The 48319-nt window shown below is 62.1% G+C and carries 52 protein-coding genes and 1 tRNA gene (1 of these 53 only partly in view); 26 read left to right on the forward strand and 27 right to left on the reverse strand.

Annotated features, from left to right (window positions below):
• The 3 genes from NKJ11_RS24670 to terL all read left to right on the forward strand — a co-directional run.
• Window positions 1-18, forward strand: partial view of a hypothetical protein gene (locus NKJ11_RS24670; RefSeq protein WP_352794507.1) — the end only. It extends 243 nt beyond the left edge of the window; the window shows 18 of its 261 coding nt (coding positions 244-261); its start codon lies beyond the left edge, outside the window; its stop codon occupies window positions 16-18.
• Window positions 19-74: 56 nt separating this feature from the next.
• The gene (locus NKJ11_RS24675) at window positions 75-1220 is read left to right on the forward strand and encodes a hypothetical protein (RefSeq protein WP_352794508.1); all 1146 of its coding nucleotides are present in this window, start codon (window positions 75-77) and stop codon (window positions 1218-1220) included.
• A gap of 114 nt (window positions 1221-1334) precedes the next feature.
• Window positions 1335-3044: a phage terminase large subunit gene (terL, locus tag NKJ11_RS24680; RefSeq protein ID WP_352794510.1), complete on the forward strand. Its 1710-nt coding sequence runs from the start codon at window positions 1335-1337 to the stop codon at window positions 3042-3044.
• A 683-nt stretch (window positions 3045-3727) separates the two neighbouring features.
• On the opposite strand, the gene NKJ11_RS24685 is transcribed toward terL, so the two are convergent.
• Window positions 3728-4195, reverse strand: a complete 468-nt coding sequence (locus NKJ11_RS24685; protein ID WP_352794512.1) for a hypothetical protein — start codon at window positions 4193-4195, stop codon at window positions 3728-3730.
• 1024 nt (window positions 4196-5219) lie between these two features.
• Between NKJ11_RS24685 and NKJ11_RS24690 the strand changes: the two genes are divergently transcribed.
• The 12 genes from NKJ11_RS24690 (at window position 5220) to NKJ11_RS24745 (ending at window position 10549) form a co-directional block, all read left to right on the forward strand.
• Entirely contained in the window at window positions 5220-6035 is an 816-nt protein-coding gene (locus tag NKJ11_RS24690; RefSeq protein ID WP_352794514.1) for a GP88 family protein, read from the forward strand.
• A 190-nt stretch (window positions 6036-6225) separates the two neighbouring features.
• Window positions 6226-6597, forward strand: coding sequence for a hypothetical protein (locus tag NKJ11_RS24695; RefSeq protein WP_352794515.1), 372 nt, complete (start codon window positions 6226-6228; stop codon window positions 6595-6597).
• Window positions 6594-6896, forward strand: a complete 303-nt coding sequence (locus NKJ11_RS24700; RefSeq protein ID WP_352794517.1) for a hypothetical protein — start codon at window positions 6594-6596, stop codon at window positions 6894-6896. Before NKJ11_RS24695 ends, NKJ11_RS24700 begins: the two co-directional genes overlap by 4 nt.
• Complete coding sequence (locus NKJ11_RS24705) at window positions 6893-7111, forward strand: hypothetical protein (protein WP_352794519.1); 219 nt, start codon at window positions 6893-6895, stop codon at window positions 7109-7111. The genes NKJ11_RS24700 and NKJ11_RS24705 overlap by 4 nt, the downstream gene beginning before the upstream one ends.
• Window positions 7108-7392: a hypothetical protein gene (locus tag NKJ11_RS24710; protein ID WP_352794520.1), complete on the forward strand. Its 285-nt coding sequence runs from the start codon at window positions 7108-7110 to the stop codon at window positions 7390-7392. The genes NKJ11_RS24705 and NKJ11_RS24710 overlap by 4 nt, the downstream gene beginning before the upstream one ends.
• 154 nt (window positions 7393-7546) lie before the next feature.
• The gene (locus NKJ11_RS24715; RefSeq protein ID WP_352794521.1) at window positions 7547-7711 is read left to right on the forward strand and encodes a hypothetical protein; all 165 of its coding nucleotides are present in this window, start codon (window positions 7547-7549) and stop codon (window positions 7709-7711) included.
• A gap of 22 nt (window positions 7712-7733) precedes the next feature.
• Entirely contained in the window at window positions 7734-7979 is a 246-nt protein-coding gene (locus NKJ11_RS24720; RefSeq protein WP_352794522.1) for a helix-turn-helix domain-containing protein, read from the forward strand.
• A 74-nt stretch (window positions 7980-8053) separates the two neighbouring features.
• Entirely contained in the window at window positions 8054-8443 is a 390-nt protein-coding gene (locus tag NKJ11_RS24725) for a hypothetical protein (protein ID WP_352794523.1), read from the forward strand.
• Between the two features lie 73 nt (window positions 8444-8516).
• Window positions 8517-8879, forward strand: a complete 363-nt coding sequence (locus tag NKJ11_RS24730) for a hypothetical protein (RefSeq protein ID WP_352794525.1) — start codon at window positions 8517-8519, stop codon at window positions 8877-8879.
• A gap of 129 nt (window positions 8880-9008) precedes the next feature.
• Window positions 9009-9365 carry a MarR family transcriptional regulator gene (locus NKJ11_RS24735; RefSeq protein WP_352794527.1) on the forward strand — a complete coding sequence of 119 codons (357 nt, stop codon included), beginning with the start codon at window positions 9009-9011 and terminating at the stop codon, window positions 9363-9365.
• Window positions 9366-9369: 4 nt separating this feature from the next.
• On the forward strand, window positions 9370-10404 hold the full coding sequence (locus NKJ11_RS24740) for a tyrosine-type recombinase/integrase (RefSeq protein WP_352794529.1): 1035 nt from the start codon (window positions 9370-9372) through the stop codon (window positions 10402-10404).
• A gap of 56 nt (window positions 10405-10460) precedes the next feature.
• Window positions 10461-10549: transfer RNA gene (locus tag NKJ11_RS24745), tRNA-Leu, on the forward strand.
• A 308-nt stretch (window positions 10550-10857) separates the two neighbouring features.
• Here NKJ11_RS24745 and NKJ11_RS24750 read toward each other — a convergent pair.
• From NKJ11_RS24750 to NKJ11_RS24760, 3 genes are read right to left on the reverse strand one after another with little or no spacing between them, the layout of a single operon-like run.
• The gene (locus NKJ11_RS24750; RefSeq protein ID WP_023812169.1) at window positions 10858-12306 is read right to left on the reverse strand and encodes an aromatic amino acid lyase; all 1449 of its coding nucleotides are present in this window, start codon (window positions 12304-12306) and stop codon (window positions 10858-10860) included.
• 26 nt (window positions 12307-12332) lie between these two features.
• Window positions 12333-12917 carry a GDYXXLXY domain-containing protein gene (locus NKJ11_RS24755; RefSeq protein WP_352439912.1) on the reverse strand — a complete coding sequence of 195 codons (585 nt, stop codon included), beginning with the start codon at window positions 12915-12917 and terminating at the stop codon, window positions 12333-12335.
• On the reverse strand, window positions 12914-14032 hold the full coding sequence (locus NKJ11_RS24760; RefSeq protein ID WP_352609627.1) for a DUF2157 domain-containing protein: 1119 nt from the start codon (window positions 14030-14032) through the stop codon (window positions 12914-12916). The genes NKJ11_RS24755 and NKJ11_RS24760 overlap by 4 nt, the downstream gene beginning before the upstream one ends.
• Window positions 14033-14268: 236 nt before the next feature.
• Here NKJ11_RS24760 and NKJ11_RS24765 point away from each other — a divergent pair, with 236 nt between their 5' ends.
• From NKJ11_RS24765 to NKJ11_RS24785, 5 genes are all read left to right on the forward strand, one after another.
• The gene (locus tag NKJ11_RS24765) at window positions 14269-14409 is read left to right on the forward strand and encodes a DUF1127 domain-containing protein (RefSeq protein ID WP_013531315.1); all 141 of its coding nucleotides are present in this window, start codon (window positions 14269-14271) and stop codon (window positions 14407-14409) included.
• A 49-nt stretch (window positions 14410-14458) separates the two neighbouring features.
• Window positions 14459-14599 carry a DUF1127 domain-containing protein gene (locus tag NKJ11_RS24770; RefSeq protein ID WP_013531314.1) on the forward strand — a complete coding sequence of 47 codons (141 nt, stop codon included), beginning with the start codon at window positions 14459-14461 and terminating at the stop codon, window positions 14597-14599.
• Between the two features lie 555 nt (window positions 14600-15154).
• Entirely contained in the window at window positions 15155-16573 is a 1419-nt protein-coding gene (gene trmFO / locus NKJ11_RS24775) for a methylenetetrahydrofolate--tRNA-(uracil(54)-C(5))-methyltransferase (FADH(2)-oxidizing) TrmFO (RefSeq protein WP_352439910.1), read from the forward strand.
• Between the two features lie 73 nt (window positions 16574-16646).
• Window positions 16647-16937, forward strand: a complete 291-nt coding sequence (locus NKJ11_RS24780) for a type II toxin-antitoxin system ParD family antitoxin (RefSeq protein ID WP_128304019.1) — start codon at window positions 16647-16649, stop codon at window positions 16935-16937.
• The gene (locus tag NKJ11_RS24785; protein WP_128304048.1) at window positions 16921-17253 is read left to right on the forward strand and encodes a type II toxin-antitoxin system RelE/ParE family toxin; all 333 of its coding nucleotides are present in this window, start codon (window positions 16921-16923) and stop codon (window positions 17251-17253) included. The genes NKJ11_RS24780 and NKJ11_RS24785 overlap by 17 nt, the downstream gene beginning before the upstream one ends.
• 8 nt (window positions 17254-17261) lie before the next feature.
• Here the strand turns inward: NKJ11_RS24785 and NKJ11_RS24790 are convergent, their stop codons facing one another.
• The 7 genes from NKJ11_RS24790 to yajC all read right to left on the reverse strand — a co-directional run bounded on the left by NKJ11_RS24790 (window position 17262) and on the right by yajC (window position 24152).
• Window positions 17262-18209: a sterol desaturase family protein gene (locus tag NKJ11_RS24790; protein ID WP_352794530.1), complete on the reverse strand. Its 948-nt coding sequence runs from the start codon at window positions 18207-18209 to the stop codon at window positions 17262-17264.
• Window positions 18209-18583, reverse strand: a complete 375-nt coding sequence (locus tag NKJ11_RS24795; RefSeq protein WP_348629836.1) for a hypothetical protein — start codon at window positions 18581-18583, stop codon at window positions 18209-18211. Before NKJ11_RS24795 ends, NKJ11_RS24790 begins: the two co-directional genes overlap by 1 nt.
• 136 nt (window positions 18584-18719) lie before the next feature.
• Complete coding sequence (locus tag NKJ11_RS24800) at window positions 18720-19562, reverse strand: phytoene/squalene synthase family protein (RefSeq protein WP_352794531.1); 843 nt, start codon at window positions 19560-19562, stop codon at window positions 18720-18722.
• Between the two features lies 1 nt (window position 19563).
• On the reverse strand, window positions 19564-19956 hold the full coding sequence (locus NKJ11_RS24805; RefSeq protein ID WP_352439908.1) for an Mth938-like domain-containing protein: 393 nt from the start codon (window positions 19954-19956) through the stop codon (window positions 19564-19566).
• Between the two features lie 28 nt (window positions 19957-19984).
• Complete coding sequence (secDF, locus tag NKJ11_RS24810; RefSeq protein WP_128304016.1) at window positions 19985-22534, reverse strand: protein translocase subunit SecDF; 2550 nt, start codon at window positions 22532-22534, stop codon at window positions 19985-19987.
• Between the two features lie 125 nt (window positions 22535-22659).
• On the reverse strand, window positions 22660-23784 hold the full coding sequence (locus NKJ11_RS24815; RefSeq protein ID WP_352773758.1) for a SecDF P1 head subdomain-containing protein: 1125 nt from the start codon (window positions 23782-23784) through the stop codon (window positions 22660-22662).
• A 29-nt stretch (window positions 23785-23813) separates the two neighbouring features.
• Window positions 23814-24152, reverse strand: coding sequence for a preprotein translocase subunit YajC (yajC, locus tag NKJ11_RS24820; protein WP_023812178.1), 339 nt, complete (start codon window positions 24150-24152; stop codon window positions 23814-23816).
• A 275-nt stretch (window positions 24153-24427) separates the two neighbouring features.
• Here yajC and NKJ11_RS24825 point away from each other — a divergent pair, with 275 nt between their 5' ends.
• The gene (locus NKJ11_RS24825; RefSeq protein WP_023812179.1) at window positions 24428-25303 is read left to right on the forward strand and encodes an ATP-binding protein; all 876 of its coding nucleotides are present in this window, start codon (window positions 24428-24430) and stop codon (window positions 25301-25303) included.
• A 39-nt stretch (window positions 25304-25342) separates the two neighbouring features.
• On the opposite strand, the gene NKJ11_RS24830 is transcribed toward NKJ11_RS24825, so the two are convergent.
• Entirely contained in the window at window positions 25343-26161 is an 819-nt protein-coding gene (locus NKJ11_RS24830) for an AraC family transcriptional regulator (RefSeq protein ID WP_023812180.1), read from the reverse strand.
• A 111-nt stretch (window positions 26162-26272) separates the two neighbouring features.
• Between NKJ11_RS24830 and NKJ11_RS24835 the strand changes: the two genes are divergently transcribed.
• A complete protein-coding gene (locus tag NKJ11_RS24835) occupies window positions 26273-27163 on the forward strand; it encodes an NAD-dependent epimerase/dehydratase family protein (RefSeq protein WP_023812181.1) in 891 nt (296 codons plus the stop codon).
• 133 nt (window positions 27164-27296) lie between these two features.
• Here NKJ11_RS24835 and NKJ11_RS24840 read toward each other — a convergent pair whose 3' ends face one another.
• The 13 genes from NKJ11_RS24840 to NKJ11_RS24900 all read right to left on the reverse strand — a co-directional run bounded on the left by NKJ11_RS24840 (window position 27297) and on the right by NKJ11_RS24900 (window position 43288).
• Window positions 27297-28808, reverse strand: coding sequence for a LysM peptidoglycan-binding domain-containing M23 family metallopeptidase (locus NKJ11_RS24840; RefSeq protein ID WP_128304014.1), 1512 nt, complete (start codon window positions 28806-28808; stop codon window positions 27297-27299).
• A 203-nt stretch (window positions 28809-29011) separates the two neighbouring features.
• Window positions 29012-29671, reverse strand: a complete 660-nt coding sequence (locus tag NKJ11_RS24845; RefSeq protein WP_023812183.1) for a protein-L-isoaspartate(D-aspartate) O-methyltransferase — start codon at window positions 29669-29671, stop codon at window positions 29012-29014.
• Window positions 29668-30426: a 5'/3'-nucleotidase SurE gene (surE, locus tag NKJ11_RS24850; RefSeq protein WP_023812184.1), complete on the reverse strand. Its 759-nt coding sequence runs from the start codon at window positions 30424-30426 to the stop codon at window positions 29668-29670. The genes NKJ11_RS24845 and surE overlap by 4 nt, the downstream gene beginning before the upstream one ends.
• A complete protein-coding gene (gene serS / locus NKJ11_RS24855; protein WP_352794533.1) occupies window positions 30426-31730 on the reverse strand; it encodes a serine--tRNA ligase in 1305 nt (434 codons plus the stop codon). The genes surE and serS overlap by 1 nt, the downstream gene beginning before the upstream one ends.
• A 197-nt stretch (window positions 31731-31927) precedes the next feature.
• Entirely contained in the window at window positions 31928-32803 is an 876-nt protein-coding gene (gene tatC, locus NKJ11_RS24860) for a twin-arginine translocase subunit TatC (RefSeq protein WP_023812186.1), read from the reverse strand.
• Window positions 32800-33582, reverse strand: coding sequence for a Sec-independent protein translocase protein TatB (gene tatB / locus NKJ11_RS24865; protein ID WP_128304012.1), 783 nt, complete (start codon window positions 33580-33582; stop codon window positions 32800-32802). Before tatB ends, tatC begins: the two co-directional genes overlap by 4 nt.
• Window positions 33583-33611: 29 nt before the next feature.
• Window positions 33612-33833, reverse strand: coding sequence for a twin-arginine translocase TatA/TatE family subunit (locus NKJ11_RS24870; protein ID WP_023812188.1), 222 nt, complete (start codon window positions 33831-33833; stop codon window positions 33612-33614).
• Between the two features lie 169 nt (window positions 33834-34002).
• Window positions 34003-34770 (reverse strand): SMC-Scp complex subunit ScpB, encoded by a 768-nt coding sequence (gene scpB / locus NKJ11_RS24875; protein WP_128304011.1) that lies wholly within the window; start codon window positions 34768-34770, stop codon window positions 34003-34005.
• Window positions 34767-35567 (reverse strand): segregation and condensation protein A, encoded by an 801-nt coding sequence (locus NKJ11_RS24880; RefSeq protein ID WP_050596706.1) that lies wholly within the window; start codon window positions 35565-35567, stop codon window positions 34767-34769. The genes scpB and NKJ11_RS24880 overlap by 4 nt, the downstream gene beginning before the upstream one ends.
• A gap of 62 nt (window positions 35568-35629) precedes the next feature.
• Window positions 35630-36649, reverse strand: coding sequence for a beta-N-acetylhexosaminidase (gene nagZ, locus NKJ11_RS24885; RefSeq protein WP_128304010.1), 1020 nt, complete (start codon window positions 36647-36649; stop codon window positions 35630-35632).
• Window positions 36650-36780: 131 nt separating this feature from the next.
• Window positions 36781-40137 carry an SPOR domain-containing protein gene (locus tag NKJ11_RS24890; protein ID WP_352552369.1) on the reverse strand — a complete coding sequence of 1119 codons (3357 nt, stop codon included), beginning with the start codon at window positions 40135-40137 and terminating at the stop codon, window positions 36781-36783.
• A 103-nt stretch (window positions 40138-40240) separates the two neighbouring features.
• Window positions 40241-41998 carry an arginine--tRNA ligase gene (argS, locus tag NKJ11_RS24895; RefSeq protein WP_352794535.1) on the reverse strand — a complete coding sequence of 586 codons (1758 nt, stop codon included), beginning with the start codon at window positions 41996-41998 and terminating at the stop codon, window positions 40241-40243.
• A 75-nt stretch (window positions 41999-42073) separates the two neighbouring features.
• A complete protein-coding gene (locus NKJ11_RS24900) occupies window positions 42074-43288 on the reverse strand; it encodes a deoxyguanosinetriphosphate triphosphohydrolase (protein WP_352794536.1) in 1215 nt (404 codons plus the stop codon).
• Between the two features lie 90 nt (window positions 43289-43378).
• On the opposite strand from NKJ11_RS24900, the gene erpA reads away from it, so the two are divergent.
• The 4 genes from erpA (at window position 43379) to NKJ11_RS24920 (ending at window position 45324) form a co-directional block, all read left to right on the forward strand.
• On the forward strand, window positions 43379-43726 hold the full coding sequence (gene erpA / locus NKJ11_RS24905; RefSeq protein WP_013531288.1) for an iron-sulfur cluster insertion protein ErpA: 348 nt from the start codon (window positions 43379-43381) through the stop codon (window positions 43724-43726).
• A 1-nt stretch (window position 43727) separates the two neighbouring features.
• On the forward strand, window positions 43728-44123 hold the full coding sequence (locus tag NKJ11_RS24910; RefSeq protein WP_128304007.1) for a VOC family protein: 396 nt from the start codon (window positions 43728-43730) through the stop codon (window positions 44121-44123).
• 17 nt (window positions 44124-44140) lie between these two features.
• Window positions 44141-44935: an exodeoxyribonuclease III gene (gene xth, locus NKJ11_RS24915; RefSeq protein ID WP_023812197.1), complete on the forward strand. Its 795-nt coding sequence runs from the start codon at window positions 44141-44143 to the stop codon at window positions 44933-44935.
• Between the two features lie 89 nt (window positions 44936-45024).
• Entirely contained in the window at window positions 45025-45324 is a 300-nt protein-coding gene (locus NKJ11_RS24920; RefSeq protein WP_023812198.1) for a hypothetical protein, read from the forward strand.
• Window positions 45325-45373: 49 nt separating this feature from the next.
• On the opposite strand, the gene NKJ11_RS24925 is transcribed toward NKJ11_RS24920, so the two are convergent.
• Together NKJ11_RS24925 and ilvD are read right to left on the reverse strand one after the other, a co-directional pair.
• Window positions 45374-46234, reverse strand: a complete 861-nt coding sequence (locus NKJ11_RS24925; protein ID WP_031213511.1) for a tetratricopeptide repeat protein — start codon at window positions 46232-46234, stop codon at window positions 45374-45376.
• On the reverse strand, window positions 46221-47945 hold the full coding sequence (gene ilvD, locus NKJ11_RS24930; RefSeq protein ID WP_352794538.1) for a dihydroxy-acid dehydratase: 1725 nt from the start codon (window positions 47943-47945) through the stop codon (window positions 46221-46223). The genes NKJ11_RS24925 and ilvD overlap by 14 nt, the downstream gene beginning before the upstream one ends.
• Window positions 47946-48319 lie beyond the last annotated feature (374 nt).

The following is a 48319-nucleotide window of genomic DNA, read 5'->3' on the forward strand; positions in this document are numbered from 1 at the left end:
GTCGACCTGTTCGACTGATGTCGCATATCAGAGCGGTTCCGAGGGTCGTCCTTAGGGGCGTCCTTCGGAACGTCTTGCTGACCACGTCCAGTTCCGTCCCGGTCCTGACCTTCCCTGCGGCCAACGCGGTCTACGACCTCGACTTCGCCGGCTACCAGATATTCGGAGGCACCCTCCCCGAGACCAACCAGTTCTCTGGCGCCGGCCACCTCCTGAGGCCACAGCTCACTGGCGTCAACCCGAGCTTCTACGAGGAGACCGATGGGTCTCTCCGAACCTTCACGACGACCTCAGGCATCAGGCGCACGTCGCGCGGCTTGGCGATCAACTACGACCACACCAACATCGCCCTGGCCCCTCGGGACCTGACGAACGCCGCGTGGGTCAAGAGCGCCAGCGTCACCGCAGCCAAGACCCAGACGGGCCGCACGAAGGTTGCTAACTCGGCCTCTCTTCTGACCTTTGGGGCAGACGGGACGTGCCTACAGGCGATCACGGCGACCTCCGTGGCAAGACGCATGTACGCTGACGTCAAGCAGATCACGGGCACCGACCCGCTCGAAATGACGATGGATGGCACGACGTTCACGGCGCTCACGCTGAACAAGGCGCGATATAACGGCATTGGCCGCTACTCGCTTCCTGCCCAGACCCTCGCCGCCTACTCGGTGGGCTTCCGAGGCAAGGCCGGCAACTCGTACCTCATCGACTTCGTCAACGTGGACGAGAGCGAGTACGAGCAGGACGTCATCTCCAGCAACACGCGGGCATGGCGTGATCGGGCCTCAGCCTTGATCGCTGACAACTCTCCATTGGCTTTCTTCGCCCGTGACGAGCCCTCTCAGGTCTACTTCTTCGAGTACGCCCAGCGCCGCGATGGTGGCCTTGCGGTGTCCGATGGCGACCTCCAGATCAGCTCCAACACTGTCGGCCTGAACGCCTTTGGCTGCTCCACCACGAACAAGCCAGTCTACTCTGACGAGCGCCTCTTGGTTCTCAACAGGGGCATCGTCTGGCGCACCCCCACAGGGTGTGGAGCTTGTCTCAACGGCGGTCCTGTCGCAACCGGCCCAGGCATGACGCTGACCGGCGTACTGACCCACTGGGACCTCGGGACCAATGGCATCGGCGCAATGCGTATCGACGGGCGGATCACCCGCTTCTTCGCCTCCCGAACTGTCCCCACCGCCGCTCAAGCGCAGGCGTGGACCACCATCTAGGCCATAGGCCAACAGAGACGCCTCAGGACGAGCGCTAGGTCGCTCAGCAACCCAACAGCCCCCAAGCTCGCAACGCTCGTCCTGAGCGCTCTCTGCCCCTCCCTGAAGGATTAAATGACCAAGCAGACGCTATCTGCCTCGACCTCGCTGTCGTCGCAGAATGACCCTCTACTCGACTTCAGAAACTTCCTCTACGTCGTGTGGAAACACCTCACCCTACCGGACCCCACGAAGGTCCAGTATGACATCGCATCCTTCCTGCAGCACGGCCCGAAGCGCCTCATCATCGAAGCCTTCCGTGGCGTGGGCAAGTCCTGGGTCACCTCGGCTTTCGTCTGCTGGCTGCTCTACTGCGATCCCCAAACCAAGGTCCTCGTCATCTCTGCCTCGAAGCAGCGTTCCGATGATTTCTCGACCTTCACCATGCGCCTCATCTTCGAGATGGAGCTGCTGGCCCACCTGAGACCCGGCCCCGATCAGCGCCAGTCCAAGGTTGCCTTCGACGTTGGCCCCGCTCGTGCCTCGCACAGCCCCTCGGTCAAGTCGCTGGGCATCACCTCGCAGATCGCCGGCTCACGCGCCAACGTGATCATCGCGGACGACATTGAGGTCCCGAACAATTCCGACACCCACCTGAAGCGCGAGAAGCTGTCCGAACAGATCAAGGAGTTCGACGCCGTGCTGTCGCCGGGTGGCCGCATCATCTATCTCGGCACCCCGCAGACCGAGCAGTCGATCTACAACCTCCTGCCCGACCGTGGCTACGTCTGCCGCATCTGGCCGGCTCGCTATCCCGATGAGGAGCGCCGCGCCAAGTATGGCTCAAAGCTGGCCCCGATGGTTGGCCGCGAGCTGGACGCTAGGCCCGACCTTGTGGGTGGCCCGACTGATCCCCAGCGGTTCACCGATATCGACCTGACCGAGCGTGAGATGTCCTACGGGCGCTCAGGCTTCGCCCTCCAGTTCTACCTCGACACCAGCCTCTCCGACGAGGACCGGTTCCCGCTCAAGCTGTCCGATCTGATCATCATGGGATTGAACCCTCGCAAGGCCCCGAGAGAGGTCGTGTGGGGCTCCGGCCCTGAACAGGTCATCGAGAAGCTGCCGATGATCGGCCTGCCGGGTGACCGCCTGCACCGTCCGATCTTCACCGACAAGGACTTCGTCGATTATGACGGCACGGCCATGTTCGTCGACCCCTCGGGCCGAGGCAAGGACGAGACCGCATGGGCTGTGGTCAAGGCCCTCAACGGCATCCTCTACCTGACCGCTGTTGGTGGCGCTCGCGGCCATGGCTACGACGACAAGGTGCTGGACCAGATACTGGACTGCGCCAAGGAACAGGGCGTCAACATCATCAAGGTCGAGCCAAACTACGGCGACGGCATGTTCGCCCAACTCCTCCGCGCCCGTGCCCAGCTCCGCTACCCGGTCACCATTGAGGACGCCGAGTGGTCAAAGGCCCAGAAGGAAGCCCGCATCATCGACACCCTTGAACCGATCATGAACCAGCACCGTCTGGTGGTCGATCCCAAGGTCATCGAATGGGACTACGACAGCACGGCTGCTCTGCCGACTGACGAGGTCAACAAGTACCGCCTGTTCTACCAGATGACCCGGATCACCAAGAACCGGGGAGCCCTGGCTCACGACGACCGACTGGACGCTGTGGCCGGCTGTGTCGCCTACTGGATTGAATGGATGGCCCGGAACACGACCGTGGCTGTCGAACAGAGGAAGCAGGAGCTGCTCGATCTCGAACTGGCCCGCTTCATGGAGAACGCCCTCGGGGCCTCCCTACGGTCCTCCCCTCGGTTCTTCTAGGTCCTCAGTTCCCCTTCAGTATCGAATAGGTTGCCCACTAGCACTGTCCCGATGGTTCCCCTTAGGGTTACCCTTAAGTGGGACCTGATTGGAACCGTAGGTAGCCCCCCCTCAGGGTGACCCCTAAGTGACACCTGATAGCATCCCTCAGCAGCCCCCGGAGTTCTCCCTGGAGGTGTGCCGAGGGGTGCCTAAGGTCGACTACCGTAGTCAGGAGACCCCTCAGTCATCCATGTCAGATAGGAGGACCCCCTCGTCCTTGGCAGCCAGCCGGAAGAGCCTGCGGACCTCCTGAGCTGTCGCCCTCTGTTCCCCGAAGGCTACGCAGCACTCGACCGCACGTCGCCAGGACGCGCCCCGCTTGGTGAACTTCAGGAGCTGCTCAGCGGCAGCCTCGGCCGAGGACACGTTGTAGCGGAGGCCGATGCGTTCCTTGATGGGGACCGCTGGGGAGAACCATGAGAGCGACATCAGGTGAACCTCCCGTAGGAGAGCCTGCTCTTCAGGTGGTTGGCGTTCAGCAGCATCGTTAAGTCCGTCGCATAGGTGATCTCCAGGCCAACCGCTGGGTGACCCTCAGGCTCAGCCGGAAGGCCGGTCTGTAGGTCGACCACCGTCCATCCCTTAGGGTCACGCTTCAGTTCGTACCTAGGTTCTGCCATGACGGGGATGTAGGGCAGCGGCTACTTCGATGCGAGGGTCTGAAGCAGTTCATCGCCGCGAAGCCCGCTTTTGTATCGTGCCATAAGGCTTTCGGCAGCCGTCGTAGCTTCGGGGCTTTCGCGGGTGATCCCACGCAGCGCACAGAGTTGATCGAACATTTCCTGGAGAATGGCTATGTCTTCAGGTTCGAAGGTGCCGTGTGCCAGCTGTGTTATCGGCATGTCGTCCCCTGCACTGATTTTTTCAGGATCATTCAATCGGAATGAAGGCGATGTCAATGTGGGACCGAAGGCCAGGGGGTCGGAATATTTGGTGCAAATTTCTGAGCGGGTGATCGGATAACAGGCACGCGCGCCGACCCCCCGTACCCCCTCATCTTTCCGCGCGCGGGCGGGCACATTGCGCGTGGTCTTAGTCGCGCGTGTCGCACCCTCCCACACAATTCCCCACATTGAAGGCGCAACGCCGTGCAGTCCAAGGGCTGCCAAAGGATATGATATCTCTTCGATGCATCTAGGGCACCATGAGGCGCACCATGAGGCGCACATAAGGCGGCATGGAACGGGCATTCCAAGCGCGGAATCTTTGTTCGCTTGTCTGCCAATCGGTGTATTTGCTCGGGGACAACCTAAGCCGCGCCTTCAGGTCTCACGCTAGGTCACGCTTGATCGGTCTTTAGCTCCGCGCGTATAGGTGCCCACACGGTTTCCGCTATGGCGCACGAAAGGGGCAAGGTATGGGCGATCAATTGACGGGCTTCTATTGGGGCGCTGTTGTCACGGGGTTGGTGATTGGTGCTGTCTGGTTTGGTCGGCGCGACGATAAGGTCGGCATGTGGGTTAGCCTGTTCATTGCGGCATCATGCGTCCTTACGTGGCTCATGCCGGCCACCGGTTAATCCCTTCAGTGACACGATAGGGCAATCTGCGGCGATTTCTTCAAACTTTCTTTCTGTGTGATTTCAATGGTTTACCTCAAAAGTAACCCCTATCTAGCGCTTTTTTCAATCTTCCCACTTGCGCAATCATCCCGCTCTCGTCTAGGTATTGGTCATCGAACGAAACGGCTTCGGCCAGGGCGATCGGGACCGGGGACAAGACCTCGGCGCAGAGAGAGGCCAGCGGCCTTGAACGTATCGCGGAAAGAAAGGCCAGACCGGTGCGGAACCGGGAGGCGCGCATAACCGGGATGGTTGCGAGAGAAGAGCCTAGAGCAAAGCAGAAGAGCTAGGTGGACCGCAACCAACGCAGTGGCAAGACCGAAAGGTTGAACCGGGCGGCGCGAGAAGTGTGACCTTCTCTATCCACTGACGGGACAATCCCATCTGTGCAGTGGATTGGCAAGTTCACGCTTCACCAAATCGCTTGCGGTGCCGCCCGATGGCATCGCGAACGCATGGGATCACGGATCGGCAATCGGTTCCGCCCAATGCGTGTCAGTCCCGCCCCACGGTTGCTCAATGGGGCCACGGCACAAGCCCGCAAGCGAAGTCCAACTCAAGGGATTTCGATCATGTTCAAGTCCAAGACCATTCGATCTGGCGGCAACGCTAAGACCATCAAAGGCGACAAGTTCGGTGAATATGAAACCGCCATCATGTACCTTGCGCCGGCTGCCCAATCGCTACTCGGCAACGTGTGCCCGATGGCTGCCACGGCAGGCTGTGAAATGGGCTGCCTGTCAAAGGCTGGCCGCGCTGGCATGTTCAACTCGATTGTCGAGGCTCGCATAGCCAAGACGCGACGGTATTTCCGTGACCGCAGGCAATTCATGGCTGATCTGGTCAAGGATATCGAGGCATTCGTGCGCTACTGCCAGCGCAAGGGCGTCAAGCCAGCGGTTCGGCTGAACGGCACCAGCGACATTCAATGGGAGGTGGCGCACCCTTGCTACCGCCGCATTGAAACCAGCGACCCGGCACAGCTTAACCCGGCTTGCTTCCTGTCGATCTTCCACGCTTTCCCTGAGGTGCAGTTCTACGACTACACCAAGGTCTACAAGCGGGCCTACCGCAAGCTGCCGGCCAACTACAGCCTGACGCTCAGCTACAGCGAAGCGAACCCGGCCTATCGCGATGCGGTGCTGCTGGCCGCTTTGGACACCGAGACCAACATCGCCGTGGTCTATCGCTCGAAGCACGTTCGGGACGCCGTGGCCGGTTGTGGCAAGGTCGACAGCTTCGGCCACTCCAGCGGCGAACGTCTGGCCCGCGAAGTCATCGACGGTGACGAAACCGATATGCGCTTCACGGACCCTCGCGGGGTCATCGTCGGGCTCTACGCCAAGGGTCCAGCCAAGAAGGACACTTCGGGCTTCGTCGTCGGCTAACCTATCCACTGTCGCAAAGGTTCCCTGAGCGCATCGGTCTGGTGTCCTCCAGCACTGGCCGGTGTCGCTCGGGATCACGAAAGGAAACCATCATGCCTCCTGAAGTCGAAACCATCTGGGCAACCTTCCTGTGGTGCGCGCTGATCACCGGCTGCGCCATCTTCGCAATCAAGACCGCGAGGGCACCGAAATGAGGACCAAGCTGTTCACCGAAGCCGACTGTGAAGCCGCCATGTGCCTCTGGGAGGCCATGCTCGTCGAGTATCGCGAGGAAGGCAAACCCGGTCACGAGTGGGCTGAGCCGATGCACGCTCGGTGGGACCAATGGGGCACCTCTGAGATGCGCCACGACTGCATCGCTCTGGCACCCATAGCCGAACGCGTTTGGCAGATCGTTCGGGAAACTGGCGAGGAAGACCATCTGGTCCCCTTCGACTGGGAGTTCATCCCGGCCTTCCTGCGCCGCGTCCAGTGGATCAGTCCACCATCGGGCGAAGGGTGGACGCCTATCGACGAGGCCGCGATGGCTGCCGATCTGCTCAAGATCGTGGTGCCGTCATGATCGTCTACAATGTCCAGCGCCGCTGGTTCACCATGAAGAACGACGCCGAGGTCTACCGCAAGGCCGGGGGTCTGCCCACCAGCGCAACCTACAAGCTCCACATGGAAAGCCGCGACGATCTCGCCGCGCTGCTCAATGGGCTCTGTGGCCTCGGTGCCGAGATCGATGGTGCCAACCCTGAGCCGCCACCTGTCGTCATCGAGCGAAACCAGATCACCAACACACCACCTGACTGTGTGCCGCTCTTCCTAATCCGCGATTGGGAACGCCGCAACAAGATCAACGAGGATCAGAAATGACCACCTACATCTGCCAGCGCCTCGACGAATACACCGAGCGGGGCAACAAATGGGCACTCAAGGTGTCCCACACCACGGGGGCAATGACGCCCCTCGGGTTCCACCGCACTCGCAAGGCCTGTGTCACCGTCGCCCGCCTCTTGGCTGGCCGGCAGGGCAAGGTTGAGGTGCGCAACAAGCCGGCCAGGATCACCGCGTGGAGGATCGAGGCATGATGTTCAAGTCCATGGTCTGGTATCGCAACGCCACTGGCGCGCTGCGGTCATCGGGCGATCTGCTCGACCCTGCCTATGAGGCCTGCGGGTCACTTGACGCGGCACACAAGGCGCTTCATCGGGCAACGCCTTTCGTCCGCTCGAAGGCCATTAGTGTGGTCGTCACGATCTGCACCCCGAATAAGACCTATCCGGTCAGCTCCGTCATCGACCGCGATCCTTGGATGTATCACGGCACCAAGGAGTATTTCGTCGACCAGCTCGTCGGGGCGGCAGCATGACCCTCTGGGAGTTCGTCCAGATCGCCCTCGCCGGCTACGCCTTCGTCTGCCTGTTCACCGCCTGGTGGCTGGTCAAGACCGCTTAATCCCAACTCGCATTTGCAAGCGTAACTCAAATTCACTGTTGACACCCAACAGAGAGGAAGATATTCCTATGCACATCATCAACGAGCAATTCCTGACCGAGGGCAAGGCCGCTGCATTCATGCAGGGCTACGCCAACAAGTTCCGTCCAGCGATCTTCGGCACCCGGCTGACCAAGCGGCGCTCCCGCTGCGGCCAGTACTGGGAAGTCGTCGGCGCGCGCTTCGCCAACTGATCAATTCAATCGGAGAACCTCAATGATCAAGACCAAAGCCAACACCGCCACCGCCAGGGAGCCCACCGCACCCATGACCAAGTCGGTTCTCGAACTGCTGCGCCGTAAGGGTGCGCTCACGTCGCTTGAAGCCCAGGGCGTCCTGCGCTGCCGCCAGTTGCCAGCCCGCGTCCTCGAATTAAAGCGCCTCGGACACAGAATCGTGACCGAATTGAAGGTCGATCCGACCGGCCAGAAATACGCTCGTTACCATCTGCAACATCTGTAATCGCTAAAGAAGGAGCAACTTGAGAGGGAGCCAACCGGTTCACTCAACCGTGCAATTGGAGATCATGGCCCGAGATGAAGAACACACCTAGAGAGAGGGCAAAACGATGCATCCTCATCGAGATGATGCTCAGCATTCAGGAAGCCATATCCAAGCTGGAATATCCCGGAGAGGTCAGCGTCGTCTTAATGGCGGTGCGCCTCGGCCACTACTCAGGCAAGCCGATGGACATCACCTCGCTGGCCGGCGCGACGAGCCTGCCTCGAACGACTGTCCTGCGGCACCTGAGGACGCTCGAAGTAGCAGAGCGCGTTCACATAAGTCGCGGTGGGAGACGCACGGTCGTCACACTGAATGGTCGAGCGGACACCGCGAGGACGGCACCGTTCTATCGTCGGGTGGAGGTCAGCGTCATGGAGGCCTACCGCGACCTGTCCAAATTGGACACCAAAGCTATAGACTAAACCAAGAACCTTTAATAAGTCGCCCTCAGCCGTCCCACAGGAGGGACAGAGGCCAACTCAGGGAATAAATATCATGATGCAGAAGATCGAGGCCATCCTCGTTCAACTTACCCGTATTGCAGATGCGTTGGAGAATGCAGGGGGGTCCGCGTTGGGGGTCGGCGCGGCTGTCCCCAGCAACCCCTACGCCAGCCCTGACGTGCCTGCCGGCTACGATACGGTGCTTAGCTATTTCGCCAAAACCAACCCGGAAGCCCTTGATTTGATGGGCGACCCTATTGCTGATACTCAACGCGACGGCTTCTGGCTCAAACATCAGGCCAGCCGCCGCGACATCCAGATCATCTCGGTTGAGGCCCCGGCTCCCTTGAAGGAGATCGGGATCGAGACGGTCAACGCATATCCACTTGAACTGCTGCGCGAACGTCTAGGATAAGATGACTGCAGGGGGCGTTAACAGGAAACAATTGGGGGACTTTCTCGGAAGCGGGAAGGTCCCCTTGTTGCAAAGGATGCGGCTTCGGAGTATCAATCCACACGTAACCACCATGTGAGGGACGGAACAATGAACACCTTTGCCGGGCGTCAGCCCGATAACAAGACAGCGCGCAGACTGCTCTCCTTCATTGAGGAGTTCGGCAAGCTCGACGCTGAAATGCAAATCCAACAGATCGCGGTCTTCCTACACGTCATGGGCAAGCCCGAGATCACCATGCGAGAGCTGGAGCAGGCAACTGGCCTCAGCTCATCGTCGGTCAGCCGAAACGTCTCTGCACTCTCCAAGGTGCATCGCAAGGGGCAGCCGGGACATGACCTCGTGGTCACCTTCGAGGACGCTATGGACCGGCGCATCAAGCGCGTCAGGCCGACGCCGAAGGGCACCAAGGTCTACAACACCCTCATCAACATTCTGGGGAGCTAACATCATGGCGGTCACCAAGCGTGGCAGCGGGTATCAGGCCGAGTTCGTTGTTGGAGGCAAGCGCTTCCGACAACAGTTTGACAGCGAGGCAGCAGCGGAGAAGTGGGAGTTCGAGACCCGCGCTGCCTTGAAGGCCGGCAAGGTTCTGCCCGAAGGTCCGTCCAAGTCGACCGGTGGAAAGGACGTGGGCACCCTCGGGGAGGTCCTGCGTTCGGCCACCAAGTTCCGCTGGACCAACCACGGCGGTTGCGTCGGTCAGGTTAGGAACGCCACGACATTCGTCAAGTGGGCCGGCGAGAAGGCCAGCCCTGCGGAAGCCCTCGCCACCGGGAACGTGCTGGAGTTCGTCGAGCATCTGATGGACGAGCGCAAGGTCGCCAACCAAACGATCAACCGCTACCTGTCGGCGATCTCGGTGCTCGCCAAGCAGGCTGGTGTGGCCAAGCCCGACCTGCCCTGGCAGAAGGGCAAGAAGGGTCGGCTGCGGTTCTTCACAGAGGAAGAGGTGGCGCTGATCATCCAGACCCTCACGCTGTGGGGGAAGGATCGCATCCGCGACCTGTTCATCTTCCTCGTCGACACAGGCGCTCGCCCGTACTCCGAAGCGACAGCCTTCCGGTGGCTCGATCTGCGTGGCAACGTGGTGACTTTCGAGCTGACCAAGAACGATCTGCCGAGGAGCATCCCGCTCACCAAGCGCGCTCAGGAAGCGGTCGAGCGTCAGCGGCCCTACACCGGCCACCTGTCGGGGCCATTCTCCGACATCGGCAAGTGGGAGGTCATCGAGACGTGGCGCAACATCCGCGAACACATCCCCGGCCTACACGACACCGTGGTCTACACGACGCGGCACACATGCTGCTCGTGGCAGATCATCCGGGGCATCGACATCCGGCGCGTACAAATCTGGATGGGTCACAAGTCAATCCAGACCACCCTTAACTACGCCCACCTCGCGCCCAACCATCTGCTCGACAACCTCACCGCCCTCGAAGGTGGCGCGGCTCCGAGGCTCGTGGTAATCAACGGGAAATCCTAGCCAGACCGTGTGGGAAACCATGTGGGAGACTGGTGGGATTTCCCCACGATGTGGGAGTGGGCGTGGCGGAACTGGTATACGCAGCAGACTTAAAATCTGCCGGTGTTTCAAACACTTACGGGTTCAAGTCCCGTCGCCCACACCAAGCCACTAACGAGACTTAAAATCCCTCGATCTCTGATCGTACGGGTTCGATTCCCGTCGTCCGCACCAGCCTTCGCTCTTCGAGCTTCGAGTGGCGAGCCACCTGAAGCTCGTTAGTGCATGTCGCCCAAAGTGACCTCGGTTTTGGGAGAGCGACATGCACAAAGACAAAGACCTGAAGCGGGTCGCCTGAAGGCGCGACACCGCTTAGACAAAGGAGCGTCCTCCGAAGCCTTGGCCAAGGAGGACCGGTTCGAATTTCATCCGTTCAGGCGCACCAATTTCACCAGCCAGGGCTTGTTGGCATCTCTACGCCTCGAACACTTTCTGTGTGAACCATTCCGCCAGCCTGGCAAGCTCAGGCCCCAGCACACGATCGGCACCGACAGGCGGCACGATAGCTCTGATTTGATCGACGAAGGAGCGCAGTGCCGGCGGCGGCGTCCGTTCGGTGACGTGCAGCGCCTGCGAGGCGATCATCGCCAGCATCGCCATGGCGGCATCGACGCAGCGGCCGGCGGTCGCTTCCTTGGTCCATGCGAAGAATGCCGTCGTGGCGACGTCGTCCTGCCCCGCACCGGCCGATTCCGTGCCCGGAATGAAGGTACGTTGCGCCGCCAGCTTGGCCTGCTCGAGATAGCCGGTGATCGCCATCGGCACGTAGCCGACATTGCCGTGGCCATCGCTGTCGGCCGAGTGTCGTCCGGTCATCAGAAGATCGGGCAGCAGCGACACCTTGCCGTTGAGCAGCTTGGAGGCGTGGCGATCACAAAGCAGGCAGATGTCGGCCCATATCGCCGCCAGATCATCCAGCGCCGGCGTCGCCATGGCGTTGTGATAGCCGCCGGTCGAGATGCAGCGGCCGAGCGGATGTGCATCTTCGGGCGGGATATAGACCGGATTGTCCGATATAGAGGCCAGCGACACATTGGCTGCCCGCTCGGCCGACGACAGCGCACGATGCGCCTGGCCGAGGACGCGCGGCACGATGCGGTAGCTGACCGGCGCCTGATAATTGCGTCGCCCATCGCCGGCGCCAACCAGAAATTCCCGCAAACCCTGCAGGGCCGCGGCCTCATGCTCATCACCCCAGAGCGTATCGAGGGCGGCGTCATAGTGTTCGAGCGGGGCGCGAAACGCCTCGATCGACAGCGCGAACACTTTTTGCGCCATGCGGATCCGGCGGCGCGCCGCGAGCGCCGCGTCCGCTACGAGGGCTGCAGCGCAGGGCGAGCCGTTGATCAGCGAGCCGCGTTCCTTGACCTCGAGATCGAAGCGCGTCGAAAGCTCGGCAAACAGCGGATAGAGCGCCAGGATTTCGCCGGCGCCGCCCTGGCCCGAGGCCGGCACTGTTGGCATCGGCCCACCATTGAGCATTGCGGCCACGGCAAGCGCGATGCGTGGCGAGGTGGCGGCGTTGCCCTCGATGAAGTTCGTCAGGCGGGCAAGCACGATCGCCCTGACCACGCGATCCGGCAAGGGATCGCCGAACGAGGTGGCGGCGGCAAACGCCTTGATGCGCGCATGGCGATCCCGCTCGTCGAGTTCGAGCTTGCGGCTCGCCAGCTCTCCCATGGCGGTGGTGACGCCATAGATGACCGGTGGCGGATCGGATTCAATCAGCCTGAGAAACGAGGCGCGGCATTCGGCGATGCGCTGCAAGGCCTTCTCGTCGATGTCCACCGTGTCCTTCTTCCAGGCGACGCGGAAAACAGTGTCGAGGTTGATGTCCTCACGCGTCGACAGGCTAACTGGCATGTTTCACACCACTGCAAATAAGGGACTTAGTAGAGTGGTTCCTCGAACAGCGTCTTGTCGCCGTCCACCAGCGCCTTGATCTGCGCGGTGCCGTCGCCGGCGAGCGCAAGACGGATGCCGAATGGCCGCACCCGCATGTCGTTCTGGATCGCCATCCCCTCGCCTTCCGGCAGATAGAAGCGTTCGATGCCATAGTCCGGCGCGATGGTCATCCCTTCGCCGCGAAGATCCCAGCCCTCGGCGATGTGGCCTAAAATATCGGCCTCGTCCGCAGCGGCCGGCTTCGGCGCCTTGCCGAACCAGGCTGTCGTCGGCTGCCAATAGCCGTCGGAGCCCTTCTTCAGGCGCACGACAATCGAGGTGTCGTCGCTGGAAAACTTGTCGGGCGGAATGTTGGCGATCATTTTCACCGGTATGCGCGAAATATCGTAGCCCAGGATAATATAATCGCCGCGCAGGAGGTCGCGCGGATCGACAGGTTCGATCTTCAGCAAGACTTCCTTGCCGTTGCGCAGGATGGCCGCGCGACCGGCGATGATCCAGCTCAGGAAGCCGATTTGAACGAGCGCCAGCAGCAGTGCCGAGATGACAAGCCTTTTCCCGGTGATCATGCCGTGGCTCCTTTGGCATCTGGACCTTTCATACGCTTTTCCACGCGGATGATGACGATCGCAAGGATGCCGAGCAGCACTGCGGCGGCCAGGAAGAAGCCGGCTGTATCGAGCATCGATTGCAAGGTCACCACATAGATGATGGCGAGTTCGAAGGCGAAGCCAAGATAGGCAAACCAGCGCAGCCCACGGCTTTCCCGTCCTGCCAGCACGATTGCGGCGACAATGCCGGCAAGCGCGATCACCGAAGCGAGGGCAAAACCGCTGTTGTAGGTGCTCTCGTCGGCGAGTTCGAACTGGATCATTGCGAGGCCGGTGAGGAAGCCGAGCAGTGCGTGCAAGGGCAAGCGGCCGCCGAGCTGCACGACCCGGTCGACCGGATCCGGCGCGAAGACCGAGGCCGCGAACAGCAGCGCCGAGACGACGACCAGCGGGATAGCCACCTGCAGCGTGTCGTGGTTGGTGACGAGCAGCACAAGATAGAACAGAACCGACAGGATGATCAGGTGGCGCGCCGCCTGGCTGCGGGTCCAGAACGATACGGCAAACAGCACGATCGCCATGATCACGAAGGCATGCGGAAATTCGCTGCGGCTGTAGTAGTCGAAGCCTTTGAGGAACAGCCAGGCATCGGCGATGCCGACCGAAGCGACCGTCAGCGGATTCGAACGCAGCGCAACCGCCGCCAGCGCCGTGCCGGCGCCCCAGGTGACCAGAGCAGACGCCTCGTCGCCCGAGAGATGATACATCTGGCCGATCAGCGCGATCGAGCCGCCGAAAGCCGCGGCCGCCACGATCCACAGCGCTTCGCCGAGCGCCGGATGGTCGCGGGTCTTCAGCACCGCGCCGCCGACATAGCCGCCGAGGATGACGGCAAACAGTGCCGCCACGCGTGCCAGGCGCGGGATCGCGTCCCAGTTGGCGGCGACGAAAATCAGGATGGCGGCGCCGAACAGCAAGGCGGCCATCATTGCCAGGATAGAGCCGAAGCTAAGCGACTCGCGCGCGTTGGCCTCGACATTGCACGAAAGCGAATCGGCTGTGGCGGCGTCGATCAGCCCGGCCTGCAGCCAGCGCGCGATATCCGCCCTGACCCGCGACGAATAGCTCGCCATGCTGTGTCTCCCCCACGTTTGGTCTTTTTTCAGCCGATCCGGTCAAATCGTTGACGCGGCGGCATTTTCCGATTCGGGTTTCTTTGTGTCAGGTCCGTGAACGCCCGTTAATGCTGCATTGCACAATTTGCATTGCTGCCATGCAGCCATAGCGCTTTTAAATCGATATGGGTCCGCCTATTTATAGTTCGTACACAAACGGAATGATCCGCAAGAAAGACGAAACGAGAACTACCATGAACCTGATCCGCAACTACCGCAACTGGCGCCGCTACAGGGACACCGTGTCCGAGCTGAGCCGCCTAAGCAACCGTGAACTGACCGACCTCGGCATCAGCCGCAGCGACATTCCTTACGTCGCTCGCAAGGCGGTCTAATTCTTCGGACCGCGAATGGTCCGAACCAGTTTTGAAAAAGAGAACGACAATGAACCTGATCCGCAACTATCGTAACTGGCGCGTTTATCGCGAGACGGTTACCGAGCTGGGTCGCCTTTCCAACCGCCAGCTGCATGATCTCGGTATCGTCCGCGACGAAATCAAGATCATCGCCCGCCAGGCGATCTAGACAGAATTTCGGCAGGGTCGACCTCCTCCCCGACCTTGACGAATACGGTCACCCCTTACCTCCTCCCAAGGGTTGACCACAAAAACGGCGCCCGCCGCACCTCCTCCCGCGGCGGGCGCTGTTTCCCCGGGGCAAATCAAATTTGCCCAGAAGGGTTTCGCCCCTTTCAAAATTAGCGAAAGAGATTTCGTCAAAGCCGACCTCCTCCCCGGCAATGACGAATAGGTCCGACCTTCACCTCCTCCCGAAGGTTGGCCACCAAAACGGCGCCCGCCGCACCTCCTCCCGCGGCGGGCGCTGTTTCCCGGCCCCAGAAGGGTTTCGCCCCTTTCAAAATTAGCGAAAGAGTTTTCGTCAAAGCCGACCTCCTCCCCGGCGATGACGAATATGGTCGGCCTTCACCTCCTCCCGAGGGTCGACCCCAAAAACGACACCCGCCGGACCTCCTCCCCCGGCGGGTGTTGTTGTTTTCAGGGGCGCTCCGATCAGCAGCTGTTTGCTCCGCACCGCGCACGGCAATTGCAATCGCCGCACCAAGCGATTATTCCGGCGTTCATGAGCAAAAACCCAATCCACATCATCGGCGGCGGCCTCGCCGGTTCCGAAGCCGCATGGCAGGCAGCCGAGGCCGGCGTGCCCGTCATCCTGCATGAAATGCGGCCCGTTCGCGGCACCGATGCGCACAAGACCGACAGCCTGGCCGAGCTGGTCTGTTCGAACTCCTTCCGCTCCGACGACGCCGACAACAATGCCGTCGGCCTGTTGCATGCCGAAATGCGGCTGGCCGGCTCGCTGATCATGAGCGCCGGCGACGCCAACCAGGTGCCTGCTGGCGGCGCGCTCGCCGTCGACCGCGACGGATTTGCCGACGCGGTGACGAAAAGGCTTGAAGCGCACCCGCTGATATCAATCCAGCGCGAGGAAGTGCCGGGCCTGCCGCCGGCGGATTGGGACCAGGCGATCATCGCCACGGGTCCATTGACCGCGCCCTCACTTGCCCAGTCGATCGCGGAAGCGACCGGCGCCGATGCGCTAGCCTTCTTCGACGCCATCGCGCCGATCGTCCACTTCGACACGATCGACATGGACATTTGCTGGTTCCAGTCGCGCTACGACAAGGTCGGGCCCGGCGGCACCGGTAAGGACTACATCAACTGCCCGATGGACAAGGACCAGTACCTTGCCTTCGTTCAGGCGCTGGTCGACGGCCAGAAAACCGAATTCAAGCAATGGGAAGGCACGCCCTACTTCGACGGCTGCCTGCCGATTGAGATCATGGCCGAACGCGGCGTCGAGACGCTCCGTTACGGCCCGATGAAGCCGATGGGGCTGACCAATGCACACAATCCGACGGTGAAGGCCTATGCCGTCGTCCAGCTGCGGCAGGACAATGCGCTGGGCACGCTCTATAACATGGTCGGCTTCCAGACCAAGCTGAAGCACGCCGAGCAGGTGCGCGTGTTCCGCACCATACCGGGTCTCGAAAACGCCGATTTCGCCCGCCTCGGCGGCCTGCACCGCAACACCTACATCAACTCGCCGACCTTGCTCGACGCTTCGCTGCAGCTGAAGTCGCGCCCCGGCCTGCGTTTTGCCGGCCAGATCACCGGCTGCGAGGGCTATGTCGAGAGTGCCGCGATCGGCCTGCTCGCCGGCCGTTTCGCCGCCGCGGAAAGGCTCGGCCATGCGCCGTCGCTGCCGCCGCTGACTACGGCCTTCGGCGCGCTGCTCAACCACATCACAGGCGGCCACATCGTTTCGGATGACGAGCCGGGAAAGCGCTCTTTCCAGCCGATGAATGTCAATTTCGGCCTGTTCCCGCCTGTGGAAGCGCCGAAGACCGAGGGCAAGCGCATGCGCGGCAAGGACAAGACCGTCGCCAAGCGGCATGCCATCACATCGCGCGCACGCGCCGATTGCCGGCAATGGCTGGGATTGGCGGCGCAAACGGAAACGGCCGAAGCTGCAGAGTAGCCAGCTTCCTCCCTGATTGGACCATAGGCGTCAAGTAGGATACTATCTCACTTCTTGCCTAAGAGAGACAGCCATGGAATCCGCCGAGAAACTATCGGTCACCGTCACGCCCGCAATGGCGCGCATGATCCGCGAAAAGGTCGAAGATGGCTCCTTCGGATCGGCCAGCGAAGTCATCCGTGCAGCCCTTCGCGCCTTCCAGCGCGAAGAGGAAGAGCATGCCGAGCGCATGGCGTCGATCAGAGCCCGGGTGAAGGCGTCGATCGAGGATACAAGGCCGGGCCATTCGGGAGAAGAGGTTCGCACTCACCTCCGGGGACTCTTCGCCCAGTATTCGAGCCGTGCCGATGATTCGGCGGCTTGAGGTCGAGTATCGTGAAGATGCCAGAAATGATCTGGCCAACATTTTCAGACATATAGTCGAAGCCAATGGAAGTCCTGACGTCGCGCTGAAGTTCGTTCTGCGCATCGAAGACCGGTGCCAGAGCATCGGCAACGCGCCTCGCGGCGGTCGTTCCCGCGACGACATCCTGCCAGGATTGCGAACAGTTCCGTTCGAGCACTCTGCAGTCATCGCTTACATCATCGACGATAACTTCGTCCGCATCGTCAACATCTTCCATGGCGGTCGCGACTATGAAACGCTGATGCGCGAGGGCGGGTCGAGCGAACCATCCTGAGGCGATGGTTATTCGGCTGGCTCGACACCAGCCGCCGGCAACCCCGGCTTGCCCGCCTCAGGATTTCGCCTGACATAGGCAGCTTTCAATGTCTCGGAAGTTTCGCGCGAGCCGTCATGGCTCCAGCCCGGCGGCTTGATCAGATAGTTCAGGCGGTCGCTCAACGTCAGACCGGGCGCAAAGGCATCCCTGAACATGCCGATCCATTCATGGAACGCCACTTTCAGCGGATTGAAGGTGCCGACATTCCTGACGATGCCGTAGCGCGGCCGGTCTTCTTCCAGTTCTCCGACGAAGGTGCCGAACACGCGATCCCAGATGATCAGCGTGCCGGCATAGTTGGCGTCGAGGTAGCGCGGATTGGTGGCGTGATGGACGCGGTGGTGTGACGACGTGTTGAAGACGAACTCGAACCAGCTCCACATCTTGCCGATCGTCTCGGTGTGGATCCAGAACTGCCAGACAAGGTTGAAGCCGAAGGTGAAGGCAATCACCGCCGGGTGGAAGCCGAGCAGCACCAGCGGCGCCTGCAAAACGAACATGAAGGTGAACAGACCGGTCCAGCTTTGCCTGAGCGCCGTCGACAGATTGTAGTGCTGGCTGGAATGGTGGTTTACGTGTTCGGCCCACACCCAGCGCACCCGGTGCGCGATGCGATGATAGACGTAGTAGCGCAGATCATCGAGCAGGAAGGCGGCCAGGAACACCCAGACCGACAGGCCGAGATTGAAGACGCGGAATTGCCACAGCCACAGCAGTGCCCAGTAGGACACGACGCCAAGCAGCAGCCCGGCAACGACATTGCCGGTGCCCATCATCAGGCTGGTCAAGGTGTCGCGCGTCTCGAACGAATCCCTGGCGCGGCCGGTGCGCACCAACCAAAGCTCGATCAGGATCGCGACCACGAAGAACGGGATGGCCAGTTGGGTGACTTGCGGGAAATTGTAGCTGTCCATCACGCGGCCTGCCCAGTGGAATTTGAACCTTGCGGCTCAAGCGCTTTCAGCACGCCCTGTGCATCCGTTGAGCTGGCAAAGCGGAAGCGGCCGCCCTTCCAGGTGAAATCGGCGAGCCGCAGCGAAACCGTGTTCGCATCTCCGGCGTTCAAAACCGCGACATTCTGAGGCGAGACGATGCGGGTCAAAAAGCGATCGCCGATGCTGTGAACGATGCCGATGCGCCCTCGCCCGATATCCAGAAACGCCGTCTTGGCATCCGCTGTCAGGCGGACCACCGTCGCGATCTCGTCGGGAAAATCCTCAGTGAATCGGCTCACTGCGCGATCGACACTGCTGAGCGTCGCCGTCTTGCTGCCGCCGGTGAAATGCACCGCCGCAACCGACAGCGCGATGCCGAAGGTAACGATCGCTACCAATATGGGTAAGCTCATTCATCTCCTCCGGGCCGGCCTGTTGTCTTCAGCAACAGTTTGGCGCGGGGACGTCTTAACATGATTGACGTTTACGTCAAAGCGCAGGCCAGCCCTTGCTCGCGCGACGCAGCAGCAGCCAATGCCGGCGCAAGGCCGACAGCCACGCCACGCCTTCGAGCGGCGAACCATTCTCCATCTTGCCGAGATAGGCACGTGACAGGGCGAGCGGCAGGAATGCCGGACGCAGCGATACAGGCAGAGCCGGAGCGCCTCGCTCGAAGGCGGAAAGATGTTCCCGTGCCAGCGCCATCATCGCCGCCACCGCGCGTTTGGCGCCGGGTCCGCCATCACCGGCAACGAACTCCTGCGGCGAAGAGCCGGCCGCTGCAAGGATATCGGCCGGGACAAAACACTGTCCGCGCCGGCGATGCAGCGGCAACAGCAGCAGCAGGCCGGTCATCGCCTGCGCACAGCCTGCCCTGCCCGCCAGATCGGCAAAGCGCGGCGCCTCGACGGGATCGAGCACCATCGCCGCAAGCTGGATGAGTGCTGCGGCCGTCTCGCCGCAATAGCCTTCCAGATCGGTGCGCGACGGCATCGGGTCGTCGTAGAGGTCGAAGATGCGCGCATCGAGCATGTTCTCGAAGGCCGGCTCCGGAAGGCCGAACGTCGCTATCGTGGCGTTCAAGGCTTCGGCAACGGGATGGCCGGCGCCGGCCTCGCCGCCGGCGGCAATGACATCGCGCCACCACTGCAGCCGCACTTCGCCCGGCAGCGCTTCATGGATGCGATCGCGAATGCCTGCGATCTCGGCATTGAAGGCATAGAGCGAAAACAGCGCGTCGCGCTTGTCCGCCGTTGCATAGAGCGCGGTCAGATAGCGGTCATGGTCGGTGGCGCGCACCGCGTCCATGACGATTTCAGCGCTTCGAGACATGTCAATCGACGGCAATGAGCGCTGCGGCCACCGCGCGCTCTTCCGCCAGAAGGACATTGTAGGTCCGCACCGCGGCCCCCGTCGACATCGGGTCGGATGCAATGCCGGCGGCCTTCAGCGCGGCCAGCAATGCGGCGGGCAATGGCCTGAGATCCCTGCCCATGCCGACCAGCAGGATTTCGACCTTGTCGGCCTCAGCCAGCAGCCTGTCGAAATCCGCCACCGTCAGCGCCAGGGGATCAGCCGGTTCCCAACCATGGATGCCGGATGGCAGGCACATGAGCGAACCACGGTGCGACATGTCGGCAAAGCGGAACCCGCCATTGCCGTAGGCTTCGATCGGCGCGCGGCCCGGAAAATGCGCCTCGCGGATGACGATGCCTTTGCTGGTCATCGTTCTGTCATCCCTTCGGGGCGGCGCGTCAGGTCGCGACCGCCTTGCCGCCATTGACCGGCTTCTCCTCGTCGGCAGTTGCCTGCGGCCGCAACTTGAACAGGATCAGCAGCGGTGCGGCGATAAAGATCGAGGAATAGGTGCCGAAGACGACGCCGAACAGCATGGCCATGGTGAACGAGCGGATCACCTCGCCGCCGAACAGCACCAGCGCCAGCAGCGCCAGGATCGTCGTCACCGACGTCAGTGTCGTCCTCGACAGAGTCTCGTTGATGGCGTTGTTCAACAGTTGCGGCAGCGGCATCCGCTTGTATTTTCGCAGATCCTCGCGAACACGGTCATAGACCACGATCGTGTCATTCAGCGAATAGCCGATGATGGTCAGGATCGCCGCCAGTGACGACTGGTTGAACTCCAGCCCGGTGATGACGAAGAAGCCAAGTGTCATGACCACATCGTGCACCGTCGCCACGATGGCGCCGACCGCGAACTGCCATTCGAAGCGGAACCAGACATAGACCAGGATGCCGAGCAGCGCGATCAGCATGGCGATGGTGCCTTGCTTGGCGAGTTCTCCGGAGACTGTCGGTCCCACCACTTCCACGCGGCGGAAGTCATAATTGTCCTGCAGTTCGCCGCGCACCTTGTCGATGACGGTCTGCTCGGCATTCTCGCCGCCATCCTGCGTGCCGACGCGGATCAACACGTCGTTGGGCGTACCGAACTGCTGGACCTGGACTTCGCCGATGTTGAGCTCGGTCAGGCGCGAGCGGAGGTCGGCGAGGTCGGCATTGCCGCTCTTGGCCTGTACCTCGATCAGCGAACCGCCCTTGAAATCGATGCCGTAATTGATGCCGACGGTCATGAACATCACCACCGAGAGGATCGACAGTGCGCTTGACAGCGTGAACGTCCAGCGACGGATGCCCATGAACGGAATTTTCGTGCCGGGCGGAACGAAGGTCACCGGCGCGCGCGGCAGTTCCTTCGGGCGAGCCCGGCGCAGCCAGATCGAGACCAGCAGCCGGGTGAAGGTGAAAGCGGTGAACACGGTCGTCAGGATGCCGATGGCATAAGTGATGGCAAAGCCCTTCACCGGCCCGGTACCGAGATAGAACAGCACCACGGTGGCGATCAGCGAAGTGATGTTGGAATCGACGATGGTCGCCAGCGCCTTGGTGAAACCGGTATCGATCGCCTGGATCACGGAGCGGCCGGCGCGTCGCTCCTCGCGGATTCGTTCGTAGATCAGCACGTTGGAATCGACCGCCATGCCGATGGTCAGCACGATACCGGCGATACCAGGCAAGGTCAGCGTCGCGCCAAGCAACGAGAGCACGCCGACGATCATCGCCACGTGCACCGCCAGCGCGATGTTGGCCAGGAAGCCGAGGAAGCCGTAGGCGACGAACATGAAGGCGACGACGAGGATAGAACCGATGATGCCGGCGACCTTGCCGGCATGGATCGAATCCTGGCCAAGGCCCGGACCCACCGTGCGTTCTTCGATGACCGTAAGCGTTGCGGGCAACGCACCGGCGCGCAGCAGCACCGCAAGGTCGTTGGCACTCTGGGCGGTGAAGTTGCCGGATATCTGGCCGGTGCCGCCGAGGATCGGCTCGCGGATCTGCGGCGCCGAAATCACCTGGTTGTCGAGGATGATGGCGAACAGCTTGCCGACATTCTGCGCAGTGGCCTGGCCGAAGCGCGCCGCCCCTTTCGAATCAAAGCGGAACGACACCACCGGCTCGTTGTTCTGCGAATTGTATGTCGCCTGTGCGTCAACGAGGTTTTCGCCCGAGACGATGACGCGATTTTCGATCAGATACGGAACCGGCGGATCGTCCTGCGAGTACAGCACCGACGAGCCGGCTGGCGGACGGCCGTTGAGGGCATCCTGCACCGGCATCGACTGGTCGACCATCTGGAAGGTCAGCTTGGCGGTCTGGCCGAGGATTTCCTTCAGCCTTTGCGGGTCCTGAAGACCCGGCACCTGGACAAGGATACGGTCGTCGCCCTGTCGCTGCACGATAGGTTCGGTCGTGCCGAGTTCGTTGACGCGGCGCTCGACCACCTCGATCGACTGCGTCAGCGCCGTCGATGTGCGATATTTGATGCCGGCGTCGGTGACGTTGAACTTGAGCAGGCCGGGCTCGGAATCATCGAGCGTCATTTCCTGGATGGAGCCGCCGGTGAACAGGCCGGCAGCGACCGGATCGGTCAGCGTCTTCAGCGCCGTCTTGGCGGCATCGATCTGGGCGGGATCGGTGATACGGACCTGCAAGACACGTCCGGTGCCGGCGAGGCCGGTGTAGCCGATCTTGGCGTCACGCAGCAGCGTGCGGATTTCGTCGCGCGTCGTCTCCAACCGGTCCTTGATCAGATCGTTCTGATTCATCTCCAGCAGGATGTGCGAGCCGCCCTGCAGATCGAGGCCGAGCGTCATCTGCCGCTTCGGCACCCAGTCGGGAAGCTTGGCCAAAGTGCTTGCGGGGATGAGATTGGGCGCGGCGAGGATCACCGTGATGGCCACGGCCACCCAGATCAGGATCATCTTGAAGCGCGAAAAATACAGCATATGGCGTCGTCCGTCAGAGCGTGTCCGCGGATCGCTCCGCCTAAAATTCGGTTATTTCTTGGCATTCTGGTTCGCCACCGGCTCACCATTCATCCGCGCATCTGTGGTTGTCGAGCACAAGGCGGTCACTTTGGTGCTGCCATCGGACTTTCTTCAACTATTGTCAATCGTGCGGGTAAGCGGCCATTGCGTAATAGCACGGCGAGATCGTTAGCGTCCTCGACAGTGAAATTGCCCGATATCTGGCCGATGCCGTCAAGGATGGGCTCGCGGATTACCGGTACTGAAACCACCCGACCGTCCAGCACGACTGCAAACGAACTGCCGACATTCTGCGAGGTCTCCCGGCTTAGCCGTGCGGTTCCTTTTGAATCGACCCAAAACAGGACAATCGGCTTGTTACTTTGCGGGCTGTAGGCCGGCTTCGCATTGATCAGGTTGTCATCCGAAACGATGACACGGTTCTCGATCAGGTAGGGGACCGGCGGATCGTCGTGTGAATAAAGCATGCTGGACGAATTGGGCAGCGGCCCATTAAGCGCGTCTTTCACCGGCATCGATCCATCAATCATCTGGACAGTCAGCTTGGCGGCACGAACAAGGATATTACTTAGCCTATGCGAATCCTTGAGGCCCGACACTTGGACCATAATCCGATCATCGCCTTGCTGCCGCACGATCGGCTCCGAAATGCCCGATTCAACCCTCCTGAAGTCATGGATGCGATGCTTGATGACCTCCACTGACTGCTTCAAAGCCGCGGACGTTAGGTATTTGATGCCGGCGCCCGTGATGACGAATTTGAGCAAGACTGGTCCGGACTCATCCAGCACCAGCTCCTGGACTGCGTCATCATCGGCAGACGGATCGGTCAGTGTCTTTAGCGTTACTTTGGCCAAAACAAGCTGAGCGGCATCCGAAATGTGTACCTGAACCGCGCGACCCGATACAGCCAGACCGGTATAGCCGATGTGAGCGGAACGCAGCAGTGAGCGGATTTCGTCTTGGGTCGTCTCCAGCCTGCCTTTGATCAATTCGTCCAGATCCAGGCCGAATACGAAGCGCGAAATGCCCTTTTGATCGAGGCCAATCGCCGTCTGGATTTTTGGTGCCCAATAAGGCTGCTTCGCGAGCGGACTTGCCGCGAAAAGGATGGACACATCAAGCACTGCTGTAATGACCGCAGCCACACAGATCAGAACTATCCTGAAGCGCGAAGAAGGCGGCAAATGGCGTCCTCCGTCAGGCATGCTGGCGGATCCCTCCGCCGACAATTCGGTTATTTCTTGGCGTTCTGGTTGGCGACCGGCTCGCCCTTGACGCGCACATCGGCGATCGTGGAACGCAGCGCCGTCACCTTCATGCCACCGCCGAGGTCGATCTCGAGCTCGTTGTCGTCGATCACCTTGGTCACCTTGCCGACGAAGCCGCCGCCGGTGACGACCGTGTCGCCGCGACGGACCGCGGCCAGCATCTCGCCGCGCTTCTTCAGCTGCGTGCGCTGCGGCCTGATGATCAGAAAATACATGATCACGAAAATCAGGACAAACGGCAAAATGCTGATGAACATGTCTGGAGAAGCGCCGACGCCTTGGGCGTATGCCGGTGTCACGAACATCGAGGTACTCCTGAATTTTGAAAACAGCCGCCAATCTGGCGGCCCCTTGAAATTTGGCCGGAATATAGTCGGTAAAGTTGTCAATGCAACTGCGCGGCCGCCCAAATCGGCTGCTTTTCCGGCCTGTTGAGCCGTGTTAGAGCAGGATCGCGAAAAGCGCGAGCCAGTTTTTGGAAAAGATCACGCTCGAACAAAAGGTTGCAGCCGGTTTTGTATCAGACGGAATCGGCCAGCTTCACGCCCCCACACGTCAAAACGCGAAACAAAAGACAGCCATGACCGACAGCAGCATTGAAGCCCTGAACCAGAAACTCGACCGGCTGATCGAAGCGGTGAGCCGTCTTGCCCCGCCGCCGGTACCCCAAACCGACATCGGCGCGGCCGATTGCTTCGTCTGGCAGGCCGATCCGGGCTATCTGGAACCGGTGCGCAGGGTTAACCGCGTCGACATCGGCCTGATCCGTGGCGTCGACCGCGTCCGCGACATCCTTGTCGACAACACCGAACGCTTCGCTGGCGGCTATCCGGCCAACAACGTATTGTTGTGGGGCGCGCGCGGCATGGGCAAATCGTCGCTGGTCAAGGCCGTGCATGCCCAGATCAACGCCAGGACCAAGTCCGACCTGCCGTTGAAGCTGATCGAAATCCACCGCGAGGACATCGACACGCTGCCGAAGCTGATGGGATTGCTCAAGGCGGCGCCCTTCCGCTTCATCCTGTTTTGCGACGACCTCTCCTTCGACCATGACGACACCTCCTACAAATCGCTCAAGGCAGCGCTCGAAGGCGGCGTCGAGGGCCGCCCCGCCAATGTCATCTTCTATGCCACCTCGAACCGCCGGCATCTTTTGCCCCGCGACATGATCGACAACGAGCGCTCGACCGCCATCAACCCGTCCGAGGCGGTCGAGGAAAAAGTGTCGCTGTCCGACCGGTTCGGGCTGTGGCTCGGCTTCCACAAATGTTCGCAGGACGAGTATCTCGACATGATCGACGGCTATGTCAGGCACCATGGCCTTGTCGTGGATCCCGAGCAACTGCGCGCCGAAGCACTGGAATGGGCGACCACCCGCGGCAGCCGCTCAGGTCGCGTCGCCTGGCAGTTCACCCAGGACCTGGCTGGCCGGCTCGGCAAGCCACTGAGGGACTGATACGCTGGGTGGCGTCGCCAACGCCATCCAATGACAAGATCATTTGGGCTGCGACCGCCGCAAGTCACGCGGCGTTTGGCCGATCTCACGACGCATCCAATGCGCCAGGTGTGACTGGTGCGCAAAGCCCGTCAATTCCGCAACCTCGCTTGTGCTGAGATCCCCGCGCCGGAGCAGGACGCGTGCGCGTTCGACCCGGCGTCGCAAGACGTACCGGTGCAGGGTGAAGCCTGTCGCCGCCTTGAACCAAGCCCGCAAGTGCGAGCTGCTCGCCCCGGCAACTCGGCTCAGTCGGAGGATCGAAAGGGGCTCGTGCAGGCCAGCCTCAATATGCTCCAACACACGCTTGAGCTGGGCATCTGACAACCGGTTTCTTCGGTCGACATCGAGATTGTCAAGACCGAGCAGCCTCACCGCAAGAGCTGCGCCAATGCTGTCGGCAAACAAAGGTCCACTCGGTGAGTTTGCGTTGACATCGCTCTCGAGTGCTCGGGCGAGATGTTGGATGCGCTGATCACGAAGCAGGTGACGTGTGTCGAGCGGCAATGCGCGCGCCTTGCCGCCAAGCTCAGCCGCCACCCTTTCCATCAGGGCTGGTTGTAACGCGATCTCGATCGTGTCGAACGGGGTTTCAGTCTCGAAACCGCCCTCTTGGCCAGCGGGCACCAGGTCAATATCGCCGGCGCGCCTCACGAAATATCGACCAACCTCATTGCAGTAGGAACGCGTCGCCGCGCTTGCATGCACCATGATGCGATGATGGGCCGCTTTGGAGAGACGATGGACGCCCGCTTCGATATGCCAGAAGGCCATTGTGACGTCGGGCGGAAATCGAGCCGGAACAGACTGCGAATGCATGCTTTCTCACTTCATGGCAAAACCTGTCCAAGAATTGGCAATTTCCGCGCGATTTTCAATGCCGGGGACATGTACCTACGCCTCTCCATAGAGTTTGGACGAGAGGTTGCCATGGGTTTTTATGTAGTTGTCGGAGCAGGCCCGGTCGGGCACGAGACCGCGCGCCTTCTGGGAGAAGAAGGACATGATGTCGTTCTCACGAGCCGGAGTGTCGGCTCAAACGGGTTGCGGAACGTCCGGGCGGTGCAGGCCGATGCCACCGATGGCGTTGAACTGGCGCGTATCTGCCGAAACGCCGACGCCGTTTTCATGTGTGCCATGGCCGCCTATCACCGGTGGCCGACCGACTTTTTCCCAATCATCGACGGCACCGTGCGGGCCGCGGAAGCGGTCGGCGCGAAGCTTGTGATACTCGGAAACCTCTATGGCTATGGCGAACATGCCGATAGTCCGCTTCACTCCGACCTGTCTCTGGATCCGACTTCGAAGAAAGGAACCGCCCGGACGATCATGTGGCAGCGCGCGGTCCGTGCGGACGTGCCGGCAGTCGAAGTGCGGTCCAGCGATTATCTTGGACATGGCGCGATCAGCTCTTTCTCACTGGTCGCGCTGCCCTCCATAATCGAGGGGAGGCCGACTGCTTTCATTGGAAACCTCGACGCGACTCATGCCTGGTCCTTCACGAAGGACGTGGCCAGGACACTGGTCGCCGCTTCCCGCTACACGGGCGAATGGGGACGAGCATTCCATGTTCCATCGCAACACGCCTCACCCCGGGAACTCATCCTAACGACGGCGGCAATGCTTCACCGTGAAATTCCAGAGACACGTTCCTATTCCATCCCCGAAATGGAGGCATCGGGCATGCATGAGCTCATCGAAATGAGCTACCTCTTCGACAATCCCTTGCTGGTCGATTCCTCCGACGCGGAGACGCTTCTCGGCATCAAGGCCAGCAGCCTTGGCGTCATGATCGCCGACACCCTGCGTGATCATCTTTGAAGCTTGAAGACTGGCGCGTCGCGTTGAAGCTGAAAAAGCCCGCTCCTTTCGGAACGGGCTGAGCCGGCGGGCCGGACTGGAGGTCAGACGGCCCGCAAAATTGCTTTTTTTCTTCTATTCGAGATAGCCTCGACTATTCGAGATAGCCGGACGGATCGACCGGGGCGGAGTTCTTGCGCACTTCGAAGTGCAGCTTCGGCGAGTCCGTCGTGCCGCTCATGCCCGACAGCGCGATTTCCTGGCCGCGCTTGACCTTCTGGCCGCGCTGGACCTCGATCGAGCTGGCGTGGCCGTAGACGGTGACCAGGCCATTCTCGTGGCGCACCAGCACCGTGTTACCGAATTCCTTGAGGCCGTCGCCGGCATAGATGACGACACCGTTTTCGGCTGCCTTGACCGGTGTGCCAGAGGGTACGGCGATGTCAACGCCGTCTTTGCCGGAGCCGAAACCGGAAATCACGCGGCCGCGCACCGGCCAGCGCATCTTGCCGATGCCGGTGGCGTCTGGCGCGACGGCGTCGTCGGCCTCGGCCTGCTGGATGACCTTCGAATCCTTCTTCGGCGGCGTGTAGGACGCCAGCGTTTCCGACGGCGTGGTCTTTGCCGCGGGCTGCGTCGTGGCCGTCGTCACCGGATCGACCTTGGCCGGCTTGGCGGCGGCGACGATCGCGGTTCCACCGGCAGGCACCTTCAGGGTCTGGCCGATCTTGAGCAAGCCATCCTGCATGCCGTTGGCCTGCTTGATGGCAACGACACCGACACCGGTCTTCCTGGCAATCGAGGAAAGCGTGTCGCCCGACTGAACCGTATAGGTGCCAGCTGCATTGGTCGCCTTGGCCGCAGCTACCTGCGGCTTGGGCTCCTTGGGCTGGCTCGCGGCGGCCGACGTGTCGACCGGAGCGGCGGACTTGCCCTCCCTAGGCTTCGGCTGCTGCGGCAGGACGGCCACCTTGTCGGGCGCGGTGGCCGGCAGGTTGTGCTTGGTGTCTTTCGCCGGCTTGGCATCCGCGAGCTTCGGCTCGCTCTTGCTCGAATAGGCGTAGGCCGGGATGACCAGCTTCTGGCCGGTCTTCAGCCCCTTGGTCGCGCTCAACCCGTTGACCTTCATGATCACGTCGGACGGCACCTTGTAGCGCTGCGCCAGGCCGCCGATCGTTTCGCCGTCCCTGACGACGATCTCGGTTGCATGCGGAGTGCCGGAAGCAGCCACGCGGGGTTCGTCAGGTTGCGAAACCTTGAAAGGCGACGCCACTGGGGCGACGGTGCCGGTCGTGGTCCTGTCGACATGCGGTGCCGGGGCCAATGCGGTGCGTACCGGCTTCGACACCGGCGCCACTTCGGAAGCCTGGGCAACCGGCGGCGGCAGCGGCCGCGTCGAGACCGGATCGAGGCTGGAGCGGCTGACCGACTGTGTATGGCTGCCATCGATCGGAGCGGCGGCGACATCGCCCGGATAGGGCTGCTGTACGGCATCCTGCTTGTTGATGATGGCGCGCTGATTGTTGGTCGAGGATGTAAAGACATCGTCGACGCCATTGAACCGCGAAACTTGGGAACTGCACCCCGCAGCGGCACCCGCGACCATCAGTATGGCGCAGCCTCGCGCCAGATTGCGACCGTTTGTCTTCAAAACACTGAGTTGCATCGCACTAACCCGCACATACCCGGTACAAACTAGGCATGATTAAAGCGCGTTAATGTTACTCGACGGTTAACCCCATGGAATCCGACGCAATTTTTCTTAAAATATTAGAGAGCGAGCCCAGGGGAGATTTTCAGGTCATGCCGGCCGGGGTCGAAGACGGCGCGCGCACCCGACGCGGCGCGGCCTGAACATCGACATACGCGCTAGATGACAGCGGCGACACCGCGCAGGATCGGCTGCAGGCGAACGAGGCCGATGTCTTCACGCTCGAAGCGGCTGCCGACCTTGGTCAGCTTGGCCAGCACCTGTTCGCCCTCTTCGGGGCCGATCGGAGCGATGACGATACCGCCGCTCGACAACTGGTCGAGCAGGAAGCGCGGCAGGCTGTCGAAGGCAGCCCAGGCGACGATACGGTCAAATGGCCCTTCATTCGGCAGCCCGCCGGAACCATCGGCGTGGCGCACGATCACATTGCCGATGCCGAGCGCCTCGAAGCGCTGCCGCGCCTGCTCGGCGAGCGTCTTGTAGCGATCGGTGGTGATGACCCGCGCCGCCAGCCGCGACATCACCGCCGAAGTGTAGCCCGAGCCGGTGCCGATCTCGAGCACGCGGTTGCCCTGCTCGATAGCGAGCGCCGCGATCACCGCCGCCTGCATGTCGGCACCTTCGATCGCCTCGCCGCATTCGATCGGCAGCATACGGTCCGACCAGGCGATCTGATGGAACTGGGCCGCCAGGAAGCCGCGCCGCGGCGTCGCCTCGAAGGCCGCGATCAGCGCCTTCGGCACAGTCCCCCGGCCGCGCAGGCGCAGCAGAAAGGCAGCAAAACCTTCGCGGTCATCGATCGGGAGGCCTTGGTTCATGCAAGCGCCTTGCTCAATTGGTCACGGATTTCATGCGCGGTCAGGTCGAGCTGCAGCGGCGTCACCGACACCAGCCTGTTGCGCAACGCGTAGAGATCGGTGCCTTGCTTGCCCTCGACCGGCTCGCCGCCGAAGCGCAGCCAGTAGTAAGGCAGGCCGCGCCCGTCGCGGCGCTCGTCCACCCACAGGGAGTGCACGAGCTTGCCTTGCGTGGTGACCACCGTGCCCGCGACCTCTTCGGGCGTGCAGTTGGGAAAATTGACGTTGAGCAGCACGCCGTCCGGCAACGGCGTCGCGACAAGTTTCTTCAGCAGCGCCGGCGCCAGCACTTCTGTCGTCTCGTAGGGCACGACGCGATCTTCGCCGACATAGCTGTAGCCCTGGCTGAGCGCGATCGAGCGGATACCGAGCAGCGCGCCTTCCATGGCGCCGGCGACGGTGCCCGAATAGGTGACGTCATCGGCGATGTTGGCGCCCGAATTGATGCCGGACAGGATCAGGTCGGGTGCGCCAGGCAGAATTTTCTTGACGCCCATGATGACGCAATCCGTCGGCGTGCCGCGCACGGCAAAATGCTTCTCGCCGATCTTGCGCAGCCGCAGCGGCTCCGAGATCGACAGCGAATGCGCGTAGCCGGACTGGTCCTGCTCGGGCGCCACCACCCAGACATCGTCGGACAACGTACGTGCGACGCGTTCGAGCGACGCCAGGCCCTCGGCATGAATGCCGTCGTCATTGGTCAGGAGAATGCGCATTATTTCGCTTCGATCTTTTCCAGACCGCCCATGTAAGGCCGCAGCACTTCAGGAATGGTTACGCTGCCATCTTCATTCTGGTAGTTTTCGATGACAGCGATGAGCGCGCGGCCAACGGCTGTGCCCGAGCCGTTGAGCGTGTGCACGAAGCGGTTGCCCTTGCCGTCCCTGTCCTTGTAGCGCGCGTCCATGCGGCGCGCCTGGAAATCGCCGCACACCGAGCAGGACGAGATCTCGCGATAGGCGTTCTGGCCGGGCAGCCAGACCTCGATGTCGTAGGTCTTACGCGCACCAAACCCCATGTCACCGGTGCACAGCGTCATGGTGCGGAACGGCAGGCCGAGCCGCTTCAGCACTTCCTCGGCGCATTGCGTCATCCGCTCGAGCTCGGCAAGCGACGATTCCTGATCGGTGATCGACACCAGCTCGACCTTGTAGAACTGATGCTGGCGCAGCATGCCGCGCGTGTCGCGCCCGGCCGAACCCGCTTCCGAACGGAAGCACGGCGTCAGCGCGGTGTAGCGCAGCGGCAGTTTTTCATGCGCGGTGATTTCTTCACGCACAAGGTTGGTGAGTGGGACCTCGGCGGTCGGGATCAGGCCAAGCCTGCCCTCCCCGTGCGGCGTGAAGAACAGATCTTCCTCGAACTTAGGCAATTGGTTGGTGCCGAACAGAACATCGTCCTTGACCATCAACGGCGGGATGACTTCTTCGTAGCCGTGTTCGGTCGTATGCAGGTCCAGCATGAACTGGCCGAGCGCACGTTCCATCCGGGCCAGTCCGCTTTTCAGCACCGTAAAGCGCGAGCCCGACAGCTTTGCCGCGCGCTCGAAATCCATCATGCCGAGCGCTTCGCCGATCTCAAAGTGCTCCTTCACCCAGTTCGGCCGCGTCGGCACCTTGCCGACGAGGTGCTTGACGACATTGTCGTGCTCGTCCTTGCCGACAGGCACGTCGTCGAACGGCACGTTGGGAAGCACTGCCAGCGCATCGGTCAGCGCCTTGTCGAGCTCGCGTTCGCGCGCCTCGCCGTTCTGGATGAAGACCTTGATCTCGCCGACTTCGGCTTTCAGCTTTTCGGCCAAGGCGGCATCGCCCGAACGCATGGCGTTACCGATCTCCTTCGACGCGGCATTGCGGCGCTCCTGCTTGGTCTGCAGTTCGGTAACGTGCTCGCGCCGCGCCTCGTCCGAGGCGATCAGTCCGTCGACCATGGACTGCGCCTCGTCAGCCGACCACGAGCGCTTCACCAGCGCCTCGACAAGGGCCTTCGGGTTGTCGCGAATCCATTTGATGTCAAGCATGGTTTGAACGCTCCTGGGTAGCATGTCGCCCAAAAGTGCACAGCGATTTTGGGACAACGATATGCTCAAAACAAAACTGAAACGCATCGCTTTGAGCGCGATGCGTTTCAGCCAGAGGGCGTAAACCGCATCCGAGATCGATGCAAGATGGGCGGGGCGACGACTATGTTTTTCCGCCGCTGCAGCCGCTCTGTTGCCTATGAGGAGGCAGGTGCCGGGGGCTCGTCCGGTGCTTTGTCCGCCACCTCGTCCGCCGCATCCTGCTTCTCGCGTGCCACGCGCTGCTTTTCCCGATCGCGCTCGATCAGCCGGGCAGCCCAGATGGACACCTCGTAGAGAAGGATGGTCGGGATGGCCAGGCCGATCTGACTCATCGGATCGGGCGGCGTCAGTATCGCCGCGACGACGAAGGCAATGACGATCGCCCATTTGCGCTTCTCGGCCAGTCCCTTGGACGACAGCATGCCGACCCGTGTCATCAGGCTGGTCACCACCGGCAGCTGGAACACCAGGCCGAAGGAAAAGATCAGCGTCATGATCAGGCTGAGATATTCCGACACTTTCGGCAGCAGCGAAATCTGCACCTGATCGTCGGTGCCGGCCTGCTGCATGGCGAGGAAGAACCACATCACCATCGGCGTGAAGAAGAAATAGACCAGCGACGCACCCATCAGGAACAGGATCGGCGACGCGATCAGGAACGGCAGGAAGGCATTCCGCTCGTTCTTGTACAGGCCGGGCGCGATGAACTTGTAGATCTGCGTGGCAATCAGCGGAAAGGCGATCACCATGCCGCCGAACATGGCGAGCTTGACCTGAGTGAAGAAGAATTCCTGCGGCGCCGTGTAGATCAGCTCGACCTTGTGCGGATCGAGCCCTGCCCATTGCGTCGCCCATTTGAACGGCACGACCAGGAGGTTGAACAGTTTCTTGGCGAAGAAGAAACAGACCAGGAAGGCAACGAAGAAGCCGCCCAGCGACCAGATCAGCCGCCGGCGCAACTCGATCAGATGCTCCATCAGCGGCGCCGACGATTTCTCGATCTCGTCCTTTTCGGTGTCCGAAACGCTCACTTGGCGGCTCCAGCCGTCTTCTTGGCCACCGGTTTCTTCACCGCTGCAAGCTTCGGTTCGGCTTTCGCCCCCGTCTTGGTCGCTACAGTCTTGGCCGCGATAGCCTTGGCCGCAGCGGGCGTCTTGGCCCTGAGCGTTTCAGGCTGTGCCGTCGTCACGGCCTTCGCCGGCGTCTTGGACGCAGACGCTGCCTTCGCGGCAACCTTTGCACCATTTGCCGAAGCTTTTGCAGCCGGCGTCGCTTTTGCCGGTGCAGGCTTGGTTAGTTTCTTCGCCGCGGATGCCTTCGGCGCCACGACAGGTGCCGCCGGTACTGACGTCGTCACCACCGATTCGTCGGTCATCGCCGGGAAAATCGGCGCTGCTGGCGCTGCTTCCGGTCCGTTGACGCCAGGCATGGTCGTTGCACCGTTCTTCAACGGCTCGGCCGCCTGCGGGGTCGAAGCGACAGAGCTTGCCGGATCGGCCGGCTTCGGCTTCATCGCCGCATCGACGCCGGAGCGAACATCGGCCGCGGCCTGTTCGAACGGATTGAGCTGCTTCCTGATCTCGGCCATCGGGCTGAGACCCCTGAGCTCGTCGACTGACTTCTTGACGTCGTCGAGCTCGGCTTCCTTCAGCGCCTCGTTGAACTGTTTCTGGAAATCGGACGCCATGGCGCGCAGCTTCGCCGTCGTGCGGCCGAAGGTGCGCAGCATATTGGGCAAATCCTTGGGTCCGACGACCACGATCATGACGATCGCGATGACCAGCATTTCGGTCCAGCCGACTTCAAACATGGCACTCTGTTCCGACTAGAACCTTTGGCTCAGCTCTTGCTGGCTTTTTCCTTCGCGGCCGCAACGGTCTCGTCGGCACGGTGTTCGACGGTGCGCTTGTCTTCGGCAACCTCGTCGTCGGCCATGCCCTTCTTGAAGCTCTTGATGCCCTTGGCCATATCGCCCATCAGCTCGGGAATCTTGCCGCGGCCAAACACCAAAAGCACGATCACCAGCACGATCAGCCAATGCCAAATCGAAAATGAACCCATAGCAAATCTCTCTCGAATGTTTTCCCTGGCGATGATCTATGCGTTTTCGCGTTGGGATTCAAACACAACTGCGACAGAGTTTATGAAAGGGTGACGGATGTCACGCATTTTCGACGGGAACGCCCGCTACGAATCCGCGCATCCTCATCAAGTTCGCCGCCAATGCCAGTCAATCTTCCGTGACGCGCGGCGTCAGCAGGCCGAGTTCCTCGAGATCGATATCGGTCAGCGCATCCTCGTCGTCGGTCAATGCGTCGGGATCGGCCGGCGGCTGCGGAATGGAGAAATTCGACGGCATGCGGCCCGAAAGCAGTCCGGCCCCCTTCAGTTCCTCCATGCCAGGAAGATCGCGAATCTCTTCCAGCGCGAAATGGTCGAGGAAGGTCTCCGTCGTGCCGTAGGTCACAGGGCGTCCGGGCGTCTTTCGCCGGCCGCGCATGCGCACCCATTCCGTTTCCAGCAGCGTGTCGAGCGTACCTTTTGAGGTCTCCACGCCCCTGATGTCCTCGATCTCGGCACGCGTCACCGGCTGGTGATAGGCAATGATCGCCAGCACTTCGAGAGCCGCGCGGGAGAGCTTCCTTTGCTGGACGGTATCGCGGCTCATCAGGAAAGCCAGGTCGCCGGCGGTGCGGAACGCCCAGGCGTCGCCCACACGCACCAGATTGACGCCGCGCCGCGCATAGATCTGCTGCAGCTCGGCCATGGCCAGGGCAATGTTGATGCCGTCAGGGAGGCGGGCCGCAAGCTGCTTTTCGCTGACGGGTTCAGCGCTGGCGAACACGATCGCCTCGGCCATGCGCACGGCCTCGGCCAGATGCAGCCGTTCGGCCGGGTTCTGTAGCTGCTGCTCGGCCGGATCCTGGGAAAGCAACTCCTCTTCGGGTTCATCGCCGACCTTGAACGGGACAACCGAAGCGTTGAAGCGTTCGCTCATGATGCCACCTCGACTGCCTTGATTGCCTGCGTGCGGCCGCGCAGGTAGATCGGCGCGAACGTCTGATCCTGCCGCACGTCCATCGTGCCGTCGCGCACCAGCTCCAGCGTGGCCGCAAACGAACTGGCGATCGCCGTGCGCCGCTCCTCGGGACTGGTCATGTATGCGATCAGAAAACTCTCCAGCGCCGTCCAGTCGCTTGCAGCCCCGACCAGGCGGGTCAGGATGTCGCGCGCGTCCTTGAGCGACCAGACACCGCGCCTGGCGATGGTCACATTGTTGATCGCCTGCTTCTGGCGCTGCTGGGCATAGGCGGTCAAGAGATCGTAGAGCGAGGCCGAATATGCGTTACGCTTTTCGACGATGACCATTTCCGGCATGCCGCGCGCAAACACGTCTCGGCCGAGCCGGTTGCGGTTGACCAGACGCGCCGAGGCGTCGCGCATGGCTTCCAGCCGCTTCAGGCGGAACTGCAGCACCGCCGCCAGTTCCTCGCCGCTTTCGCCCTCGTCGCCGGGCTGCTTGGGGATCAGGAGCTTGGACTTGAGGAAGGCCAGCCACGCCGCCATCACCAGATAGTCGGCGGCAAGCTCCAGCCTGAGCGCCCTCGCCGTCTCGACAAAGGTCAGATATTGCTCGACCAGCGCCAGGATCGAAATGCGAGCCAGATCGACCTTCTGGGTGCGGGCAAGATGCAGCAGAAGATCGAGCGGACCTTCGAAGCCGGCCACGTCGACGACCAGCGACGGGTCGCCGGTAACGCGTGAATCGTCATTCTCGGCCCACAGACGGTCCATCGGTGCGGCCTTCGCGGCCTTGCTTTCCAATGTTTCCGCCACTGCCTGTCGCTTTCCCTTTGCTATGCCACCGCATCGAAGTAGGTGGCGAATTCGGCACGTATTTCGGTTTCTTCAACCGTGTCACGGTTCTTTATATAGGTCAGCGCCCGCTTTGCGCGCTCCAGCGACGTGCCCTCAAGCCCCATGGTGCGCGATGCGATGCCGGCCATCTCCTCAAAAACGCCGTTGCAGTGAAGGACCAGATCGCAGCCCGCCGCAAGGATCGAGGCCGCCTTTGTCGGGAAATCCCCAGAAAGTGCCTTCATCGAGGTGTCGTCGCTCATCAGCAGTCCGTCGAAGCCGATTTCGCGCCGGATGATCTCGTCGATGACCTTGCCGGAGGTGGTCGCCGGATTGTTGGGGTCGATCGCGCTGTAGACGACATGGGCTGTCATCGCCATCGGCAGATGGCTAAGCTCCTTGAACGGGGCGAAATCATGCCGCTGCAGATCGCTGAGCGAGGCATTGACCACCGGCAGTTCGAAATGCGTGTCGGCAAAGGCACGTCCATGACCCGGAATATGCTTCATGACCGGCAGCACGCCGCCCGACATCAGCCCTTCCGCGGCTGCGCGGCCGAGCTCGATCACCGGTCGCGGATCCTTGCCATAGGCCCGCGCGCCGATGACATCGCTGGCGCCTTCGATCGGCACATCGAGCACCGGCAGGCAATCGGCTGTGATGCCGTAGCGCAGCAGGTCGAAGGCATGCAGCCGCGCCATCAGCCAGGCCGCTCGGGCGCCGGCATCATGATCGTCGCGCCACAGCGCGCCGAGCGCGCCGCCGGCGGGATAGTTCGGTGCCAGCGGCGGTCGCAAGCGCTGCACGCGGCCGCCTTCCTGATCGATGAACACCAGCGCGTCCGGACGCCCTAGGCAGTCCCGCATCTCGGCGACCAGATCGCGGATCTGTTCGGTCTCGCCAATGTTGCGCGCAAACAGGATGAAGGCCCACGGGCATTCATTGCGATAGAAATTGATTTCTTCGCGGGTAAGCGATTTCCCGGCACAGCCGAGGATCATGGATTTTGATTCGGTCATGTCGGCAGTTTAGGGCTTTGTGCGATCAAAGGGAATCGCCAGGGATTCATCCGGGACAATGCCGGATCTGCTTTCCCCATGAAAAAGCCGGCGCGGTGGACCGCGCCGGCTTTTGATGGTTGGCTCCGGCTTTAGCGCGAGACGAAGCAGTTGCCGCCGGCGGCCTTGTAACTGGTGCACAAACTGATCGCGTCATTGCGTGACTGGGCCGGAACGCGCACGCGGTAGAACGTGCCTTTGCCGGCGATCTCGGCCTTGACGATGTTGGCGGTACGCCCGGCAAGCACGCTGCCATAGCGGCGCTGCAGATCCTGATAGCTGGACTGGGCGCTTTCGACGGTCGGCTGCGAGGCGATCTGCATCGACCACGAGCCACCGCCGGCCGCGGTCGATGCCGGATCTATGGACGCAACCTGATCGGGCTTGACCTCGCCGACAACATCGACCGGCTGGTCGGACGGACGCTGCGGCGCGAGCGGAACCTTTGCCGGCGTGTTCGCCGATTGGGCCTCGGCTTTCGGCTTGGCGACCGGCTTGAGGGCCGGCTCGTCGTCCGCCTGGGCGGCGGCAGGCGCCACGGTGCCGGTCTGGTCCGCATCGGCTTGCGCCGCCGGGGCGACATGCTGCGGCGCCGGATCGACCGGCTCGGTAGCGGCCATTTGCGGAGCGGCGGGCGCTGCCGGATCTTCACGCGGCACCAGCGAACCGTCCGACTTGACCACCATGGTCCTCACCTTGCGCGGCGCAACGGCGACGACATCGGCATTGGTGCCCTTGTCGGCATCCTGCAGCACCTGCGCGATGCGATCCTCGGACTTGGGCGCCGGCGCAGTGCTATCGGCAGAAGCGTTGTCGGCCGAAGCGGCGCCGGACATCGGCGCGGCATTGCCGACATCGGTTCCAGCGGCGGCTGCATTCTGGTCCGGCGAAAGATCGATGGCGCGGGCCGGGTCCTTCGCCTGCACGTCAACCGGCTCTTCGACGTTGGTGACCAGCTTTTCCTGGACCGGCTCGGCTGGCTTTGCGCCCCTGACCGCGTCGTAGACCTTGTTGTCCTGGTTGGGCACCACGGCGCCGCCCGGATTCTCCGGCTTAACCTTGATCGGCGCGTTGTCGGCCTTGACGATGACAGGCGCTTCGCTGCCGCCCTTGCCGCCAAAGGACAGCGCAAAGGCACCGAGACCGCCCGCGACGGCGACCGCGCCGACAATCGCGGCGATGAACAGGCCGCGTCCGCGCGACGGCCTCGCGGCCTCACGCTCGCCGAGCCCCGGGACAGCCATAGCCTCGTCGAGTTCGGGATCGTAGTCGAGTTCATCGACGGTGAAATCATCGGCTTGGGAAACCGGCTGGCTCCCTGGCAGACTGTCAAGGTCGAAACCAGAGGCGTCGGCATAACCCGTGGGCGCCGCCGCGCGGGCGGACATGTCCATCGGCCGCGCGGCATAGGTCCGCGCTTCCGGCTCATAGCCCGGCTTGATCCCATCATAGCCCGGCTTGACCCCGTCATATGCCGGCTTGAGGCTGTCATAGCCCGGCTTGAAGCCCGCGGCATAGGAGTCATCATCGTAAGACGCGCCGGCCAAATTGCCTGTGGGAGCGGCAGCGACCTCCACCGCGTTCATCTCGGAGAGAAGGCTGGAGAACTCCGCATCGAGATCGTCGTAGCCAGGCGACGCTGGCTGGTCTTCCTCGAAGTGCAGTTCGGGAATATCGAGATCGTCCGCCAGCGCGACGACACGCTCGGGTACATCGACCGTTTCGACGTCGGGCATGTCTTCGTAATGCGCCGGCTGGCGCGATTGCGGCGCCGATACCGGGGCAGCGGGAGCCACGGCCTCGACCGGCTCGGACGAACGGTAGGATGTCATGGCGGCGACTGCCGGCCCGGCGGCCACGGATGCCACCGAAGCGGCCGGCTGAGCACCAAACGCAGGCTGAGCGCTGAATGACGGCTGCTGCGGAACCGGCGTCACGCGGCTCCACGAACGCGGCGGCTCTGCCGGTTGGGAACGCTCCGCAAGCCAATCGAGAGAATCCGCCGAATTGTCCCGGTCAGCGGCTTCGTCACGCGGATCAAGATCCTTGGGCAAAGCCGCGTCGAACGCATCATCGTCGAAATCGACATCGCCAACCGTGTTCCAGGTCGTATCCTGGAGTTCATCAAGCATAAGGTCGTCAATATCCGCATCGGCCGCTTGGGCCGTGCCAACATGCCGGTCCTGCTCAGGCGCGGGTTCGTCAAGATCCCAGTCGAGGTCGCCGACAAGGTCGGCCGGTTCCTCGGCGGGCTCGGCAACAGGCGGCAGGGCAGCGACAGCCGGCTGAGCCGTGACGGGCTCACTGGCCACCGGCACTGTGCGCGCCGTCATGGCACCCAGCAGCGCATTCAACTCGTCTTCCAGGCTCCGTTCGTCCGCGGTCGGGGCATGCACCGCGGCTGCGATGTAGGCTTCCGGCGCCGCCGGCTGGGCGGCAACGGCGGCAACCTCTGTGACCGGCTCTTCGACCGTTTCGGCAAACGCGTCGTCCAAATTCAGGTCAAAAGCATCGTCCGGCACGCTCTCAGGGCTGGGAAGCTCGCCCTTCGCGTCAGCGACATCGGCAAACGCATCATGCGTTGGCGGCTCGTCGAAGGCATTCGGCTCATCCGCGCGAACGTCGAAATCCATGTCGACATCAGCCATGGCGTCGTCGAAATGGCCGGCAAAGCTTTCATCGGAGATTGCATGGCCGTCACGCGCCGCCGCTTGCTCCGGCATGGGATACTCGACGGGCTCGGCGACCACGAATGACTGTTCGGCCGCCGAATGGTCGTCGAGCACCAGCTCGTCTTCAAGCGAGACTGCCACCGCATCGTCGAATTCGTCATCTGAGGCAACTGGCTCGACAGAAGCGTGCGTGTCGGCAACGGCGTATTGGGCCTCTTCGGCTTCCTCATCGATCCGGAGGTCCTGGTCGAGCGAAGTGGCAAGCTCGTCCGCCATCGACTGATCGTCCTCGAAGGGGGAGACGTCCTCAAGCGAACCGGCGACGGCATCGTCAAAATCAGACGCGAAAGCCGGCTCGACGGACGGCGCGGCTTCAGCTGCGACCGCATGGCTGGTGCCGGCGACGTGGCCGTCGATCTCAGCCATGTCCAGTTGGAAATCGTCGTCGAGCGACACCGAAAGCTCGTCGTCCATCGCGCTGGCGTCAGCCGCTTGGAATGCCGGCTCATGCTCGAAGGTCGGCTCATGAGCCTGGACAACCGGAGCGGCGTCGCTGTCGTCAGCGCCGAACTCGCCCATCATTTCTTTCTCGAGATCGATATCGAAATCGCCCTCTTCGAGCCCGCGATCGGCGGCTGGGGCCTGCGGCTGGGCGGGCGATTGCGGCCTGACCGGCTGGCGCGGGTCGAATCCCATGATCCTGGTCAGTTCCGCGAACGGATCATCGTCAGCGATGTCGTTGTTGTCGGCTACTCTCAGCTGGGTTCTGTCTGCCATTATTGTTCCCGAACTCGCACTCATTCGGACGCCATGGACGTCGCGTAGGGTTGGCCCTTACCAGCGCAATGTGGGCAAAAGGTGACAGGTTATTTAGTCAAACCTAACGCATTTCGGTGGGCGCGGCGGCCCCGATCAACGTCAGGCCGGACGTCAAAACGTCCGAAACAGCCTGCACCAGCCCTAGTCTGGCATGCGTCAATTGTCGGTCGTTAACCTTAACAAAACGTAAGTCCGGATTATCCGTGCCACGGTTCCAGTGTCCGTGGAAGCTGGAAGCCAGATCATAGAGGTAAAATGCCAGCCGATGCGGCTCGAGCGCAAGGGCGGCGGACTCGATCAGCCGCGGGTATTCGGCGAGCTTGCGGATCAGGCCGATCTCGCCCTCATCGGTCAGCAATGCCGCGGCCGACGCCAGGCTGTTGCGGTCGAAATTGGCTTCGCCCAGTTGCTCGCTCGCCTGCCGGAACACCGAATGACAGCGCGCCGAGGCGTACTGGACATAGAACACCGGATTGTCCTTGGACTGCTCGGTCACCTTGACGAAATCGAAATCCAGCGGCGCATCGTTCTTGCGGTAGAGCATCATGAAGCGGATCGCGTCGCGGCCGACCTCCTCCACCACTTCGCGCAGCGTCACGAAATCGCCCGACCGCTTCGACATGCGCACCGGTTCGCCCTCGCGAAACAGCTTGACCAGATTGCACAGCAGGACAGTGAGCTTCACCTCGTCGCCGGCAATCGCCCGCGCCAAGGCCTCCAGCCGCTTTACGTAGCCGCCATGGTCGGCGCCGAGCACATAGATCAGGTCGACGAAGCCGCGATCGACCTTGTCCTTGAGATAGGCGACGTCGGCGGCGAAATAGGTGAACGAGCCATCGGACTTGACCAGCGCCCGGTCCATGTCGTCGCCGACCGCGGTCGAGCGGAACAGCGTCTGCTCGCGATCCTCCCAATCGTCTGGCTTCTCGCCCTTGGGCGGCGGCAGCTTGCCCTTGTAGATATGGCCCTTCAGCGTCAGATCGTTGATCGCCGAGCGGATCTTTCTGGCATTGTCGGCATGCAGCGTGCGCTCGGAGAAGAACACGTCGTGATGCACGTTGAGCATCGCCAGGTCCTCGCGGATCATCGCCATCATCGCATCGATGGTGCGATCCTTGACGATGGCGAGCGCCTCGTCATCAGGCATCTGCAGAAGCGAGCGGCCGAATTCCGCGACCAGCGCCTGGCCGACGGGCACCAGGTAATCGCCGGGATAGAGACCGGCGGGTATTTCGCCGATATCGTCGCCCAGCGCTTCGCGGTAGCGCAGGAATGCGGAACGGCCGAGCACGTCGATCTGCGAGCCGGCATCGTTGATGACATATTCCTTGGTCACGTCGTAGCCGGCGAAGGCCATCAGATTGGCAAGCGCGTCGCCGACGACAGCACCCCGGCAATGGCCGACATGCATCGGCCCGGTCGGATTGGCCGAGACATATTCGACATTGGTCTTCCTGCCGCCGCCAACCGTCGAGCGGCCATAGTTGCGGCCCTCGCCGAGCATTGCGGTCAGATGTGTCTGCCAGAAGCCGTCCTTGAGCCTGAGATTGACGAAACCGGGCCCTGCCACTTCCGTCGCCGCGACATCCTTGTCGTCACGCAGCGCCTGCGCCAGTCTTTCGGCCAGCGCGCGCGGGTTCTGGCCGGTCGGCTTGGCCAGCACCATCGCCGCATTGGTCGCCAGGTCGCCGTGGCTGGCGTCGCGCGGCGGCTCGACGGCAATGCGCGACAGCTCAGGCGAAACGCCGTCTTTGTCTTTCAGATCAAGCGCTTCGACGGCTTTTATGATTCGCGCGGTGAAATCGGCGAAGATGTTCATTTGTGTGACTCTGGGGTCTGGCTCTGGCGGCTTTGCAGCGAATCCGGCTCGGTGGCCGGCAAAATCGAGCCCGCCCTAGCCCAATTCAGGCGTATGGTCAAACAAACGCCGGTGTTCCTTGAGCGCGTAGGTGTCGGTCATACCCGCCAGGAAGTCGGCGACGCTGCGCGCCTTGATGCGGTCGTCGGCCCGATCCAGCCCCTCGCGCCAGCCGTCCGGCATGGTCCGCGGATCGGCGAAATAGGCGTCGAACAGATTTTTGACGATCTGCTCGGCGTCCGCGCGCACCCGCATAACCTCCGCGTGCCGGTAGAGGTGCTTGTACAGGAAGGCCTTCAGTTCTTTCTCCAAGGCAGCCATTTCGGCCGAGAAAACCACCATCGTCTCGCCAGCTGCCCTCACTGCATCGGCGCTCCGCGGCCTGATGCGATCGAGATTGGCGGTCGTCGACTTGATCACGTCCTCGACCATGGCGGTTATCTGCCGCCGCATCAGCTCGTGGCCGGTGCGCACATCATCGAGGGAGGGATAGCGTGAGCGAACGCCTTTCAGGATCGTTCCCGGCAGCGAAACCGTCTCCAGCATGTCCAGTGTCAGTAGCCCTGCCCTCAAACCGTCATCGATGTCATGCGTGTTGTAGGCTATATCGTCGGCGATCGCTGCGCATTGCGCCTCGATGCCGGCGAACCGGTCGAGTTCGAGATCGTGCAGTTCAGAGTAATCACGGATCGCCTGCGGCACCGGCCCTTTCAGACCCTTGCCGTTGGCGTCCGTCAGCGGCCCATTGTGCTTGACCAGGCCTTCCAGCGTTTCCCAGGTCAGGTTGAGCCCATCGAACTCGGCGTAGCGCGCCTCCAGCCTCGTCACGATGCGCAGCGATTGCGCGTTGTGGTCGAAGCCGCCCCAGGCGGCCATCTTCTCGTTCAGTGCGTCCTCGCCGGTGTGGCCGAAGGGCGTGTGGCCGAAATCATGCACCAGCGCCACCGCCTCAGCGAGATCCTCGTCGCCGCGCAGCGCCCGTGCCAGGGCGCGCGCGATCTGCGCCACTTCGATCGAATGGGTCAGCCGGGTGCGATAGTGGTCGCCTTCATGCGCGATGAAGACCTGCGTCTTGTGCTTCAGGCGCCGGAAGGCCGTCGAATGGATGATGCGGTCACGGTCACGCTGGAATGGCGTGCGGGTCGGGCTTTCCACCTCGTCGAACAGCCGTCCGCGCGACTTTGCCGGGTCGCAGGCATAGGCGGCGCGCGGCCGATAGCCGAATCCGATGTCGCCCAACTCATTGGTCATGGCTGATGCTGCCGCGTTTGACTTAGCCAGGTTGACTTGGCCCCTCGCGCTTCATACCTATCATGTGAAACCGAAAGCAAGGTGACGCCCATGGGCGCTGATGCCAAGACTGCCATGAAAGTCGATATGACCGAGGCCGCCGCCAAGCGGATCGCCAGGATTGTCTCGAACGAGGCCGGCAAGACGGCGCTGCGCGTGTCGGTCGAAGGCGGCGGCTGCTCGGGCTTCTCCTACAAGTTCGATCTGGTCGATACGCGCAATGACGACGACGTCGCCATCGAGAAGGACGGTGCCACCGTGCTGATCGACGATCTGTCGCTGGTCTATATGGGCGGCTCTGTGATCGATTTCGTCGACGATCTGATGGGCCAGTCGTTCCAGATCCGCAATCCGAACGCCGTCGCCTCCTGCGGCTGCGGCACGAGTTTCTCCATATAGAATGCCTGCTATCGGTGCGGTCCGTCAGATCGCGCTGTCGGCTGGCCGTGATCTCGACGCCACGCTGGCTTTCTGGCGCGACGTGCTCGGCATGGCGGTTCATGCGCGCTTCGACCCGCCGGGCATCGCCTTCATCATGGCCGGCGATATCAGGCTGCTGTTCACCGACGGCATACCGGCCGGAACCGTCTATCTCGACATATCGGGCCTCGATGACTTCCATGCCTCTGCGGTCGCGGCAGGCGTACCCTTCACCGCGCCGCCAACACTTGTCCATCGCGACACAGAGGGCCAGTTCGGTCCAGCGGGGGAAAGCGAATGGATGGCCTTCCTAAAGGACCCGGCTGGCAATACGATTGGCCTCGTCGAACGCCATCCGCCGCAAGAATCCAACTGAACAGCATCGAGACCGCCATGAAAATCGTCACCTGGAACATCAACGGTGTCCGCGCCCGCATTGGCAACCTCACCCATTGGCTGACCGAGAGCGCACCCGACATCGTCTGCCTGCAGGAGATCAAGTCGGTCGACGAGCAATTCCCGCGCGCCGAGATCGAGGCGCTTGGCTACAATGTCGAAACCCACGGCCAAAAGGGTTTCAACGGCGTCGCCCTGCTGTCGAAGCTGCGCTTCGACGAGGTGATCCGAGGCCTGCCCGGCGACGATGCCGATGAACAGGCGCGTTTCATCGAAGGGGTTTTCTCGACTGACAAGGGCGCGCTGCGCGTCGCCTCGCTCTATCTGCCGAACGGCAATCCGATCGATGACGAGAAGAAGTTTCCTTACAAGCTGTCCTGGATGGCGCGGCTGGAGCGCTGGGCCGAAGAACGGCTGAGACTGGAGGAGGCTCTGGTGCTCGCCGGCGACTACAACGTGATTCCCGAGCGGATCGACGCGCGGTTTCCGGAGAACTGGCTGGGCGACGCGCTGTTCCAGCCGCAGACGCGACAATCCTTCCGGCGGCTGCTCAACCTTGGTTTCACCGAGGCGGTGCGCGCGGTCACCGACGCACCCGACACCTACACATTCTGGGACTATCAAGCCGGCGCGTGGCAGAAGAACAACGGCATCCGCATCGACCACCTGCTCTTGTCGCCGGAAGCCGCCAACCGGTTTTCTTCCGCGTCGATCGAAAAGCACGTGCGCGCCTGGGAAAAACCGTCCGATCACGTGCCGGTGGCGATCGATCTCGCACTTCAGCCGGCCTGAGAGAACCCTCGCCGGGCACGTCTGCGCTGGACCTCATATCGCCACTTTTCGCGCCGATCATTGCGGGCCAGCATGGCGGCTGGGGTTCCATGAGCACACGATTTCATCTTTGTCCGATCGGCCTGGCATTTGCCATGGCCGCTCCCGGTGCGGCATTTGCCGACCAGGAATGCCTGGCCAATGGAAAATCCTACCAGCTTGGCCAGGTCGCCTGCCTGACGCTTGCCGACCGGAGCCATCTGGCTCGCTGCGACATGGTGCTCAACAACACATCGTGGACGAAGATCGGGGATAGCTGCCCGGAAAACACGCTGGCGCCACAACCCCATGTCACGCCGATCTCGACGCCGGCGCCCAGCATGGTGCCGACGGAGCCGATCGAGAACTGATCACGATCGAAAATCGAGTGCTGCTGGTGAAGCTGACGCGGCCGCGAGATTACTGATCCGCGTTGTTGCCCTTGGTGAGGATATCATCGGCCAGCGAGATGGCGGTGCGGCGGTCGGCCTCGCCGGCGGTGGCAAATGCCTCTTCCTGCATGCCGCGGATCCAGGGCTGGTCAGCCGGCGAAGCGCGTTCGAGCGCTGCCGTCATCATCGCCAGGCCACGAACGATCTTGCCGCTCTGGAACAACAAATGGCCCAGTGTCGCCTGTGCGCCGGCATGGCCTTTCTCGGCGGCGAGTTGGAACCAGCGCCCGGCCTGCTTGACGCTGGCCTTCACGCCGCCCTCGCCCTTCAGGAACATCTGCCCCATTTCGAACTGCGCGTTCGGATTGCGGTAGTTGGCGGCGGCGCGCATGTAATATTCCTGGGCCGCCACCTCGTTCTCGGCGACCGGGCTGCCAGGAATGCCCGTGCGCAAATAGTCGCCAAGCGCCACCAGCGCGTCGGAGACATAGCTTTCCTCAGGCGAGCCGGGCTCGACGTCCTGATCGACGATCTCGGAGAAGAACTTGAACGCCTCGTAGTCGTCACGCGCCACGCCGTCGCCCTCGGCATACATGCGGGCAAGCTTCCAGGTGGCGCCGATCTGGCCGTTTTCGGCGGCGTATTTGTAGGCCTCGGCAGCCTGTTCCTTGTGGCCGTTCTTGTAGGCGGAGAAGCCGAACTGGAAGACCGCCCATGGGCTGGATTGCGGCTTCACCCCGGTCTTGTCGTCGAACACCTTGTCGTCGAAGGCCATGGCCTGGCCCACGGCGCCAAAGGTCGCGCCAAAAGTGGCGATCACGACCAGTGCCGAAAAGACAGACGACCTCAACAACTCTGGTGTTGACTTCAACAACTCAGATGTCCGCATAACAGTGTGTTTCTTTCGCACCGCCTGGATGGGTCACCGCGCCATCGCGCGCCGGCCCTACCGTCTGTGCATATTTCCATATCGCGCCCGACTGATAATCGGTCGCGCGCGCCTTCCATGTCTTTGCCCTCGCCGCCAGTTCGCTATCGGACAACGCCACGTCGATCGTGCCGTTCACCGCGTCGATCGAGATCACGTCACCATCCCTGAGCAGTCCGATCGGGCCGCCTACGGCTGCTTCGGGGCCGACATGGCCGATGCAGAAACCGCGCGTCGCGCCCGAGAAGCGCCCGTCGGTGATCAGCGCCACCTTGCCGCCCATGCCCTGGCCGTAAAGTGCTGCCGTCGTCGACAGCATCTCGCGCATGCCGGGGCCGCCGCGCGGCCCCTCGTAGCGGATGACGAGAACTTCGCCTTCCCTGTAGTTGCGCTGCGTCACCGCCTCGAAACATTCCTCTTCCGAATCGAAGCAGCGTGCCGGGCCGGAGAACTTCAACTCCGCCATGCCCGCGACCTTCACGATCGCGCCTTCGGGGGCAAGGTTTCCCTTCAAGCCCACGACACCGCCGGTTTGGGTAATGGGTGTGTTGGCCGGGCGGACCACGTCCTGATGCTCATTCCAGACAACGTGCTGCATGTTTTCGGCCAAAGTGCGGCCAGTCACGGTCATGCAGTCGCCATGCAGATAGCCGTGGTCGAGCAGCGTCTTCATCAGCAGCGGAATGCCGCCGGCCTCGAACATGTCCTTGGCGACATATTTGCCGCCCGGCTTGAGGTCGGCGATGTAAGGCGTCTTCTCGAAGATCTTGGCCACGTCGAACAGGTCGAACTTGATGCCGGCCTCGTGGGCGAACGCCGGCAGATGCAGTGCCGCGTTGGTCGAACCGCCGGTGGCCGAGACCACGGTCGCCGCATTCTCCAGCGCCTTCAGCGTGACGATGTCGCGCGGCCGGATGTTTTTCGCGATCAGTTCCATGATCTTTTCGCCGGAGGCGAAATTGAACCGGTCGCGCATTTCATAGGGAGCCGGCGCGCCGCAGGAATAGGGCAGCGCCAGGCCGATCGCCTCGGCGACGGTGGCCATGGTGTTGGCGGTGAACTGGGCGCCGCAGGAACCGGCCGAGGGACACGCGACCTGCTCGATCTCAAGCAGTTCGTCGTCGCTGATCGTGCCGACCGAGTGCTGGCCGACCGCCTCGAAAACATCCTGCACGGTGATCTGGCGGCCGCGATAGCTGCCGGGCAGGATCGAACCGCCATAGATGAAGATCGACGGCACGTTGAGCCGCACCATGGCCATCATCATGCCGGGCAGCGACTTGTCGCAGCCGGCCAGCCCGACCAGCGCGTCGTAGCAATGGCCGCGCATGGTGAGTTCGACCGAATCGGCGATGACCTCGCGCGACACCAGCGATGACTTCATGCCCTGGTGACCCATGGCGATGCCGTCGGTGACGGTGATGGTGCAGAATTCGCGCGGCGTGCCGCTGGCCGCAGCGACGCCCTTCTTGACCACCTGCGCCTGGCGCATCAGCGAGATGTTGCAGGGCGCCGCCTCGTTCCAGCAGGAGGCGACCCCGACCAGCGGCTGCGCAATCTCGGCCGCCGACAAACCCATCGCATAGAGATAGGAACGATGCGGCGCACGCGCCGGACCGACGGTCACATGGCGGCTGGGGAGCTTAGCCTTGGAGATGACTTTGGCGTCCATACTCTTCCTTGCCCCATCTTCCCTGCAAATGGGGCGGAGCGGCCTGCCCCCTCGCCGAGCCTTTTGGCGCGTGTCCCGAGACAAGATCGAGGTGCGCCGGGTTTATGGCGGGAAATGGGCAATTTCCTCAGCCCGGCTTCCAGCGCAGGGGTTGTTCAGAAAGTGTTGCCAAAACGTCACAATCGCACGGGGCGAAAGAGGTGCGGCTAATATGCAACGCAGCTTGGATACGGGGCGCACGGGCGATGCCGGCTCAAACGAAAAAGGCCGAGCAACGCCCTAATGCAGTTCACTTAGGCACCTTCAGTGTTCTGACAGGATATTTGGCTGGTAGCTTTTTGACGACACGGGGGCATGATCGCCCCCGTGTTTTT

Source organism: Mesorhizobium sp. M0243, assembly GCF_040321775.1.
In the GTDB taxonomy this organism is placed as follows: Bacteria; Pseudomonadota; Alphaproteobacteria; order Rhizobiales; family Rhizobiaceae; genus Mesorhizobium.

What these genes read in the sequence shown, in the direction of transcription:
- NKJ11_RS24765 (WP_013531315.1), top strand. Translation starts at nt 14,269, where the DNA reads ATGAACCTGATCCGCAACTACCGCAACTGGCGCCGCTACAGGGACACC.
- NKJ11_RS24925 (WP_031213511.1), bottom strand. Translation starts at nt 46,234, where the DNA reads ATGCGGACATCTGAGTTGTTGAAGTCAACACCAGAGTTGTTGAGGTCG.
- ilvD (WP_352794538.1), bottom strand. Translation starts at nt 47,945, where the DNA reads ATGGACGCCAAAGTCATCTCCAAGGCTAAGCTCCCCAGCCGCCATGTG.
- terL (WP_352794510.1), top strand. Translation starts at nt 1,335, where the DNA reads ATGACCAAGCAGACGCTATCTGCCTCGACCTCGCTGTCGTCGCAGAAT.
- NKJ11_RS24845 (WP_023812183.1), bottom strand. Translation starts at nt 29,671, where the DNA reads ATGAACCAAGGCCTCCCGATCGATGACCGCGAAGGTTTTGCTGCCTTT.
- NKJ11_RS24780 (WP_128304019.1), top strand. Translation starts at nt 16,647, where the DNA reads ATGGAATCCGCCGAGAAACTATCGGTCACCGTCACGCCCGCAATGGCG.
- NKJ11_RS24770 (WP_013531314.1), top strand. Translation starts at nt 14,459, where the DNA reads ATGAACCTGATCCGCAACTATCGTAACTGGCGCGTTTATCGCGAGACG.
- NKJ11_RS24870 (WP_023812188.1), bottom strand. Translation starts at nt 33,833, where the DNA reads ATGGGTTCATTTTCGATTTGGCATTGGCTGATCGTGCTGGTGATCGTG.
- xth (WP_023812197.1), top strand. Translation starts at nt 44,141, where the DNA reads ATGAAAATCGTCACCTGGAACATCAACGGTGTCCGCGCCCGCATTGGC.
- argS (WP_352794535.1), bottom strand. Translation starts at nt 41,998, where the DNA reads ATGAACATCTTCGCCGATTTCACCGCGCGAATCATAAAAGCCGTCGAA.
- NKJ11_RS24920 (WP_023812198.1), top strand. Translation starts at nt 45,025, where the DNA reads ATGAGCACACGATTTCATCTTTGTCCGATCGGCCTGGCATTTGCCATG.
- NKJ11_RS24750 (WP_023812169.1), bottom strand. Translation starts at nt 12,306, where the DNA reads ATGCCAGTTAGCCTGTCGACGCGTGAGGACATCAACCTCGACACTGTT.
- NKJ11_RS24800 (WP_352794531.1), bottom strand. Translation starts at nt 19,562, where the DNA reads ATGTCTCGAAGCGCTGAAATCGTCATGGACGCGGTGCGCGCCACCGAC.
- NKJ11_RS24835 (WP_023812181.1), top strand. Translation starts at nt 26,273, where the DNA reads ATGGGTTTTTATGTAGTTGTCGGAGCAGGCCCGGTCGGGCACGAGACC.
- NKJ11_RS24815 (WP_352773758.1), bottom strand. Translation starts at nt 23,784, where the DNA reads ATGCCTGACGGAGGACGCCATTTGCCGCCTTCTTCGCGCTTCAGGATA.
- NKJ11_RS24760 (WP_352609627.1), bottom strand. Translation starts at nt 14,032, where the DNA reads ATGGCGAGCTATTCGTCGCGGGTCAGGGCGGATATCGCGCGCTGGCTG.
- erpA (WP_013531288.1), top strand. Translation starts at nt 43,379, where the DNA reads ATGGGCGCTGATGCCAAGACTGCCATGAAAGTCGATATGACCGAGGCC.
- NKJ11_RS24740 (WP_352794529.1), top strand. Translation starts at nt 9,370, where the DNA reads ATGGCGGTCACCAAGCGTGGCAGCGGGTATCAGGCCGAGTTCGTTGTT.
- NKJ11_RS24715 (WP_352794521.1), top strand. Translation starts at nt 7,547, where the DNA reads ATGCACATCATCAACGAGCAATTCCTGACCGAGGGCAAGGCCGCTGCA.
- scpB (WP_128304011.1), bottom strand. Translation starts at nt 34,770, where the DNA reads ATGAGCGAACGCTTCAACGCTTCGGTTGTCCCGTTCAAGGTCGGCGAT.
- NKJ11_RS24840 (WP_128304014.1), bottom strand. Translation starts at nt 28,808, where the DNA reads ATGCAACTCAGTGTTTTGAAGACAAACGGTCGCAATCTGGCGCGAGGC.
- NKJ11_RS24705 (WP_352794519.1), top strand. Translation starts at nt 6,893, where the DNA reads ATGACCACCTACATCTGCCAGCGCCTCGACGAATACACCGAGCGGGGC.
- tatB (WP_128304012.1), bottom strand. Translation starts at nt 33,582, where the DNA reads ATGTTTGAAGTCGGCTGGACCGAAATGCTGGTCATCGCGATCGTCATG.
- NKJ11_RS24690 (WP_352794514.1), top strand. Translation starts at nt 5,220, where the DNA reads ATGTTCAAGTCCAAGACCATTCGATCTGGCGGCAACGCTAAGACCATC.
- NKJ11_RS24725 (WP_352794523.1), top strand. Translation starts at nt 8,054, where the DNA reads ATGAAGAACACACCTAGAGAGAGGGCAAAACGATGCATCCTCATCGAG.
- NKJ11_RS24700 (WP_352794517.1), top strand. Translation starts at nt 6,594, where the DNA reads ATGATCGTCTACAATGTCCAGCGCCGCTGGTTCACCATGAAGAACGAC.
- NKJ11_RS24720 (WP_352794522.1), top strand. Translation starts at nt 7,734, where the DNA reads ATGATCAAGACCAAAGCCAACACCGCCACCGCCAGGGAGCCCACCGCA.
- NKJ11_RS24805 (WP_352439908.1), bottom strand. Translation starts at nt 19,956, where the DNA reads ATGACCAGCAAAGGCATCGTCATCCGCGAGGCGCATTTTCCGGGCCGC.
- nagZ (WP_128304010.1), bottom strand. Translation starts at nt 36,649, where the DNA reads ATGACCGAATCAAAATCCATGATCCTCGGCTGTGCCGGGAAATCGCTT.
- yajC (WP_023812178.1), bottom strand. Translation starts at nt 24,152, where the DNA reads ATGTTCGTGACACCGGCATACGCCCAAGGCGTCGGCGCTTCTCCAGAC.
- secDF (WP_128304016.1), bottom strand. Translation starts at nt 22,534, where the DNA reads ATGCTGTATTTTTCGCGCTTCAAGATGATCCTGATCTGGGTGGCCGTG.
- NKJ11_RS24900 (WP_352794536.1), bottom strand. Translation starts at nt 43,288, where the DNA reads ATGACCAATGAGTTGGGCGACATCGGATTCGGCTATCGGCCGCGCGCC.
- NKJ11_RS24695 (WP_352794515.1), top strand. Translation starts at nt 6,226, where the DNA reads ATGAGGACCAAGCTGTTCACCGAAGCCGACTGTGAAGCCGCCATGTGC.
- NKJ11_RS24910 (WP_128304007.1), top strand. Translation starts at nt 43,728, where the DNA reads ATGCCTGCTATCGGTGCGGTCCGTCAGATCGCGCTGTCGGCTGGCCGT.
- NKJ11_RS24825 (WP_023812179.1), top strand. Translation starts at nt 24,428, where the DNA reads ATGACCGACAGCAGCATTGAAGCCCTGAACCAGAAACTCGACCGGCTG.
- NKJ11_RS24735 (WP_352794527.1), top strand. Translation starts at nt 9,009, where the DNA reads ATGAACACCTTTGCCGGGCGTCAGCCCGATAACAAGACAGCGCGCAGA.
- NKJ11_RS24755 (WP_352439912.1), bottom strand. Translation starts at nt 12,917, where the DNA reads ATGATCACCGGGAAAAGGCTTGTCATCTCGGCACTGCTGCTGGCGCTC.
- NKJ11_RS24880 (WP_050596706.1), bottom strand. Translation starts at nt 35,567, where the DNA reads ATGGACCGTCTGTGGGCCGAGAATGACGATTCACGCGTTACCGGCGAC.
- NKJ11_RS24730 (WP_352794525.1), top strand. Translation starts at nt 8,517, where the DNA reads ATGATGCAGAAGATCGAGGCCATCCTCGTTCAACTTACCCGTATTGCA.
- surE (WP_023812184.1), bottom strand. Translation starts at nt 30,426, where the DNA reads ATGCGCATTCTCCTGACCAATGACGACGGCATTCATGCCGAGGGCCTG.
- NKJ11_RS24710 (WP_352794520.1), top strand. Translation starts at nt 7,108, where the DNA reads ATGATGTTCAAGTCCATGGTCTGGTATCGCAACGCCACTGGCGCGCTG.
- NKJ11_RS24830 (WP_023812180.1), bottom strand. Translation starts at nt 26,161, where the DNA reads ATGCATTCGCAGTCTGTTCCGGCTCGATTTCCGCCCGACGTCACAATG.
- NKJ11_RS24890 (WP_352552369.1), bottom strand. Translation starts at nt 40,137, where the DNA reads ATGGCAGACAGAACCCAGCTGAGAGTAGCCGACAACAACGACATCGCT.
- trmFO (WP_352439910.1), top strand. Translation starts at nt 15,155, where the DNA reads ATGAGCAAAAACCCAATCCACATCATCGGCGGCGGCCTCGCCGGTTCC.
- NKJ11_RS24790 (WP_352794530.1), bottom strand. Translation starts at nt 18,209, where the DNA reads ATGGACAGCTACAATTTCCCGCAAGTCACCCAACTGGCCATCCCGTTC.
- NKJ11_RS24785 (WP_128304048.1), top strand. Translation starts at nt 16,921, where the DNA reads ATGATTCGGCGGCTTGAGGTCGAGTATCGTGAAGATGCCAGAAATGAT.
- serS (WP_352794533.1), bottom strand. Translation starts at nt 31,730, where the DNA reads ATGCTTGACATCAAATGGATTCGCGACAACCCGAAGGCCCTTGTCGAG.